This is a genomic window from Aminobacter sp. J44 (assembly GCF_007829415.1).
Taxonomy (GTDB): domain Bacteria; phylum Pseudomonadota; class Alphaproteobacteria; order Rhizobiales; family Rhizobiaceae; genus Aerobium.
In genome coordinates this window covers 1-57671 of sequence record NZ_VLJG01000016.1, presented here as the reverse complement: position 1 = coordinate 57671, position 57671 = coordinate 1, and the positions used below count along the sequence as shown (strand labels likewise).

The 57671-nt window shown below is 63.2% G+C and carries 48 protein-coding genes and 1 pseudogene (1 of these 49 running past the window's edge); 37 read left to right on the top strand and 12 right to left on the bottom strand.

The window, feature by feature from the left end:
- Window positions 1-972, bottom strand: the 5' portion of a protein-coding gene (locus L610_RS08320; protein ID WP_144704208.1) for a LysR family transcriptional regulator. It extends 267 nt beyond the left edge of the window; 972 of the gene's 1239 nt are visible here — the first part of the coding sequence; the start codon lies at window positions 970-972; its stop codon lies beyond the left edge, outside the window.
- A gap of 275 nt (window positions 973-1247) precedes the next feature.
- Between L610_RS08320 and L610_RS08315 the strand changes: the two genes are divergently transcribed.
- The 12 genes and pseudogenes from L610_RS08315 to L610_RS08260 all read left to right on the top strand — a co-directional run bounded on the left by L610_RS08315 (window position 1248) and on the right by L610_RS08260 (window position 14475).
- Window positions 1248-2726 (top strand): tripartite tricarboxylate transporter permease, encoded by a 1479-nt coding sequence (locus tag L610_RS08315; RefSeq protein ID WP_144704205.1) that lies wholly within the window; start codon window positions 1248-1250, stop codon window positions 2724-2726.
- Window positions 2727-2759: 33 nt separating this feature from the next.
- Window positions 2760-3731 (top strand): tripartite tricarboxylate transporter substrate binding protein, encoded by a 972-nt coding sequence (locus L610_RS08310; RefSeq protein ID WP_144704202.1) that lies wholly within the window; start codon window positions 2760-2762, stop codon window positions 3729-3731.
- Window positions 3728-4201: a tripartite tricarboxylate transporter TctB family protein gene (locus L610_RS08305; protein WP_186441394.1), complete on the top strand. Its 474-nt coding sequence runs from the start codon at window positions 3728-3730 to the stop codon at window positions 4199-4201. The genes L610_RS08310 and L610_RS08305 overlap by 4 nt, the downstream gene beginning before the upstream one ends.
- Before the next feature lie 663 nt (window positions 4202-4864).
- Window positions 4865-5797, top strand: coding sequence for a hypothetical protein (locus L610_RS08300; protein ID WP_144704196.1), 933 nt, complete (start codon window positions 4865-4867; stop codon window positions 5795-5797).
- Between the two features lie 3 nt (window positions 5798-5800).
- Window positions 5801-7114, top strand: a complete 1314-nt coding sequence (locus L610_RS08295; protein WP_144704193.1) for an MmgE/PrpD family protein — start codon at window positions 5801-5803, stop codon at window positions 7112-7114.
- 43 nt (window positions 7115-7157) lie between these two features.
- Window positions 7158-8153: an aminopeptidase gene (locus L610_RS08290; protein WP_186441392.1), complete on the top strand. Its 996-nt coding sequence runs from the start codon at window positions 7158-7160 to the stop codon at window positions 8151-8153.
- A gap of 70 nt (window positions 8154-8223) precedes the next feature.
- Window positions 8224-9219, top strand: a complete 996-nt coding sequence (locus L610_RS08285; RefSeq protein ID WP_024846663.1) for a TRAP transporter substrate-binding protein — start codon at window positions 8224-8226, stop codon at window positions 9217-9219.
- Window positions 9220-9244: 25 nt separating this feature from the next.
- Entirely contained in the window at window positions 9245-9793 is a 549-nt protein-coding gene (locus L610_RS08280; protein ID WP_024846662.1) for a TRAP transporter small permease, read from the top strand.
- Window positions 9794-9813: 20 nt separating this feature from the next.
- On the top strand, window positions 9814-11130 hold the full coding sequence (locus tag L610_RS08275) for a TRAP transporter large permease (protein ID WP_144704190.1): 1317 nt from the start codon (window positions 9814-9816) through the stop codon (window positions 11128-11130).
- Between the two features lie 67 nt (window positions 11131-11197).
- Entirely contained in the window at window positions 11198-11983 is a 786-nt protein-coding gene (locus tag L610_RS08270; protein WP_144704187.1) for an IclR family transcriptional regulator, read from the top strand.
- A gap of 268 nt (window positions 11984-12251) precedes the next feature.
- Window positions 12252-13732, top strand: a pseudogene (locus tag L610_RS08265) (Ppx/GppA phosphatase family protein).
- Window positions 13729-14475, top strand: a complete 747-nt coding sequence (locus L610_RS08260) for an RlmE family RNA methyltransferase (RefSeq protein ID WP_144704184.1) — start codon at window positions 13729-13731, stop codon at window positions 14473-14475. Before L610_RS08265 ends, L610_RS08260 begins: the two are co-directional and overlap by 4 nt.
- A gap of 47 nt (window positions 14476-14522) precedes the next feature.
- On the opposite strand, the gene L610_RS08255 is transcribed toward L610_RS08260, so the two are convergent.
- The gene (locus L610_RS08255; protein ID WP_144704181.1) at window positions 14523-15923 is read right to left on the bottom strand and encodes a DHA2 family efflux MFS transporter permease subunit; all 1401 of its coding nucleotides are present in this window, start codon (window positions 15921-15923) and stop codon (window positions 14523-14525) included.
- A 227-nt stretch (window positions 15924-16150) separates the two neighbouring features.
- On the opposite strand from L610_RS08255, the gene L610_RS08250 reads away from it, so the two are divergent.
- Window positions 16151-17128 carry an MBL fold metallo-hydrolase gene (locus L610_RS08250; protein WP_144704177.1) on the top strand — a complete coding sequence of 326 codons (978 nt, stop codon included), beginning with the start codon at window positions 16151-16153 and terminating at the stop codon, window positions 17126-17128.
- 15 nt (window positions 17129-17143) lie between these two features.
- Here L610_RS08250 and L610_RS08245 read toward each other — a convergent pair whose 3' ends face one another.
- A complete protein-coding gene (locus L610_RS08245) occupies window positions 17144-18325 on the bottom strand; it encodes an amino acid aminotransferase (protein ID WP_144704174.1) in 1182 nt (393 codons plus the stop codon).
- Between the two features lie 229 nt (window positions 18326-18554).
- Between L610_RS08245 and L610_RS08240 the strand changes: the two genes are divergently transcribed.
- On the top strand, window positions 18555-19784 hold the full coding sequence (locus L610_RS08240) for an NAD(P)/FAD-dependent oxidoreductase (protein WP_210246002.1): 1230 nt from the start codon (window positions 18555-18557) through the stop codon (window positions 19782-19784).
- Between the two features lie 6 nt (window positions 19785-19790).
- Here the strand turns inward: L610_RS08240 and pbpC are convergent, their stop codons facing one another.
- On the bottom strand, window positions 19791-21860 hold the full coding sequence (gene pbpC / locus L610_RS08235) for a penicillin-binding protein 1C (protein WP_144704171.1): 2070 nt from the start codon (window positions 21858-21860) through the stop codon (window positions 19791-19793).
- The gene (locus L610_RS08230; RefSeq protein ID WP_144704168.1) at window positions 21857-27325 is read right to left on the bottom strand and encodes an MG2 domain-containing protein; all 5469 of its coding nucleotides are present in this window, start codon (window positions 27323-27325) and stop codon (window positions 21857-21859) included. The genes pbpC and L610_RS08230 overlap by 4 nt, the downstream gene beginning before the upstream one ends.
- A 237-nt stretch (window positions 27326-27562) precedes the next feature.
- Here L610_RS08230 and L610_RS08225 point away from each other — a divergent pair, with 237 nt between their 5' ends.
- The 3 genes from L610_RS08225 to L610_RS08215 all read left to right on the top strand — a co-directional run bounded on the left by L610_RS08225 (window position 27563) and on the right by L610_RS08215 (window position 29930).
- The gene (locus L610_RS08225) at window positions 27563-29203 is read left to right on the top strand and encodes an ABC transporter substrate-binding protein (RefSeq protein WP_144704165.1); all 1641 of its coding nucleotides are present in this window, start codon (window positions 27563-27565) and stop codon (window positions 29201-29203) included.
- Between the two features lie 80 nt (window positions 29204-29283).
- Window positions 29284-29532, top strand: coding sequence for a type II toxin-antitoxin system VapB family antitoxin (locus L610_RS20850; protein WP_144704162.1), 249 nt, complete (start codon window positions 29284-29286; stop codon window positions 29530-29532).
- Window positions 29529-29930 carry a type II toxin-antitoxin system VapC family toxin gene (locus tag L610_RS08215; protein ID WP_144704159.1) on the top strand — a complete coding sequence of 134 codons (402 nt, stop codon included), beginning with the start codon at window positions 29529-29531 and terminating at the stop codon, window positions 29928-29930. The genes L610_RS20850 and L610_RS08215 overlap by 4 nt, the downstream gene beginning before the upstream one ends.
- 3 nt (window positions 29931-29933) lie before the next feature.
- Here L610_RS08215 and L610_RS08210 read toward each other — a convergent pair whose 3' ends face one another.
- Window positions 29934-30530, bottom strand: a complete 597-nt coding sequence (locus L610_RS08210; RefSeq protein WP_144704156.1) for a glucosaminidase domain-containing protein — start codon at window positions 30528-30530, stop codon at window positions 29934-29936.
- A gap of 216 nt (window positions 30531-30746) precedes the next feature.
- Here L610_RS08210 and L610_RS08205 point away from each other — a divergent pair, with 216 nt between their 5' ends.
- The 4 genes from L610_RS08205 to L610_RS08190 all read left to right on the top strand — a co-directional run bounded on the left by L610_RS08205 (window position 30747) and on the right by L610_RS08190 (window position 35189).
- A complete protein-coding gene (locus L610_RS08205; RefSeq protein ID WP_144704254.1) occupies window positions 30747-32114 on the top strand; it encodes an NAD(P)-dependent oxidoreductase in 1368 nt (455 codons plus the stop codon).
- 2 nt (window positions 32115-32116) lie between these two features.
- The gene (gene preA, locus L610_RS08200; RefSeq protein WP_024846646.1) at window positions 32117-33430 is read left to right on the top strand and encodes an NAD-dependent dihydropyrimidine dehydrogenase subunit PreA; all 1314 of its coding nucleotides are present in this window, start codon (window positions 32117-32119) and stop codon (window positions 33428-33430) included.
- A 484-nt stretch (window positions 33431-33914) separates the two neighbouring features.
- Entirely contained in the window at window positions 33915-34871 is a 957-nt protein-coding gene (locus L610_RS08195; RefSeq protein WP_246658967.1) for a DMT family transporter, read from the top strand.
- 63 nt (window positions 34872-34934) lie between these two features.
- On the top strand, window positions 34935-35189 hold the full coding sequence (locus tag L610_RS08190; protein ID WP_144704153.1) for a hypothetical protein: 255 nt from the start codon (window positions 34935-34937) through the stop codon (window positions 35187-35189).
- Between the two features lie 3 nt (window positions 35190-35192).
- On the opposite strand, the gene L610_RS08185 is transcribed toward L610_RS08190, so the two are convergent.
- The gene (locus L610_RS08185) at window positions 35193-35825 is read right to left on the bottom strand and encodes a TetR family transcriptional regulator C-terminal domain-containing protein (RefSeq protein ID WP_246658966.1); all 633 of its coding nucleotides are present in this window, start codon (window positions 35823-35825) and stop codon (window positions 35193-35195) included.
- Window positions 35826-36043: 218 nt separating this feature from the next.
- On the opposite strand from L610_RS08185, the gene L610_RS08180 reads away from it, so the two are divergent.
- The 8 genes from L610_RS08180 to L610_RS08145 all read left to right on the top strand — a co-directional run bounded on the left by L610_RS08180 (window position 36044) and on the right by L610_RS08145 (window position 44726).
- On the top strand, window positions 36044-37372 hold the full coding sequence (locus L610_RS08180) for an aspartate aminotransferase family protein (protein WP_144704147.1): 1329 nt from the start codon (window positions 36044-36046) through the stop codon (window positions 37370-37372).
- A 75-nt stretch (window positions 37373-37447) separates the two neighbouring features.
- Window positions 37448-38698: a Zn-dependent hydrolase gene (locus L610_RS08175; RefSeq protein WP_144704144.1), complete on the top strand. Its 1251-nt coding sequence runs from the start codon at window positions 37448-37450 to the stop codon at window positions 38696-38698.
- 69 nt (window positions 38699-38767) lie between these two features.
- On the top strand, window positions 38768-40219 hold the full coding sequence (hydA, locus tag L610_RS08170; RefSeq protein WP_024846640.1) for a dihydropyrimidinase: 1452 nt from the start codon (window positions 38768-38770) through the stop codon (window positions 40217-40219).
- A gap of 100 nt (window positions 40220-40319) precedes the next feature.
- A complete protein-coding gene (locus L610_RS08165) occupies window positions 40320-41111 on the top strand; it encodes an ABC transporter ATP-binding protein (protein ID WP_144704141.1) in 792 nt (263 codons plus the stop codon).
- Window positions 41112-41357: 246 nt separating this feature from the next.
- Window positions 41358-41750: an endonuclease domain-containing protein gene (locus tag L610_RS08160; RefSeq protein WP_144704138.1), complete on the top strand. Its 393-nt coding sequence runs from the start codon at window positions 41358-41360 to the stop codon at window positions 41748-41750.
- On the top strand, window positions 41747-42628 hold the full coding sequence (locus L610_RS08155) for an ABC transporter permease (protein WP_144704135.1): 882 nt from the start codon (window positions 41747-41749) through the stop codon (window positions 42626-42628). Before L610_RS08160 ends, L610_RS08155 begins: the two co-directional genes overlap by 4 nt.
- On the top strand, window positions 42625-43737 hold the full coding sequence (locus L610_RS08150; RefSeq protein WP_144704132.1) for an ABC transporter permease: 1113 nt from the start codon (window positions 42625-42627) through the stop codon (window positions 43735-43737). Before L610_RS08155 ends, L610_RS08150 begins: the two co-directional genes overlap by 4 nt.
- 23 nt (window positions 43738-43760) lie before the next feature.
- Entirely contained in the window at window positions 43761-44726 is a 966-nt protein-coding gene (locus L610_RS08145) for an ABC transporter substrate-binding protein (RefSeq protein WP_024846636.1), read from the top strand.
- A 60-nt stretch (window positions 44727-44786) separates the two neighbouring features.
- Here the strand turns inward: L610_RS08145 and L610_RS08140 are convergent, their stop codons facing one another.
- Window positions 44787-45758 carry a helix-turn-helix domain-containing protein gene (locus tag L610_RS08140; RefSeq protein WP_246658965.1) on the bottom strand — a complete coding sequence of 324 codons (972 nt, stop codon included), beginning with the start codon at window positions 45756-45758 and terminating at the stop codon, window positions 44787-44789.
- Window positions 45759-45803: 45 nt separating this feature from the next.
- On the opposite strand from L610_RS08140, the gene pobA reads away from it, so the two are divergent.
- The 5 genes from pobA to L610_RS08115 are packed head-to-tail and all read left to right on the top strand — an operon-like array spanning window position 45804 to window position 49821.
- Window positions 45804-46973: a 4-hydroxybenzoate 3-monooxygenase gene (gene pobA / locus L610_RS08135; RefSeq protein WP_144704129.1), complete on the top strand. Its 1170-nt coding sequence runs from the start codon at window positions 45804-45806 to the stop codon at window positions 46971-46973.
- Between the two features lie 12 nt (window positions 46974-46985).
- The gene (gene pcaC, locus L610_RS08130; protein ID WP_144704126.1) at window positions 46986-47381 is read left to right on the top strand and encodes a 4-carboxymuconolactone decarboxylase; all 396 of its coding nucleotides are present in this window, start codon (window positions 46986-46988) and stop codon (window positions 47379-47381) included.
- Window positions 47378-48133 carry a protocatechuate 3,4-dioxygenase subunit beta gene (gene pcaH, locus L610_RS08125; RefSeq protein ID WP_144704123.1) on the top strand — a complete coding sequence of 252 codons (756 nt, stop codon included), beginning with the start codon at window positions 47378-47380 and terminating at the stop codon, window positions 48131-48133. Before pcaC ends, pcaH begins: the two co-directional genes overlap by 4 nt.
- Before the next feature lie 3 nt (window positions 48134-48136).
- Window positions 48137-48751, top strand: coding sequence for a protocatechuate 3,4-dioxygenase subunit alpha (pcaG, locus tag L610_RS08120; protein WP_144704120.1), 615 nt, complete (start codon window positions 48137-48139; stop codon window positions 48749-48751).
- An 11-nt stretch (window positions 48752-48762) separates the two neighbouring features.
- Window positions 48763-49821 carry a 3-carboxy-cis,cis-muconate cycloisomerase gene (locus L610_RS08115; protein ID WP_144704117.1) on the top strand — a complete coding sequence of 353 codons (1059 nt, stop codon included), beginning with the start codon at window positions 48763-48765 and terminating at the stop codon, window positions 49819-49821.
- 122 nt (window positions 49822-49943) lie between these two features.
- Here the strand turns inward: L610_RS08115 and L610_RS08110 are convergent, their stop codons facing one another.
- The 4 genes from L610_RS08110 to L610_RS08095 form a co-directional block, all read right to left on the bottom strand.
- Entirely contained in the window at window positions 49944-50549 is a 606-nt protein-coding gene (locus L610_RS08110) for a TerC family protein (protein ID WP_144704245.1), read from the bottom strand.
- A gap of 221 nt (window positions 50550-50770) precedes the next feature.
- Window positions 50771-52420, bottom strand: coding sequence for a thiamine pyrophosphate-binding protein (locus L610_RS08105; RefSeq protein ID WP_144704114.1), 1650 nt, complete (start codon window positions 52418-52420; stop codon window positions 50771-50773).
- Window positions 52417-53592: a CaiB/BaiF CoA-transferase family protein gene (locus L610_RS08100; protein WP_144704111.1), complete on the bottom strand. Its 1176-nt coding sequence runs from the start codon at window positions 53590-53592 to the stop codon at window positions 52417-52419. The genes L610_RS08105 and L610_RS08100 overlap by 4 nt, the downstream gene beginning before the upstream one ends.
- Window positions 53593-53648: 56 nt before the next feature.
- Window positions 53649-54599, bottom strand: a complete 951-nt coding sequence (locus L610_RS08095; RefSeq protein WP_144704242.1) for an alpha/beta hydrolase — start codon at window positions 54597-54599, stop codon at window positions 53649-53651.
- A gap of 185 nt (window positions 54600-54784) precedes the next feature.
- On the opposite strand from L610_RS08095, the gene L610_RS08090 reads away from it, so the two are divergent.
- From L610_RS08090 to L610_RS08080, 3 genes are all read left to right on the top strand, one after another.
- Window positions 54785-55819 carry an ABC transporter substrate-binding protein gene (locus tag L610_RS08090; protein ID WP_144704108.1) on the top strand — a complete coding sequence of 345 codons (1035 nt, stop codon included), beginning with the start codon at window positions 54785-54787 and terminating at the stop codon, window positions 55817-55819.
- Between the two features lie 72 nt (window positions 55820-55891).
- Window positions 55892-56683: an ABC transporter ATP-binding protein gene (locus L610_RS08085; protein WP_024846624.1), complete on the top strand. Its 792-nt coding sequence runs from the start codon at window positions 55892-55894 to the stop codon at window positions 56681-56683.
- A complete protein-coding gene (locus L610_RS08080) occupies window positions 56680-57471 on the top strand; it encodes an ABC transporter permease (protein ID WP_144704105.1) in 792 nt (263 codons plus the stop codon). The genes L610_RS08085 and L610_RS08080 overlap by 4 nt, the downstream gene beginning before the upstream one ends.
- Window positions 57472-57671: the final 200 nt, after the last annotated feature.

Below are 57671 nucleotides of genomic sequence, written 5' to 3'. Positions count from 1 at the left end.
GCGGGGACCTTCGCTGCGGCCCGCGAAGAGGGCATTGAGCGCGGAGCGTATGGGGGTTCCCTCCTGCTGCGCCACCCATTCGAAAGCCGCAAGATCGTCGACGGTAACGTCCTTGCCCTCGAGCGGATGTCCTTTCCGGGCAATGATTGAGTAGGGGTCGCTGAAGAGGAAGGTTTCGACAACGTCGTTGGCCGGTGGCGGATTTCTGATCGCGCCGATGAGCATGTCAGCCTCGCCGGACCGGAGAGCCTTCAGCATTGTGTCGTAGATGCCTTCGAGGACGACAAAGTCCAGTCCGGGAGCCTTCGCGCGCGTGCGATTGATCGCTTTGCCAAGGATCGATGACCGAATCATCGGGAGTGTAGCAATGAGGACCCGCCCGACGAGGGTGCCATCGGAGCCCTTCAACTCCTCTTCCGCGGTTTCGAGTTCACGCAGTGCGATCCTGAATTGCCGGGCAAGTTCGGCGCCGGCCCGGTTCACGCTGAGGCCCTGCGGCGTCTTCGTATAGAGCTCGTATCCGAGATTGCTCTCGATGTCGCGCACCGCGCGGTGAAGCGCGGAGACGGAAATATCGTCAGCCTTGGCGGCCAGGAGCAGCGAACCGTGATGGCTGACGGAGATGTGGGCGAAGATCTGTGCCGCGGTCAGGCGTGCAAGAATGTGATTGCTCTGCGTGAGGGATGGGGCAGATGCCCGTTCAGAAGCGAGCACGATGCCGCGCTGGAGCAGGCGAAAGAAGCGCTCACACCTGTGCCACAACACCTTGCCTTCTTCGGTAGGCTGGCTGCCTCCGCTGCGGCGTGTGAGAAGCGGGACCTCGTAGTATTCCTCAAGTCGTGACAGCGCTTGCGAGATAGCCGGCTGTGCCACGTTCAACCCCTTGGATGCCGCGTTGAGCGACCCAAGTTCGCACACCGACATGAACATCCTGAGGTGCCGCAGGTTGGGGAAGCGGGTAGGGCGTTTCATCAAAACTTATATCGCATTTCGTGGCTTCTATTATCGGCCTGCGATCTGCCGAAGCAATATGCGGTCACGAAATCCCATTGGCCTGGACGACCGGGCAGATATGCCGGGGCGCTCAGGGAGCCCTTTCCGGCATAGGTTCACGAGGAGAGGGAGCCTTTAAATGGGAGGGGCCATACGGCAGGAAGATTGCTGCTTTAGCAGCGGCGGCGGCGCCGTCGGGTGACGTTCGCCCATTATTCGTCCTGGCGTGTTCGCAAGGAATTTAAGGCGTACTTATGCAAATATTCGCAGATACTCTCGCTGTTCTCTTTTCCGTTCCGGGGCTGCTGTCCATTATAGCGGGTACTGCGATCGGCATCGTGGTGGGCGCACTGCCGGGGCTGGGCCCCTCGATTGGTATCAGCCTTCTGATTCCTTTCACCTATACGATGACGCCCGAGACCTCGATGTTGCTGCTGATCTCGCTGTACATGGCGGCAGAGTACGGGGGCTCCGTGTCGGCCATCCTGCTGTCCACGCCGGGAACGGCCGCCGCTGCCGCGACGACGATCGACGGCTTTGCCCTGACTCAGAACGGGCAGGCGAACAAGGCGCTCGCCATCTCGCTGTCGGCATCGACCGTTGGCGGTATCATTGGCGGAATTGCGCTACTTTTCCTCGCGATGCCGCTGTCGAAGCTGGCGTTGCAGTTCGGACCCGCAAGCTATTTCGCGGTTGGTCTGTTTGGCCTTACCTCCGTTGCTGCGCTTTCCGGCGGCTCGCTTATCAAGGGTCTCATCGGTGCGGCCTTCGGCCTGCTCCTCGCCTTCATCGGCATCGATCCGATCGGCGGCATGCCGCGCTTCACCTTCGATCAGATTGCTCTGTTCGAAGGCATTCCGATGCTGGCGGTTCTGATCGGTCTCTTCGCGGTGTCTGAAGGATACCTGCTCGCTGAATCGGCCGGAAAGCAACGCAAACGCATTTCCAAGGGCGCAGTGCGCGCGGTTTATCTCACCTTCCGTGAGTGGAAGGAGCTTGCGAGCACGATGGTGTCGGGTTCCGTCATAGGCACTTTCCTTGGCATCCTTCCGGGTGTCGGCGGCAACATTGCCTGCTGGGTTGCGCGTGACTATGCAATGCGCCGCAATCCGAAGCTCCCATTCGGCAAGGGTGAACCGCGCGGCATTGCGGCTCCGGAATCGTCCAACAATGCGACGGTAGGCGGCGCAATGGTTCCCCTGCTTGCTCTGGGCGTGCCTGGCTCCCCCACGACTGCCGTCATTGTCGGTGCGCTCGTCCTGCACGGCCTGCGCCCGGGTCCGCAGCTCTTCACCGATCAGCCGGTGCTGGTCTACACCATCCTGCTTGGCCTGCTGCTCGCATGCGTCGTCATGTTCGTGCTCGCATCGCTGTCGCTGCCCTGGATGTCGCGCGTCATCAACCTGCCGGACTCCGTGCTTGCTGTCGGTATCCTGATCTTCGCGATCCTCGGCGCCTACTCGCTACGCAACCTCGCCTTCGACGTCTGGCTGACGCTTGGTTTTGGCGTGATCGGCTACCTGATGAAGAAGCTCGCATTTCCCGTAGCGCCGGTCGTGCTCGCGCTTGTCCTCGGCTACCTCGTGGAGACGAACTTCCGTACAGCGCTTGTGACCTCGCGCGGCTCCTACAGCATCTTTTTCACCGACCCGGTTTCGCTGGTCTTCCTGCTGCTGAGCGTTGCCAGCATCCTTTTCCCAATTTGGCGAGCCTGGCGCGAGAAAAGCGCCTGACCGCCCAACCGAACCACTTGGAGGAAAACAAACATGGTATTCAATCCAACACGCCGCTCCGTTCTCGCTGGCCTGGGGGCTGTTCCCCTCGTCCTGCAGGTGAAGGGCGCATTCGCCGCAGGTTATCCGGAGAAGGCGGTCAACCTCGTCGTCTGGGCAGGCGCAGGTGGCGCGCTTGACACCTACGGCCGCCAGCTCGCCGAACTCCTGACGAAGGAAGCAGGCTGGACCGTCGCGGTGCAGAACCGCCCGGGCGGCTCGGGCGCGGTGGGCGTCTCGACCGTTCTGGCGCAGCCGGCCGACGGGTACAACATCCTCGTCTGCACGGGCACGCTGACCTTCGGCATCGCCCAGGGGCTCATCCCGTTCAAGCTCGAGGACATGCGCTACCTGCGCGCGATGCAGGCCGAACCGTCGTCCGTGGCGGTGCGCGCCGACAGCGAGCTTAAGACGCTGGAAGACTTCGTTACCTACATGCGCGACAACCCGAACAAGCTGCGCGTTGGCGGCCATGCACCGGCCGGCTTCCACCAGTACATCCTCTACCAGCTGGGGCAGATGGGCAAATTCGAGGCCGGCTGGATCCCGCACGACGCATCGGGCAAGGTTCCGCTGTCGCTGCTCGGTGGCCACATGGACGTCGCCATCATGACGCCCTCGAGCGGCCTCGCTCAGGTCGAAAGCGGCGAGATCCGCCTGCTGGGCATCTCCACCGACGAGCGCTCGGACTTCTTCCCCGACGTTCCGACCTTCAAGGAACAGGGCTACGACATCGTCGACAGCGTCTGGCGCGGCATCGCCGTTCACGGCCAGACACCGGACGACATCGTCGCCGAAATCCAGAAAGCCGTCGACAAGGTTGAGGCTTCGCAGGAATGGCTCGACTTCCAGAACCGTGAGAAGCAGGAAAACATCAACCTCGCCGAGGAAGCCTACACGGATCTGGTCAAGCGCCAACTCGCCCAGCAGACCGAGTTCCTGAAATCGATCGGACTGGTGCAGTGAGTTCTGCAGAAAACATCGAACAGGGCGGCGGCAACACCGCCGCCCTGCTGGCTCAGAAGCTGATCATTGCCGTTGCGGCGCTTGCCTGCTTTGCCGTTTTCTTCCGGTCGGCATGGCTAATGCCCCCGGTGCGGGCTGCTGGCGATGTCGGCTCGGCCTTCCTGCCCTTGGTCATGGCGGTGATCGGCTTTGGCCTGAGCCTGATCTATCTGGTGCAAGTCCTCACCGGCCGTGATGATACGAAGGCGCTGGCGCATCCGATGGCGCTGGTCCTCCTGGTGCTCACCCTCGGCACGGTCGCCCTGATTTACGGGCTCGGCATGCCGGTAGCACTTGGCGCCGGCGCTGCGATCATGGTGCTGGTGCTTGAGCGAGGCAAGGCTCCGCTCTGGGCCGCCGGCACCGGCATCGTCTTCTGGGCGCTGACCAAATTCGGCTTTGGCACGCTCCTCGGCGTCCCGCTGATGTGAGTGAAGGCAGCCCCACCGAGGCCACCGGTGGCAGGTGCGGTCGTTAGACTGACCAGGATGGCGCGTCCAATCGGCGCGCCATCATCTTTATCGGCAGAACGGGCCAACGACAGTTGCGTGCGGAGCAGTAACCCTCAGGGCTTTGGCCATGCGAGTCCTCCGTCCGCCGCGACGCCTCAAAGGACTACGGGACCGTCGGGGGGGGCTTTGACGCCGAAGGCCAAGCCCTGCTGGTCAAGCAGATCGATGACTGGAAGGGCTATGTCGCAGCCGCCGGGATCGTGCCGGAATAACGACATCAGACCCGTCTCCTAGCGCGCTTCTACCCAACCGCCGCGTCTATCCCTTGCGGGCTGGACGTGGCGCCGGCGTTTTTCCGTTGCTGCTCGGCGGCATTGTTCGGAGTCTTGCTGGATCGGCGTAGATCCAGCGATAGCAGAAAGTAACCCCCCCCCGCCACCGTTAGTGGGGATCGCACGCGTTGCAAATGAGCGGCCCGGGCATGCTCCTCTCCATTTCGGTTACTCGCGCTTTCTAGGTCACTCACCTCAGGCCATTCAGCGCAGCGATCTCGGCCCAAATTCCAGTCAGTAGAATTAAATTTCGTTAGTTGACAATGCTGCAGCCCTGTGTGATCTGGAGGCGGTCAGGTGGGGGAGGCCGATGTACCAGTTCAGTCAGCAAGACAGCGCAGGGGTGCTTAGTGTGCCGGCGGCGGCGCAGATCATCGACGCGACGTACCGCGCGATTGGTTTGGGCGAGGTCGAGGCATCCGAACCGTCGATGATGCGCATCGGATCCACTCCGTTCCGCTTGGGTGCCAAGGGGGCGGTTCTGCACCATCTCGGTATTGCAGGCGTTCGCTTGACCTCACGGGCCGCGCCGCGCCTGATGCTCTGGTCGCTCGAGAACGGCGAGCCGATCGCGTTCTTCGATGAGAGCGAGATGTATCGGTTCCGCACCGGCGTGTCGGCGGCGGTGGTTGCGCGCTATCTGCTGCAGGGACGCTCGTTGAAACGGGTGGCCATTGTCGGGGCAGGTCCGATCGCACGGCAAATGGCGTCAGCCATCCATCAATTGCTGCAGCCAGACGAGATCGCCGTTACCGCGCGCAGCCGCGCATCGGCGGAAAGTTTCGCGTCCGATGCGGCGGCGAAGGATGAGCCGGTGGTCGTGGCGAATGACGTTGCTGAAGCGACGCGCGATGCGGGCCTCATCATCACCATTACCAGCGCAAACGAAGAACTCGTGCGGCCTGAACATGTCGCGGACGGTACGGTCGTGCTGTCGATGGGTGGAGGTCTTGAGACGTCTTACGAGGTCTGGGCCTCCGCAGCAGCGCGCTATGTCGACGACCTCAGTTACGCGCTTCATCAGGGCGATGCGGCAGCATGGATCAAGGCTGGTGCGACGGACCTGGCCGGATTTAAGAAAAGCCTTTCGGGAACGGTGGGCGCGCTTGCCGCCGGCGTAACGGCCGCACCTGCTGAACCGCGACGGCATCTGATGGCGATCGTCCAGGGTACGACGGCGCTGGATATCGCCCTTGCCCATTCAATCTACCTCTCCCGGGCAGGCGTTGAGGAGCCTCGATAACACATGCAGCCGACCTTTCTCGATCGCCTCTGCGCGGCGATTCTCAATCCGGATATTCTGAACGATGCCAGCAAGCGCGAACTCATCAGCCGCGCCGTGGCCGATACGCTGGCCGTGGCTGCCGCGGGCTTTCCGGAACCGGTGACCCGTAATGTTCTGGCCGCGTACCGTGGCAATGGGCCACGTGCATGGTCGGGCGAGGCTTGCGAGAGCGAAGAAGCCGCGATTCTCGTCAACGGAGCGGCCGCGCACGCGCTGGACTTCGATGACGTCTATCTCGAAAGCATGGCGCATATCAGCACCGTGCTGCTGCCAGCGGTATTCCGCCAGGGCGAAGACGATCCGGATGAGGTCCTCTGTGCCTTCGCCGCGGGACTTGTAGCCGCCAAGGCCGTGGCGCGCCGCGTCGGGCCCGGTCACTATCACAAGGGATTTCATGGCACCGCCACCATCGGCACCTTTGCTGCAGCGGCTGCGTGTGGACGGCTGGCCGGATTAAACGCAGAGCAGATGGGGAATGCTTTGGCACTGGCGGCGTCGATGTCAGCTGGCCTTCAGGTCAATTTCTCGACGCAGACGAAGCCGGTCCACGCTGGGTTAGCGGCCTCCGCTGGGTATCGGGCAGCCCGGCTTGCCCAGGCAGGGGTAACCGGCTCGCGCAACATCTTTGGCCAGAGCGGCTTTGCGGATCTGTATGGTGTTGGCGATGGCGAGGAAGAACCGGGCGAAGACGCATTCGAGCTTCGCCCGGACATGATCTCGGTAAAGCTATATCCGTGCTGCTATGCCTCGCATCGCCTGGTCGGGATCACGCTTGACGCGCGGGAAGTGCTTGGCCCGCGCATTGCCGACGAAGGCGCGCGCTACGCGCTCAAAGTGCCGGCTGGCAGCATCAGCCTGCTGAAGCACCGCCGCCCGCAAGACAGCATGCAGGCAAAGTTTTCGCCGACCTATCCGGTTGCGGTGGCACTGCTGCGCGGAACGCCGACGCTTGCTGATTTTGCCGACGCTGCTGTGACGGACGCTGACATCTCCGCCATCATCGACCAGCTGGATATCATCGAGGACGAGACGCAGCAGAGCGGCGGCGACATCGAGTTCGGGGCCGTCACCCTGACCGTGACCCTTCCTGGCGAGGCACCGCACGAGTTTACCCGATCGGCGCTGCCTGGCTCTCCGCTCGATCCGCCCACTGCGGCGCCGCTGCGAGACAAGTTCGCCGGCTGTCTTCGCATCTATTCCCACGCTACCGGTTCCGCCTTCCCGATCCTCGAACGCGTCCGCGATCTTGGCGTCGATGAATGGCTGGCCGGTTAGTCATCTCCATCTCGCAAATGCCCTTGATCCACGGAGTAAATCCTTGAGCGTACAAATGATCGATCTTGTCCGGATGCTGCGCACACCGCTGGAGCTGAACTGCAAGCCGGGCGACAAGATCCTCATCGTCACAGACACGGCTATCGATCCGATCGTGTGGCAGGCGTTCGCTGCCGCCSCCGGCACCATGAACATCGAGTACACCGTCGCGCTGATGTCGCCGCGTGCCACCCACGCGCTCAACCCCACCAGCGCAATCTGCACCGCTGCCGAGGATCCGGAGCTCGATCTTGTCGTCTATCTCACCAGTACGGCGCTTGCGCATTCCCCGCTGAACGCGCGGTTGCTCGAGATCGGCAAGCGCCACCTTCTGATGGAAGAGCTGACGCCGGCAATGCTGCGGCCGAACGGTCCGGCTGGCGCCGACTACAAGGCAATGAACGTGCTCGGCAAGAAGGTCGAAAAGATCTTCACCGAGGGCAAGACCATCCGCGTGACCTGCCCGAACGGTACCGATCTGACGGCCAGCATCGAAGGCCGTCCCGGTCGCGCCATCACCGGTACCGTCTTCAAGATGCGTGACAATGGCGGCGGCGGTTGCGCCTTCCCGGATGGCGAGACACATATTTGCCCTGTCGAGGGCACCGGGGAAGGGCGGGTCGTTTTCGATCTGACCGCGCATTCCGTCGGCGCGCTCAAGGAGCACATCATCCTCACCATCGAAAAAGGCTTCGTTACCAAGATCGAGGGCGGCGCGCAGGCCGAAACCTGGCGCAATATCCTTGCCACCCACGGTGACCCGGCCAGCTACAACGCCCCCGCCGAAATCGCCCTCGGCCTCAACCCGAACGTGAAGCCCGTCGGCTCCATGCGCACCGACAAGAAGATGTACGGAACGGCGCACATCGGCATGGGCGACACCATCACGCTTGGCGGTACCTGCCATGCCAAACTCCGGCTGGAAGGCGTCATTTCTAAGCCGGAGATCTTGGTCGACGGCATCAAGGTGTCGAGCCAGGGCAAGATCCTGGTCGACTGAACCCTATCCCACGCATCGGAAGCGCGGGTCTGGAGCGCTTCCATAATTTGTCAAACGGAGGAAACCCAAGATGACACGTAAGCTTCTTGCCACTCTCGCAGCCGGCGCTGCTGCGCTCATCGTCGCTTCAGGTGCTGCATTTGCACAGTCGGTCAGCCTAACGCTCGCACACCAGTACCCGTCCACCCAGCCGATCGGCGATGGCTACAACCTGTGGGCCAAGCGCGTCGAGGAACTGAGCAATGGCGACATTAAGGTTCAGGTTTTCCCGGGCAGCACACTGATCGGCTCGGATGAGTCCTTCAATGCCGTCTCAACGGGTTCCGTCAGCGCGTCGAACATGATCGGCGGCTTCCAGGCCGGCGACATCCCGGAGCTGGCATCGATCACCATGCCGTTCCTGTTCGATGACTACGCGCACTACAAGCGCGCGGTCGACGGTGGCCTGCGCGAACTCGTTGCCAGCTGGTATGAAGCCAAGAACATTAAGCTGCTGTCGTTCTTCCCGAAGGGCAACGACCAGGTCTTCCACAAGTCGAAGTTCCTGCTGACGCCTGAAGACTTCGCTGGTGCCCAGATCCGCGGCGTCGGTGGCGCCTCCGACGACGTCCTTCGCGCACTCGGCGCGAACGTTGTTCGCCTGCCCACCACGGAAGTGACGCAGGGCCTGCAGCGCGGCGTGGTCGACGGCATCGTGACCAACTGCGTCGCCCACATTGGCCGCTCCTGGTACGAGCAGTCGCCGTACGCGTCGATCGTCTCGCTCAAGAACGACATCGAGGGCCTCGGTCTCAATCTCGACGCTTGGAACGAGCTGAGCGAAGAGCAGCAGAAGATCGTCATGGACGCGGCCGCGGAAATGGAGGCCTTCGAGTGGGAAATGATGGAGCGCGTTGAGTCGAAGGAGTGCTTCGACAACTGGGCCGAGAAGAAGGTCAATGTTCAGGTGACGACACCGGAGCAGAAAGCCGTTCTTAAGGAGAAGGTTGCTTCCGTCTATGACGACTACAAGGCGAAGCTCCCGATCCTCGAAGACGTTCTCAAGATCGTAGAAGCAGCCCGCTAAGGCTAGAGACGACGAGGGTAGTCCAATGTCCCAACCTCGCGGTCACTCCGACGACACGGTTGAACCCGTCGGGAACAACCCGCTGGAGAAGCTGGCGACGGCAGTCGTTCATGTCGCTGCGGTAATCCTGCAGGTGGCGGCGGTCGCCCTCGTCGTAAATGCCATCTACCGGTACACGGTAGGTGGCGGCTTCCCCGTAATCGACGAAGGAGCGCGCTTCTCGCTGCTGATCGTCGTCTTCCTCGGCCTCGCCGGCACTCACATCGTCGGCGGGCACGTGAAGGTAGATCTCCTGCTTGCGGTCCTGCCGAAAAGGGTGACGTCGGCCATCAACGGCTATCTCGTTCCCCTGGGCAGCATGCTGTTCCTCGGACTGCTGGGGTGGTCCGGCTGGAAGTCGACTCTGCAGATGTATCTGCGTGGTACGACTACACCCAGCCAGCCTTACATCACGCTGTGGCCGATTAGTGCGGTTATCCCGTTCGGCTGTGGCCTGCTTATCCTCCTACTTCTGCTTCATCTCATGCGGCGTATTTCTCGGGACCTTTCCCGCGACAGACGCGCCCAAGACTGATCGTCATCCGGGAGCAATCAATGAATCTCGGCATAACTGCTGGTCTGGTAACGGCCGGACTGCTTGCACTCCTGCTTCTCGGAATTCCGATCGCCTATGTGCTCGGCATGACGGGTATATTTGGACTCTACTCGGCCACCGGCGGCACCAGTGCGTGGATTTCGCTGACATCTGGCGCGGCCATGCATCTCTCGAGCTCGAGCCTCTTGGCGATTCCGCTCTTCATGCTGATGAGCGCCTACATCACCGAAAGCGGCATGGGGCCAAAGCTTCTCGACTTCACTGATAAGTGGTTCTCGAAGATGCCGGGCGCCCTCTACAACGCGGCACTTGCCGCCTGCGGCGCGTTTTCTACCCTTTCGGGATCGAGCGTTGCCACTGCAGGCGCCATCGGCGGTGTGGTCATTCCTGAGTTCCAGCGCCGCGGCCTCAATGTCAAGCGCGGCATGGGGGCCGTCGCCGCAGGCGGCACGCTCGGCGTGCTAATCCCGCCAAGTACCGGCTTCATCATCTATGGCGAATTGACGGAAACTTCCGTCGCCCGTCTCTTCATGGCTGGAATTATACCGGGCCTGTCGATCCTGGCCGTGTTCATGATCTACACAATGATCGTGTCGCACGCCGAGGAACGGAAAGCGCCACCTTCCATCCAACCCGATGTGACCTGGGTCGAACGCTGGACGTCGCTGCGCCAGATCTGGTCGGCGATCATGCTGATGCTTGCGGTTCTTGGCGGCATATTCTTTGGCGTGGTCACCCCGACGGAAGCCGCAGCGCTCGGAGCACTGGCCGCGATGTTGATCGGCATTTATGTTCTGAAGGGGCTGACGTGGAAGGGCGTTCACAGGGCAGCCGTACGTTCGATCTATTCGATTACGATGATCGGCACGATCCTGCTCGGAGGTCTGATCCTTGGACGTGCGATCACCATGCTTGGCATCTCCCAGGATCTGGTCGATCTGATCCAGAGCACGGGCCAGCCCGGCTGGATGGTCATCATCTGGATCATGCTCTTGCTCTTCTTCCTGGGAATGTTCCTTGATGGCGCAGCCATGACGGTGATCACGATTCCGCTGCTGTTCCCGGTGATCTCGTCCTATGGCTACGACCCCGTGTGGTTCGCTATTGTGTTCGTCGTGAACACCGAGATCGGTCTCCTGACGCCTCCAGTCGGCATGAACCTCTTCATCGTCAAGGCGATCTCCGGCGAGCCGATGAGCGATGTGGTCAAGGGTGCGCTGCCTTACACGCTGCTTCTCCTGATGATGCTGATCATCCTGATTATCTTCCCGCAGATCAGCCTGTGGCTGCCGGATCTCCTGATGGGACCTCGCTGATTTCTTGACATGAATATGCCGCTCCTGAACAAGGGGCGGCATTCCACGCATTGTTGCAGGGGCGAGTATGACTACGAAGGACGCCGCACGTCTCGACGGGCCAATCGTTCGCGCGCTGAAGCTCATTCGTCTGCTTGCGGAAATCGACTCCGACATCTCCATCAAGGATGCAGCGAGCCATCTGGACCTCCCCGCCAGCACCACGCATCGGCTACTGCGCCTGCTGATGCAGGAAGGCATGGTCGCCAAGGATCCGAAGACATCGCGCTACCGCGCGGGTCTTGATCTCGAGCGGCTAGGCACGCTCTTGAGCTACAAGAAGGGCTTCAAGGACCTCACCCTCCCATTCCTGCAGAAGATCGCGCAGCAGTGCGGCGAAGCCTGCATGTTCGTCGCCTATCTGCCTGCAACCCAGCAGGTCAGCCTGATGACGGCGATCAATTCGCTGCATCCGTTGCGCTACGAGATGGAGCTCTATGTTCCCCACACCGTGCTTTGGGGAGCGACAGGGCGCTCGATACTGGCTTTCCTTCCCGAGGAAGAGCAGAAAAAGATCGTGGAAACGCGGGTCCCATCTCCCACAACCGGTGCCCTGCCACCCGCCTGGGAAGAGCTGAAGCCAGAACTCGACGCGATTAGGAGCAAGGGTTACGCTCTGACCAGGAGCCAGAAGGTGAGCGGCGCAATCGGCATCGGCGCACCAATCCGCAACGGTGAGGGCAGGGTCATCGGCAGCTTCTGCATCACTATCCCTGAGATCCGCTTCGATCCTGCGAAGGAAGCCGAACTCGCCACGTTGCTGCTGAACGAGACAAAAGCCTTCAGCGCAACAATCGGGTATAAGGTTCCCTAGCGCTCCTTTTCTCGGAGGCGCTATCGCAGTGGCGTTTAACGGCTGGGCAAAGTGCCGCCGGCCATTCAATCACTACCGGTTCCTTGCTCGCAGCCCGCGCTCCTGCGCGTTTTATTTCACCTGAAACCTCGCACTCACGCCGGCCGTTGAGGAGAGGCGCAATGCGGGTCTTGGTGTTTGGGGTGGTCGCTGGTATTCTGGCCCCAACGTTAAAGATGAATGCGCCAGCAGCGTCCTTCGGGCTCGCGCGGCGTCAAAGGAAAATCGAGTGGAAGACCCCGATCGAGGCGCAAAGGCGCCACAGAACGGGGCGTTTGGCGGTGTCGGCGGGCGTATTGTGCCCGCAGCTCCGCCTCCCGGCCGGCAGTCCGCCCAGGCCGGCGGCGACTCCGCAGGTACGCGAAGTGGCCGCAACGCCCCGCAAGGCAAGGGACCGAATCGAAAGCGGCGAAAGCGGCGGCGGGGACGGAAGGTTTTTGCCCGCGAAGGTGCAGAAGGCGCAGCCCCCCAGGCGGATGTCAAGCATTCCAGTCCCGCGGGACCCGCCCAGAAGGGGCGCGGAAGTGTCTCCGCAAGGGCGCCGCTTCCGAAAGTTCCGCCAGCACCCCCTGCAGGACCAAAGCCAGCTCCGGCGCGCCAGATTGGCGGGACGCGGACGCCCGGCATCCAGCCAGCGCGCTCGAACGAGCTGCCGGTCTATGCCGCGCTTGACCTCGGCACCAACAACTGCCGCCTGCTCGTCGCCGTGCCGACACGGCCCGGCCAGTTCCGGGTGATCGACGCGTTTTCGCGAATCGTGCGGCTCGGCGAGGGGCTGTCGACGTCCGGACGGCTGGGAAAGCCCGCCATGGATCGCGCCATTGAGGCGCTAAAAGTGTGCGGGGACAAGCTGCGATCGCGCCACGTGCGCCGCGCGCGGCTGATCGCGACCGAAGCCTGTCGCTCGGCCGAAAACGGTATCGAGTTTCTGGAGCGCGTGAAGCGCGAGGCGGGGATTTCGCTCGAAATCATCGACCGCAAGACCGAGGCGCGGCTTGCCGTATCAGGCTGCGGTTCGCTGGTCGACCGCAGCACCGACGGCGTCGTGCTGTTCGACATCGGCGGAGGCTCGTCGGAGATCGCGCTGATTGATCTTTCGACTGCCCGCACGCCGCGGCTCGCGAACCACATCGTGTCGTGGACGTCGCTGCCGGTCGGCGTGGTCTCGCTTGCCGAGCGATTCGGCGGCAGGGACGTCACGCCCGAGCTGTTCCAGTCGATGGTCGAGGAAGTGTCGGGCATGCTCGACCGCTTCGAGGGCAAGCTGAGGCTTGCCCATGTAACCGCCGACCGCAAGCGGTTCCACCTGCTCGGAACCTCCGGCACGGTGACGACGCTAGCGGGCGTGCATCTCGGTCTCGACCGCTACGACCGCCGCCGCGTCGATGGCCTGTGGATGGACAACCGTCAGGTCGACGCGATGATCAACAAGCTGCTCGGGTGGAATTTCGAGCAGCGCGTCGCAAATGCGTGTATAGGCGCCGACCGGGCAGATCTGGTGTTGGCCGGCTGCGCCATCCTGGAAGCCATTCGCCCCGAACTGATGGCAGATGACGGAGCGTGGCGCCGCNCGTCGCAAATGCGTGTATAGGCGCCGACCGGGCAGGGCTGCGGGTGGCCGATCGCGGCCTGCGCGAAGGCATGCTGTCCGAACTGATGGCAGATGACGGAGCGTGGCGCCGCTGGCGCAAGGGAGCGTCTGGAAAATGAAGAAACCCGGCAAAGGGGCTGCGCTGTCAGGCAGCGGAGCGCGCGCGCTGAAGACGCGCGTCAAGAAGAAGAGCGGGCTGAAGGTTTCCTCGCGGCGCTGGCTGGAGCGGCACCTGAACGACCCTTACGTGCACCGGTCGAAGGCTGAGGGCTGGCGCTCGCGCGCAGCCTTCAAGCTGATCGAGATCGACGACAAGCACAAGCTCTTGAAGCCCGGCATGCGGGTGGTGGACCTTGGTGCTGCTCCGGGCGGCTGGCTGCAGGTCGCGGCGCAGCGCATCAAGTCGCCCGATGACGCACCGACGGTGGTTGGCATCGACTATCTGGAAATCGATCCGATTCCGGGCGCTACCTTCCTGCAGAAAGATTTTCTGGACGACGATGCGCCGGAGAAGCTGATGGAGGCGCTGGGTGGCTTACCCGATATCGTCATGTCCGACATGGCGGCMCCTACCACTGGTCACCGCCGCACCGACCACATCCGCACCATGCACCTGTGCGAGGTCGCCGCGGATTTTGCCGTGTCGGTGCTGAAGCCCGGCGGGCATTTTCTCGCCAAGACCTTCCAGGGCGGCACGGAGAACGCGTTGCTCGACATGCTCAAGCAGAATTTCCGCACCGTCATGCACGTGAAGCCGCCAGCCTCGCGCGAAGAATCGGTCGAGCTCTACCTGCTCGCCAAGGACTTTAAGGGCCGGCCGGAAAAGACAGCTGAGCCCGTCGAGGCCGAGGGAAGTAACTAGGCGTAACATTGTGGCAGATCGAAGCGGGGCGCTTGCGCCTCGCTTTTTTATTCCTTGCTGCTCGCGGCCGTCTTTGGCGTGTGGCCGGAAATGTTGTTGCCGGCATCTGGTGCGAGCTGGAACAGCGGGATCAGCGCCAGCGCGGACAGCGCGCCAACCACAAAGAAGGTCATCGAGAACGCAGCCATGTCGAGTTCCTGGCCGGTGATGACGTGGTGCGCTTCCAGAAGCATGCCGGCCACCGCCACGCCCATTGCGATCGACACCTGCTGCGACACCGACGCCAGCGCCGAAGCCTGCGCCATCTGCCGCTCGTCGATGTCGGCAAAGAGCAGCGCATTGCTTGAGGTGAAGAACATCGCGCGGGCAAAGCCCATCAGGATCAGTGTGGCGATGATGAGCCAGTAAGGCGTCTGTGGTGTGAACAGGCCGGGGGCGGCGATCAGCAGGGATCCGGTTGCGATTGCGATGATCAGCACGATACGGAAGCCCATCCGTTTCAGCATCCAGCCGACGATGACCTTCACCGACATTGCGCCGACGGCGGTCGCAAAGGTCAGCAGGCCGGATTCGAGCGGATTCATGCCAAAGCCGAGCTGGAACATCAGTGGTAGCAGGAACGGTGCGGCGCCGATGCCGATGCGGAAGATGATGCCGGCCAGGATCGAGATGCGCAGGACCGGGTTCGCGAACAGACGGATGTCGAGGATCGGGGCAGGGGTCCGGCGCACGTGACGGACGTAGGCGGCAGCGGCAACTATGCCGAGGATGAGGGTAACGGCTCCGACCACTGGCGGCAGCGCCGGCATGCTGATCACGGACAGGCCAAAGACAACGCCCGAGGCGGCGACCCCAGCCAGGAAAAAGCCTGGCCAGTCGATGCGACCAGCATTACCGCCGGGCATTTCCGGCAGCACCCAGCCCGACAGCACGACGCCGATCAGTCCGATCGGCACGTTGATGATGAAGATCCAGTGCCAGGAAAAGAAGGTGGTGATGAAGCCGCCGACAGGCGAGCCGAGCAGCGGGCCTATCAGCGCCGGCATTGTCAGCCAGGCCATTGCCGAGACGAGCTGCGCGCGCGGCGTCGATCGCACGAGGATCAGGCGTCCGACCGGCGTCATCATCGCGCCGCCCATGCCCTGCAGGAAGCGGGCGCCAACAAACTCCAGCAGCGAACCTGCGATCGCGCATGCTACCGAGCCGACGACGAACACCAGGATGGCGGCGCGGAATACCCGCCTCGCGCCATAGCGGTCGGCCATCCAGCCTGAGACCGGAATGAAGATCGCGAGCGAGACGAAGTAGCTGGTCAGCGCCAGCTTGAGCGCGATCGGGTTTGTGCCGATGTCGGCGGCGATAGAGGGCAGCGCCGTGGAGATGATTGTCGAATCCATCGTCTCCATGAACAGAGCCACGGCAAGGACAAGGGGAATCGCTCGGTTCAATGCAGGCGCCTGGAATTCTGCTGCGCCGGACGGCGCAGCGGGATGATGGGTCACGCTGCGTTAGCACGGCCCCGCTGCCTGCTCAATGCGTAGCTGACCGAGGCCGAGGACAGCCGCAGGTTGCCGCAGGTTCACGCGGCGTCACTTTGGCGTGAGACGCGCGAGGGTGAGTTGCATCGTTCAAGTCGTTCAAGGCACGCTCTCGTATCGATGAGGAGGACCGGACAATGACGCTGGCCACAGACCGCAGGACTGCCTTCAAGATTGGTGTCGCGGGGCTCGCAGCCCTTGCCGCACCGCAGATCATGACCCGCGCGGCACACGCCGAGGTTCCGAAACCCGACGTCAAGAACGCCGGCTACAACGTCTTCAATCTTGGGAAATTTCAGGTTGTTGCCATTAATGACGGGCTGGTCCCAGGCAGCGCACCGCATGACACCTTCGGTATCGGCCAGAAACCGGAAGACGTAACCAAGCTGCTCGAAGACAATTTTCTGCCCGCCGACCGGACGGTGACATCCTTTACCCCAGTCGTCGTGAATATCGGCCAGGACCTGGTGCTGTTTGACACCGGCCTGGGCGAAGGCGCCCGCGCGGGCACTGGCGGGCTTCTGCGTGAGCGGCTGCAGACCGTGGGCTACAAGCCCGAGGACATAACCGTCGTTGCGCTCACCCACTTCCACGGAGACCATATCAGCGGGCTGATGGAGGACGGCCAGCCGGCTTTCCCCAATGCGCGCTACGTGGCGGGACGGCAGGAGTACGATTTCTGGACGTCTGACGCGGCGAAGTCGGGGCCTACCGAGAATGGCGCGCGGGCGGTTCAGAACCTGGTCGTGCCGTTGGCCGAGAAGACCACCTTCATCGAGGAGGGTGGCGAGGTGGTTCCCGGCATCACTGGCATGCTTGCGGTGGGTCACACGCCCGGCCACATGATTTTCAACGTGGAGTCTGAGGGCGAGCGGCTCGTCCTTACCGGCGACACCTGCAATCACCACGTCGCCTCGCTCCAACGGCCCGACTGGCATGTCCGCTTCGACATGGACAAAGAGAAGGGCGCTGAAGCGCGCAGGCGCGTGTTCGACATGATCGCGGCCGACCGCGTGCCGTTCATCGGCTACCACATGCCATTTCCGGCAATGGGTTATGTCGAGAAGCTTGATCTCGGCTACGGGTTTGTGCCGGTCACCTACCAGTTCCTGTAGGCGACCGGAGCGGGGTCAGAGTACCGCGACGATCTTGGCGGCCAGCTCGTCGAGCCGGTCGCCGGGCAGGCCAGCAACGTTGAAGCGGCTGTCGCCAACGATGTAGACGGCGTGCTCCTCGCGCAGACGCTTCACCTGCTCGGCGTTCAGGCCGAAGCGCGAGAACATGCCACACTGGCGGCCGATGAAGTCGAAGCGTTCGGAATTCGACTTGCGGCGCAGCGCGTCTGCCAGCCCCTGTCGCAGCTCGAGCATGCGCAGGCGCGTCGCCTCGAGCTCGGCGCGCCAGTCCGCCGCCAGCACCTCATCTTCAAGGACGATGCGAACGCATGCAGCGCCATGATCTGGGGGCATCGACCACAGCGTGCGGCCTGCACCCTGCAGCTGGCCATGGGCGATATCTGCTTCTGCCGTGTTGCGGCCAAGCACGAAGGCGATCCCCGCCCGATCGCGATAGACCGAGAAATTCTTCGAGCAGCTCGCCGCAGCCATCAGTTCAGGGACACGCTCTGCAAGGATTCGCAGGCCGGCTGCGTCCTCGTCGAGACCGTTGCCAAAGCCCTGGTATGCAATGTCGATGAAGGGGATGAGCCCGCGGTCCGTCAGCACCTCGGCCACCACCTTCCACTGGTCGGACGACAGGTCGGCGCCCGTGGGGTTGTGGCAGCATCCGTGCAGGAGGACGATATCGCCACCGGGAAGGGCCTTCAGCGCCTCGATCATCGCGTCGAAGCGGATTTCCGAGGTCGCCGGATCAAAATAGGGGTAGGTCGCCGTCTTCAGCGTCGCGCTGCGCATCAGCGGCATGTGGTTCGGCCAGGTGGGATCCGGCACCCAGACCGTCGCGCCGGTGCCGGTGATCTTGATGAGCTCGGCCAGCATGCGGATCGCGCCCGAACCGCCCGGCGCCTGAGCGGCGCGCAGCCGTGACGTGTCGGCGCCTGCACCGAAGACCAACTCGGTCATCTTCGCGTTGAAGCCGACGTCGCCCGCAAGGCCAACATAGGCCTTGGTGTTCTGCTCTTCATGGAGGCGCCGCTCGGCCTCGCGCACCGCGCGCATGACGGGGGTGTGGCCTTCCGCGTCCTTGTAGACGCCTACGCCGAGATCAACCTTGTCGCTGCGCGGATCGTCCCGGTACAATCCCATCAGCATGAGAATGGCGTCGGGCGCCGCTGGCTTGAGAGTGTCGAACATGGCGTTTTCCTCCTGTTGCGCGTCAGAAAGCCGAATTTGAGGTGCTTGGCAACCGGAATTGGCCTAAAGCATACCGCGCAGCGCCGCAGGGATTTGAATTGTATACCTACGGCGCCATCTGTTTGGATAAGGAACGCGGTTCAGTGCAGGTGTTTTCGCGATATGGCGCGTTTTCCGGTTCCGCCCGCTGTGGTAGGAAACCCGGGCGATTGTATACGGAGGAGCGGTCGTGAGCATTTCCAGGGTTGTCATCATCGGCAGTGGCCAGGCTGGCGTCGAGTGCGCTGTCGCGCTCAGGCACGATGGCTTTTCTGGCTCCATCGTGATGATCGGCGACGAGCCGGACCTGCCGTACCAGCGCCCGCCGCTCTCCAAGGAATTCCTTAAGAGCGTCGAGGATTCGTCGCTGCCGCTGAAGGGCGAGGCGGTCTACACGCAAAGCGAGATCGAGCGCCGGTTGGGCGAGACCGTCGTGAGCATCGACCGCGCCGCAAATGAGGTCGAGCTATCAAATGGCGAGCGGGTTCCCTACGACCATCTCGTGATTGCCACCGGTGCGCGCAACCGCTTCCCGCCGATCGAGGGGCTGGACACGTCGAAGGTGCTGGAACTGCGCACGCTGGCGCATGCGCGCACGCTGACGGGCAGGCTTGACGGCCTCAAGCACGTGACAATCATTGGCGGTGGCTTCATCGGCCTCGAAGTTGCGGCTTTGCTGCGCCAGCGCGATATCGCGGTTGACGTGCTCGAATTTGCCGATCGCCTGATGGGGCGCGTCCTCTCGCCGATGATGAGCGCGCAATTCCTGCGGCTGCACGAAGAGATGGGCACCCGCATCCGCCTCCAGACGGTGGCGAAGTCCGTCGCGGAGAAGGGCGACAGGTTCGCCGTCACGCTGTCGAATGACGACACGCTGGAAACCGATGCCATCGTGATGGCGGCGGGCGTGGTGCCGAATGTCGAACTCGCAGCCGAAGCCGGTCTTGAGATCGACAATGGCATCGTTGTCGACGAGATGCTGCTGACGTCCGATCCGTCGATTTCCGCCATCGGCGATGTCGCCAACCACCCGAACGTGTGGGCCACTGGCCGTATCCGGCTGGAATCCGTCCAGAACGCGGTCGACCAGGGCAAGTGCGTCGCGGCCCGCCTTGCAGGCAAGTCCTATCCATACCGCGACCTGCCGTGGTTCTGGTCGCATCAGGGCAAGCAGAAGCTGCAGATCGCGGGCCTCACCGTGGGCATGGACGATGCGGTCATGCGCGGCGATCCGGCCGACAACAAGTTTTCGGTGTTCGTCTATCGCGGCGATCAGCTGATTGCCGTCGAGAGCCTGAATGCCCCGGCCGACCACATGGTCGCCCGGCGGTTGCTGGCAGCCGGTATTAACGTGACCAAAGAGCAGGCAGCGGACCCCGCGGCCGATCTCAAGAGCATGATCCCGCGTCCGGCGGCCTGAGCCGGGCTATTCGACATACACCTCGACGCTAGCGCTGCGGCCGGCGGCGTCGATCACCGTCAGGCGCGAAAAGCCGGTGCTGTCCGGCAGCCAGCGGCTGGTGCGCCGGCGTGAGGGCGCATCGACCGGCCGGCCATTGGCAAGCCAGCGGAACGGCGCCCGTCCGCCCTGCATCTTGAGCACCAGCGGCAATGTCTCGTCGCCCGCCGAAACCAGATCGACCCGCGCACCCTGCGGCGGGAATACAATCTCCGGCGCGGGCTCGGCGACGCCTTGCTTGCCGATACTTTCCTTGCCGGAAGAGAAACGCTTCAGCGTGACCGGGAGCTCGGCGCGGGCGGTTCGCGTCTCGCTTGATGGCCGACGTGGCAGGGGTGTGATCGGGATACCGGAGCGCGCGAAGGCCTCGAACAGGATTGGCGCTGCCGACTGGTAGCCCGAAAGGCCCGGTACCGGCGCGCCGTCCGGCCGCCCAACCCAGACGCCAATGACGTGCCTGCCATCGAAGCCGACCGACCAAGCATCGCGATAGCCGTAGCTGGTGCCCGTCTTGTAGGCGATGCCGAGGCGCGAGGCGCCCTCGGGCGGCAGAATGCCGGAAAGAATGTCGGCGATCTGCCAGTTTGCGCGGTGGTCGAACAGCGTCGCGGTCGCGCGTTTGCCCGGAACGTTGTCGATGCTCGTCACGAGCCCGCGATTGGCGATCCCGGTGTAAAGCTTTACCAGATCACGCACACTTAAGCCCGCGCCGCCAAGGGCGATGGCAAGGCCGGGAGGTTCATCGCGGGGCAGGGCGGGTACGACGCCTGCCTGGCGGAAGCGCGAGACGAGCCGCGTCGGCCCAACCGCGTCGAGCAGGCGCACGGCCGGCACGTTGAGCGACATCTGCAGCGCCGTGCGGATCGACACGTCGCCCTGGTACTCCATGTCGAAGTTGCGCGGGCGGTAGGCGCCGAAGCTCGTCGGGCGATCCTCGATGATGGTCTCCTGCGCGATCAGGCCTTCCTCGAAGGCGAGGCCGTAGATGAACGGCTTCAGCGTTGAGCCCGGCGAGCGGACGGCACGGGTCATATCGATCCAGCCCCGGCGGCTATCGTCGAAGAAGCTGGCGGAACCTACCTCGGCCAGTATGTCGCCTGTCTGCGCATCGGCCATCAGGATCGCGACCGAAATGCGCGGGCCGAGCCGTTCGGCGGCCTCGCGCGCGACGCGCTCCAGGCCTTCCTGCGGCCGGCGGCTCAGTGTCAGCTGGTGACGGGTAACGCCGGGGTTTTCACGCAGGATGCGCTCGGCGGCGTGGGCAGCGAGGAACGGGATCCGCTGGCGCACTCGTGGCACACGATCGTGTCGTCCGCGTTCGATGTCGGCCGGATCGATCGTGCCGGCGCTCGCCAGCCGGTCGAGCACCCGGTCGCGCGCTGCCTCCGCGCGTTCGGGATTGCGGTCAGGGCGCCGCCGCTCGGGGAGCTGCGGCAGGGCCACCAGCAGCGCGGCTTCGCCGAGCGTCAGCCGCTTCGGCTCCTTGCCGAACCAGGCAAGCGTTGCAGCACGGATGCCTTCGAGGTTGCCGCCATAAGGGGCGAGCGTCAGGTAGCGCTCCAAGATCTCGTCCTTTGAAAGCCGCCGCTCGATCTGCACCGCGCGCAGCATCTGCCGGAGCTTGGCTGTGTAGGACCGCTCCTGCCGTGGCTCGAGCAGGCGCGCAAGCTGCATCGTCAGGGTCGAGCCGCCGGAGACGATCCTCCCGTTGGTGACAAGCTGCCAGGCTGCGCGGCCGATCGCCATCAGGTCGATGCCGCGGTGCTCGCGAAAGCGCTTGTCCTCGTAGGCGATTAGCATCGACACGAACTGTGGGTCGACGTCGTCGAGGCTGACGCGGAAGCGCCAGGCGCCTTCCTTCGTCGCCAGCGCCCGCAGCAACGCGCCGTCGCGGTCCACGACCTCGACCGACGTCTCCGCAGGTTCCAGAGGTGGGGGAAACGCCTTGTCGAGCCGGTCGAGCGCGAACATGACCAGCGTGCCTGCAACCGCCGTTGCCGACAGGGCAGTGAGGACGCGCTGCAGCTGGCGTTTCATCGGGCTGCCGTCACCTCCATCATGCCGGCGGCCGTGCGGGCGTTGAACTGTGGCCGGTACATGTCCTGCACCACCGCAGCCGGACGCGTGTAGACGCCCGGCGTCACTGCTCGCACCACATAGGCGACCAGGAATTCGCCGCGGCCATCGCGGTCGAACGCGGCGACGAAGCGGTCGTCGCGGAACTCGCTGTGGACCGCGGCCGGCTCACCGAGCCAGTCGAAGTTGGAGAGCGCGGCGCTGCTGACGAGGTTGGGATTGTCGATCTCAAAGCCCGCCGGCAGAAGGTCGGTGACGATGACGCGCGAGGGCCAGTCGTTCTCCTCGTTGACGCGCAGCACCACCACGAAGCGGTCGTTCTGCGCCGCCTCGGAGATGTTCGCCGGCTCGCCGTCCAGAGTGTAGTAGTTGCGCTCGATGCTGAAGCCATTGCCGCCGGCTGGCAGCGGGTCGACCGGAGCCGCGACGGTGGTGATCACCGCCTCGACCGGCTCACTACCGCGATTGGTGATGACGAGCGGCTGGCTCATCACCTCCTCGCCGATCATGCGACGGGCGAAGTTGCCCTTGTGCGCCGTGCCATTGACGTCGAGCTCCAGGCTGCGTCCGGCCTCGGCAACGGCGCGAGCTGCGAGCACCAGCCAGGACTCTTCCTGCGTGCTGGTGGCAGCCTTCTGATTGCGCTCAGCCGAAACGAAGCTGACGAGGTCCGGGATCACGCGGGACGCAGCCTTGGTCTCGGCAGCGAGCGCCAGGATTGCGGCGCCATCGCGGAGCGGCGAGCCGTAGTCGGAGCGGTAGAGACTGTTACGGCCGGCATCCGACTGCGCCTGGTGAAGCGCGGAGGCGAAGGCCGCTTCCGCCCGTACGTTGTCGCCGTAGAGGGCGAGCGCAGCGGCAAGGTGCGCCCGTGCCATCGGGCTCGTGAACTCCTCGAGCCGCGTGTCGGCGTAGTACCGCAGGTCGCCGATCGAAGCGCGGCGGTTGCGCGCCAGCACGTAGAGCGAATAGGCGATCTCCGTTCCGCGCTCGGAGACGTCGGTCGTGKRGGCGAGCCGGTTCTGTAGATTGTCGAGCGCCGCGGCAAAGCCCTCGGTCGGAACCTCGTAACCCGCCTCGCGGGCGCGGGTCAGGAACTCGGTGATGTAAGCGTCGAGCCACGGATCGTTCCAGTCAGGCCCCCACAGGCCAAAAGTGCCGCCGGAGGTTTCGAACGTCATTACCCGCAGGATCGCATCCTGAACTCGCTTACGCAGGTCGGGATCAACCTCCAGCCCTGCCGAGGACGATAGTTCGCTGACATAGAGCAGCGGCAATGCGCGGCTCACGGTCTGCTCGGCGCAGCCATACGGGTAGCGGTCGAGCGTCATCAGCAGCGACGGCAGGTCGAATGCCGACGAACGGGAGACGCCGACCGAGACCGATGCGCCGTCGAGCAGGTGTTCGGCGAGCAGCTGGCTGTCGATCCGGATCGACCCGCCATTAGGAACGAGGCTTACGACCTGCTGGCTGGCGAGCGGGAAGGCCGGTTCGCGCACCGGCAGATAGAGCGTCCGCTCGACGCGCGTGCCGTCCTGATGGGTGAGCGCGACAGTGATCGTAGCATCCCCCGTCGTCTCAGCGACGACTGGCAGGAACAGCGTCTCGCGCGCGTCCTGGCGCAGCGCGATAGACGGCGGCAAACTGCCGAAGTCGAAGGTCACCTTGCCGCTCGCTTCCATCGAGATCGCATAGTCGCCCGTAGGCCCATCCGTATTGTGGATGTCGAGGCGGATGGTTGCGCGGTCGCCCTTCGCAAGGAACCGCGGCTGGCTGGCGGTCACCACCAGGGGATCGCGGATGATGACGTCGCTCGACGCCTGCCCGACCGCGTGTTTCGACCATGCGACGGCCATGACGCGAGCGGTGCCGTTGAACTCCGGAATGTCGAACGAAATCTCTGCCTTGCCTTCACCATCGACCTCGACGGGGCCGGAGAAGAAGGCGACCAGCTTTTCGGTGGGCGGATTGCCCTGGGTGACCAGTCCGCCGCCGTCGCCGCCGGTACGGATGCGGCCGAAGGCGCCAACCGAGCCATCGATCAGTCGACCGTAGAGGTCGCGGACTTCGACGCCCAGCCGGCGCTGGCCGAAATAGAAGTCGACCGGGGCAGGGGGCGTGTATCGGGTGAGATTGAGGATGCCGACATCGACGGCAGCCACCATCACATAGGCTTCCTCGTTCGGCGTCAGCCCCGAGAGCGAGACAGGGATCGACAGCGGTTCGCGCGGGTTGCTGCGCTCGGCCGTTCCGAGGTTCACCTCGAGCCTGCGCTCGGCCGGATCGATCGACAGCCACTTGATGCCGATGGCGCGCGCGGGCATGCGGGTCTCGCCGTCAGCCGGACGGAAGAGGGTAGCGGTGACATAGGCGCCGGCGCCCCATTCTTCCGAAACCGGGATCTCGACCTCGCCGCCTTCGTCCGGGATCGTCGCCGTCATGGTGGTGAACAGCTTCTCCGAGCCGATCGCCACCAACAGCTCGCCCGCAAAGCGCGGCGATACCTTCAGCCGCGCCGTATCCCCGGCAGCGTAGCTGTCGCGGTCGAGGGCGATTTCGAGGCCATCCGGCGTTTCGGTAGAGATTTCCGAAACGAACCAGCCGGCATTGAATTCGACGCTCGCCATCGGCCCGTCAGGCGAAGGCGCGGAGACATCGAGCCGGTAGCGGCCCCACTCGACGGGCAGGTTAAGCGCCGCCGGCTCGCCAGTCGTCAGGTCGATCTCGCCGCCGGTAACGCGCCGCTCGACGGTGATCGGCTCGTAGTTCCACGAATTGTCGCTGCGGTACCACTGGTAGCGGCGCTCGACGTTGGTGAGCGTCCACTTCGCGCCTTTCAGCTCGATGCGCTCGCCTTCAGGTGAGACGGCGATAACGCGGAACCCGGCGGTGGAGTTTTCGGCCACTTCGTTGCCGGAGAAGTCCGAGCGGATGCCGATGACGTCGGCCTCGGGGCGGACGCGTACCGTGGTGCTGCGCTCCACGGCGCGGCCACCGCCCTCGCGCATGCGCATGGTCACCTTGGCCTCGATCAGGCGGGTGGTGGAGGGAGCTTCCTCGACATAAGCCTCGAAGCGCGCCTTGCCGTCCTGGTCGACGGGTTCAAGTTCAAGTTCGCTGGAAAGGTTGAGGTCGCTTTCCTCGTCGGCGAGACCGAACTGATAGCCTGGAAAGCGCTCCCACTCGCGCGTGGTCGTAACCGAGACCTCGCCCTCAAGCTCAAGACCGGAAGCGGGCGCGCCGTAAAGATAACGGCCCGAAACGTCCAGGATGGCCGGCTCGTCGAGCGCGATTTCGGGCGTCTGCGCCGTCAGGTCGAACTCGATCCGGTCGGGTACAAAGTCCTCGACAAGAAACTTTGCCTCGGCGATTGCCGCGGCTTTCGGATCGCTGTGAACGCGAACGGTCCACGCGCCACGCATCGATGTCGGCTGCAGCGCGTAAGGGACATGATGGCCGCCGAGCGCCTTGCCGTCGCTGACGATGCTTGCCTCAACCACGCCGTCCGGCCGTTCGAAGACGAAGGTGAGCGGCAGGTTTTCGACTGCATCCGCGCTGGCGTCGCGTGCAAGTGCCGCCGCGTGGACCGTCTCGCCGGCCCGGTAGACGCCGCGCTCGGTCCAGGCAAACACGTCGACAGCTCCGGGCGCCTTGCGGCCGGTGACACCGCGATCGGAGAGGTCGAAGCCGGGGCGGGTCAGATCGAGGAAGACGAAATCATGTTCGCCGCGCTTGGCGGTAATCGCAGACGGTGCCATGCCGGCGGTGCCGCGCATCAGGCCGGGCGACAAGAGTGCGCGGCCCTCTGCGTCAGTGGTGGCGGTCCCTAGCACCTCGTTGTTGCGGGCGAGCAGCTCGATCTCGACGCCTTCGAGCGGCTTTGCGGACTCGAGCGAGCGGGCAAAGACCGTAAGGCCATGCTCGCCGGAATAGGTGGTGAGGCCAATGTCGGAGACGACGAACCACTGCGTCGCCTGTGCTACCCAGGATTCGCTGTTGTCGCCCTCGGCCTTTGCCGTCAGCACGTAGACGCCCGGCTTGCGTTCGGCGAGGACCTCGCTGACCGGGAAGCTCGTCAGCACGTCCTTGTTGAGGTCGGTCTCAAGCTCAATCGTACCTTCCCAGACGAGCTCGCCGAGATCGTCGGTGACGGTGCCGAGCGAATAGCCATCCACCTGGCGCAGGAAGAGGTTGTTGTTGAGCAGCGAGGCAAGGGCTCGGTCGCCCACCCGATGCAGCTTCAGCTTTGCCGAGGAGGCGTTGACGCTGACCATCGGAATGCCATGGCGGCCGGCGGCAGGCAGAACGAAATTCTCCGTCGAGAAACGGACGGACGGTGCGCGGTCGCGGACATAGATTGACAGGTTTACCGGCTTCTCGATCTTCTCACCCACCGACGACGGTAGGCCCGGCCGCACGCCGATCTGGTACTGCCTGCCGTGCTCAAGGCCTTCGACGCAGGCCTGCTGCTCGCGGGCTTCGACGGCTTTTGGCGCTCCCCCGTCGACCGTGAAGAAGGTGGCATAGTCGACGCCCGCCTTCACGAGGTTTTCGGAGAACTGGATGCATAGCCTTGGGCTCGCAAGGTCGGAGTCCACCGTGTGGTTGAGGATGCGAAAGCCCTTGCGCTCGCGCAGGTCATGAAAGGCTGCACGGATCGTGTCGTCGTCGACGAGGTCGAGGCTCTCCTGGTAGGCAGTGAGCGCCGGGCGCGACAGATTACGCATGTCGAGGCCGATGGCGGTGAGAGCCAGCGCTTCCGCGCGCTGCTGCGCGGTGCGCGAGCGTGCATACGCATTCAGGGCCGCGTTGAGCGCGCTGGACTGGATGTTGCTGGCGTCGTTCCCGGCATTCGGGACGTAGTCGATATAGGCGCGGGCAAGGTCAAGCCAGACGTCAACGTTTTCGGAATCGATCGCCAGAGCCGCCTTGTAGCGTTCTGCCGCTGCCAGCGAATTGCCGTAAGCCATGTCGCTGGAGGCAAGATCCAGCAGTTGCGCGAGGCCCACGTCCTCCGGCTCCGGCTGGCCGGCAATGTCGCGGCCGAAGCGCTGGGCTTCCTCGCGGATATAATCGGGCACGTAGCTCAGGGCAGGGGGCGCACCGAGATCTTCGCCAATGCTCTGTTCGACCACTCTCCCCGCCACCGCGCCGGCGAACGGCTTCATCGTGCTGTAGTCGGACTTGAGAAAACACCACTGCGCCCTGGTGTTATAGGTGAAAGCACGGCAGGCATCGTCGGCCAGACAGACCGCCTCGCAGGTGTCGAGCGTGACGTTCTTCTCGGTCCTGAGGTCGAAGCCGAAATAGTCAGCGTCCGGCGTGGTGACGACCGCGCGCTCCGTTTGCTGCGCCAGCGCCGGTGCTGCGACGGCCAATACGATACCTGCGAGGAACGGGATCAGCCTGACGGTGCGCAACAACATGACGTCCTCCAAACGCTCAACATGTGCCCTTGCGGGAATGTTGAGCAGCCTCGGCTCTGCCTTGTCAACTGAACTGCCGCCGGTACGCCAACCGCAGATACGGCGGCTGGCGCAAATTTGCAGCGAATTCTCCGGCGGGCACAATTTCGTGCCAAAGCGTCCCTAGACGATGCGGCTCGTTTGGATGATTGTGAGGGCGGTGCGCCGCGGTGCCGTCTCGCTGACGCGGGAGATTGGATGACGAGACGTTTGTGGCAGGGGTTGCCGGGACGCGTCGGGCAGCTTGCTCGCGAGGCCTCGCATGGTCGACTTGATCGCCGCGAATTCCTGGCGCTTGCCACCGTCTTTGGCGCATCAACCGCTGCCGCCTATGGCCTGCTCGGCCTGCCGGCGCCCGCGCGCGCTGCAGAACCCGCGCCGCGGCGCGGCGGCATCCTGCGCGTGGCGATGGCCGTGCGCCCGGACAAGGATCCGCGCCTTTCCGACCGTGCCGAGATTGGCAACATCCAGCGGCAAGTTCTTGAACCGCTGATCAAATACACCCGCGACTTCACCTTCGAAGGTTGCCTGCTCTCCGGCTGGGAGATCAGCGATGATGGCCTCACCTACACGCTGCGCGTGCGCGAGGGTGTAACCTGGAATAACGGCGACCCGTTCACGGCCGACGACGTCATCTTCAACATCACGCGCTGGTGCGAGGCAAATGTGCCGGGCAACTCGATGGCCGAGCGGATGGCGGCGCTGATCGAGAACGGCAGCATCCGTCCGGGCGGCATCGCAAAGGCCGACGATTTCACGGTCGTCCTGCGCCTTAAGACGCCGGATGTGACGCTCATCCCGAGCATGTCGGACTATCCGGCCCTGATCGTCCACCCAGGCTATTCGCAGGATGAGGATGGCTGGCTCGCCAACCCGATCGGCACCGGTGCGTTCGAGCTCGTCTCGCACGAGGCCGGCAAGAGGGCAGAGTTCCGGCGCCGCACCGGAGGCGGCGGCTGGTGGGCGGGCGAGGCGCATCTCGATGGCCTCGTCTTCATCGACTACGGCAGCGCGCCGGAAGCGATGGTGCAGGCGTTCGAGAAGGGCGAAGTCGACATCAACTTCGAGACCAATGTCGACTATATCGACGCGCTCGACGGCCTTGGCATGATCCGCTCGGAGCTGCAGACAGCCAACACCATCTGCGCACGTATGAACGTCAGCCACGCGCCGTACGATGATGTGCGGGTGCGGCGCGCTGTGCAGCTAGGCGTAGACAATGCCGTCGTTCTCGAACTCGGCCACCGAAACGCGGGCGAGAAGGGCGAGAATTTTTGCGTCAGCCCGATCCATCCTGACTATTCCGAGCAGGAGCCGGTGCGTCGCGATGTCGAACGGGCTCGTTCGCTTATGGAGGAGGCCGGCCAACTCGACTACGAGCACGAACTGGTCTCGACCGACGATCACTGGCAGCGCAACACGGGCGACGCAATTGCCGCGCAGCTGCGCGAGGCAGGCTTCAAAGTCAACCGCAAGGTGCGGCGGCCTGACGAGTTCTGGGCAGGCTGGAAGGAGTTCCCGTTTTCGTTGACCACCTGGGGCCACCGCCCGCTCGGCATTCAAAACATCGCGCTCGCCTTCCGCAAGGGCGCGGCGTGGAACGAGACAGGCTTCTCGAGCGAAGAACTTGAGGAGGCCATCGCCAACGCGCTGGCGGTCGTCGATTCAGAAGCCCGCCGCGAGATGATGGCTGAGATTGAAAGGATTGTGCTGGATGCCGGGATCGTCATCCAGCCCTTCTGGCGTAAGGTCTACAGCCACGCGCGTCCCACCGTCCGCAACCATGCGGTTCATCCAAGCTTTGTCATGGACCTGGCTGGGGTCTGGCTGGKGGGGTGACTTGAAATGTTCTTCTTGTGTTCTATTTTTCTACAAGATATAATAGTAATTATACAAGTTACTTGCGGTTGTGTAGATAAATGGCTATACACGTACAAGATGAAGAGACCGATTGGCTAGTGCGTGAATTCGCGCGTCGGCGAGGTCTAGGTATTACGGCCGCTATCAAGACAGCAGTTCTTGAGGCGACTGAGCGCGAGGTTGGCGCGGGGGAGGCGTTGGCGCAGCGACTGGAGCCGATCCTGGCAAAGGTTCGCGCCCATCGGACAGATGGATTTCAGGAAGACGACAAGCCGTTTATGGATGAGATGTGGGGGGAGTCCGGATGATTTGCATCGACCCGTCTGCAGTGCTTGCGATCCTGAAGGAGGAAGCTGACGCTACGCAATACCGCCAGCGGCTACAGACTTCAGAGAGGCGCGTGATTACCGCCGTTGGGAGGGTGGAAGCTGCCGTTTCCTTGGGTCGATCAATGAAAAGCTGGGAAGTGGCAGAGGAGGTCATAGAGGAATTTTGTGCAGCCTCAGGAATCGAGGTGGTAGCAGTCACTCCCGACCTCTGTTCCCATGTGATTAAGGCCTACCGTCGTTTTGGAAAAGGCCAAGGGCATCCCGCACAACTGAACTTTGGTGACTGTTTCTCTTACGCGTTCGCCAAAGTCCATGACTTGCCCTTGCTCTTTAAGGGCAATGATTTCTTGCGAACTGACATCACCTCCGCAATCTGACGGCTACCGCCAGCAAGTCCGCATCTGCGCCTGATACTTGGCAGCCATTTCGGCAGTCTTCCGGGCATAGCCTTGGATCGAAGCGTTGTTGCGCCAGGAGCCGCGGGCATAGCCGGCATGTCCGTGATAGTAGGCGAGGTAGAGACTGTAGGCGTCATCCGGTGCGATGCCGAGCGTGCGAACCGACTTGTTGTGGTACCAGCCGACGAAATCCGCCGCGTCGCCAAAATTGGTCCGACGGGCGGAGTAGTTGCCGGTTTCCTTCTGGTACTGCAGCCACGTGCCGTCGAGCGCCTGCGAATAGCCATAGGCCGAGGAGATCCGCGGACCGGGGATCAGGCCGAAGAACATGCTCTTGCGGCGCGGGCGCGCACGGCCGTCGAAGCCCGATTCCATACGGATTGTCGCCATCATGATATGCGGCGGGATCCCGTATTTCTGCGAAGCTTTGGCGACATCGCGGCGCCAGTTGTTCATCCAGCCATTGTTCTGGGCGAACACGGCGCAGACGTTGTTGATTTGGCTAGGCTTTGTCGCGCAGGCGGAAACGCCCAGCAGGACGACCAGCGGAAGGAAACGCAGAACTCGAGACGCAGACATGCCGGCAGCCTAGCCGGGCGGCGTAAATTAAAACTTTCGACAAATGTTAACCTGTGTGGCATCGGCGGCCAAGCGGCATTCCTTTCCGGAAAATATGAGCGTTTTGTTCTACTTTCTTCGTAGTTCTTTCAAGTAGTTACGCTCTTTTTTGACCGATTGATAAAAAAACAATTCGTGCTACGATTTCCCCATAACAAATAATGGGGAACATCCATGATGGCCGAGGGCCAGTTAAAGCAAGGGATCGCCGCCGAAAGGCTGGCGCCCGGGCAGTACAGTGACAATTTTTCTGATCTTCATCCGCCGCTGACGCAGCACGAAGCTGTCGTTGAGGCCGATCGTTGCTACTTCTGCTACGACGCGCCGTGCATGCAGGCGTGTCCGACTTCGATCGACATTCCGCTGTTCATCCGCCAGATCGCGACCGGAAATCCGCTCGGCGCTGCGAAGACCATCTTCGATCAGAATATTCTGGGCGGAATGTGCGCGCGTGTTTGCCCGACGGAAACGCTTTGCGAAGAGGCGTGCGTCCGGGAGACGGCGGAAGGCAAGCCGGTGCAGATAGGCCGGCTGCAGCGTTACGCCACCGACACGGCGATGGCGCGTAACAAACAATTTTACGAGCGGGCCGGCTCATCGGGTAAGCGGATTGCTGTTGTCGGTGCAGGTCCCGCGGGCCTCGCGGCGGCGCACAGGCTGGCCGTCTATGGCCATGACGTAACCATTTTCGAGGCGAAGCCCAAGCCCGGCGGCCTTAACGAGTATGGCATTGCTGCCTACAAGGCGACCGATGGTTTTGCTCAGGCCGAGGTCGACTACGTGCTCGCCGTCGGCGGCATCGCCATCGACTACGACAAGGCGCTCGGCCGCGATTTTTCGCTGGCCGACCTGACGGCCAGCTATGATGCCGTCTTCCTCGGCATGGGCCTCGCCGGTGTCAACGCGCTGCGGGCGGAAGGGGAGGAGGCTTACGGCGTCCACGACGCGGTCGACTTCATCGCCCAGATCCGCCAGGCGAGCGACCTGTCGCAGTTGCCGATCGGCCGCAGGGTCGTCGTCATCGGCGGCGGCATGACGGCGATCGACGTCGCCGTGCAGTCGAAGCTCCTCGGCGCCGAGGAGGTGACGATCTGCTACCGCCGCGGCAAGGAGCACATGCACGCTTCCGAGTTCGAGCAGGACCTGGCCGCGTCGAAGGGCGTCAGCATCCGCCACTGGCTGCAGCCGAAGCGGGTCATCACCGAGGGCGGATCTGTCCGCGGCATCGAACTCGAATACACCGCGATGGCGGACGACAGGCTCGTTGGTACCGGCGAGATGATCCGGCTCGAGGCTGACCAGATTTTCAAGGCGATCGGCCAGACGTTTGACGGAGCACCGCTTAACGGCAGCGGCAATCTGATCGCGATGGAAAACGGACGCATCAAGGTCGACGGTGAAGGGCGGACTTCCCTGCCAAAAGTCTGGGCGGGCGGCGACTGCGTCAGGGACGCGCGCGAGGACCTGACCGTTGCTGCCGTCGCCGCAGGTCGCGACGCAGCCGAAAGCATCCACTGGGCACTGACCTCTAACGGGAGGGCATGAGCATGGCCGACATCCGTTCCAATTTCGTTGGCATCAAGTCGCCGAACCCGTTCTGGCTGGCCTCTGCCCCGCCCACCGATAAGGCTTATAACGTCGTCCGCGCCTTCAAGGCCGGCTGGGGTGGCGTCGTCTGGAAGACCCTCGGCGAGGAGGGGCCGCCGGTCGTCAACGTCAACGGTCCGCGTTACGGCGCGATCTGGGGCCCTGACCGCCGCCTGATTGGTCTCAACAACATCGAACTCATCACCGACCGCGACCTGCAGGTGAACCTGCAGGAGATCAAGCAGGTCAAGCGCGACTGGCCCGACCGGGCGCTGGTCGTCTCGCTGATGGTGCCCTGCGTCGAGGAGGCCTGGAAGGCGATCCTGCCGCTGGTGGAAGACACGGGCGCCGACGGCATCGAGCTCAATTTCGGCTGTCCGCACGGCATGAGCGAGCGCGGAATGGGCTCGGCGGTCGGCCAGGTGCCGGAATATGTCGAGATGGTCGTGCGCTGGTGCAAGCAGACGACCCGCATGCCGGTGATCACCAAGCTGACGCCGAACATCACTGACATCCGCAAGCCCGCGCGCGCGGCCTTCAACGGCGGCACCGATGCGGTCTCGCTGATCAACACGATCAACTCGATCACGTCGGTCAACCTCGACACCTTCTCGCCGGAGCCGACGATCGACGGCAAAGGCACTCATGGSGGCTATTGCGGCCCGGCGGTCAAGCCGATCGCCATGAACATGGTGGCCGAGATCGCTCGCGATGCCGAAACGCGCGGCTTGCCGATCTCGGCGATCGGCGGCATCACCACCTGGCGCGATGCGGTCGAGTTCATGGCGCTGGGGGCTGGGACTGCTCAGGTTTGCACCGCGGCCATGACCTACGGCTTCAAGATCGTCGAGGACATGATAGCCGGCCTCAGCAACTGGATGGATGAGAAGGGTTTTTCGACGCTCGACGACTTCATCGGACGCGCTGTGCCCAACGTCACCGACTGGCAGTATCTCAACCTCAACTACGTCACCAAGGCGCGCATCAACCAGGATGCCTGCATCAAGTGCGGCCGCTGCCACATCGCCTGCGAGGACACCTCGCATCAGGCGATCACCAACGTGGTGAACGGCGCTCGCCACTTCGAGGTGATCGAGGCTGAGTGCGTTGGCTGCAACCTCTGCGTCAACGTCTGCCCGGTTGAAGGCTGCATCACCATGGAACCGCTGGCCGTTGGTGCTCTCGATCAGCGCACCGGCCGGTGGGTCGAGGGGGCCTACGCCAACTGGACCACGCATCCGAACAATCCGGCTGCGCGCCAGGCGGCAGAATAGTTCCTCCCCGGCGGGGCGGGGCCTTCCGCGTAGCGTATTGGATGGCCCCGTCCTCGGGATCGGGCGGGGTGGTTGCGGCGCGGCTGTGGCTCAGCCGCTTGCGCCCGCACGCTGACATTCACCGCAGGCGGCGCGGAAATGTTCCGGCATGGATCCTTGGGTCGCACTCCGCGTCGCTCCGTTTGCCCAAGGATGACGAAAGTAGATGTGTTTGCGCATACCCTCCAGCGCGACGTTGAACCAACCTTCCTCGCCTTCACCACGTTCGTGATGCCCCGGCTCGACCGGGGCATCCAGGCCTGAACGGTTCCGTCTGAGCCTGCGGCGAAGACCTTCCCGGCCCCGACGCGGTTTAATTTGGGTAGGGGCGGCTCGCGCCACTTTCTCGCGCTCCCTACCGTTTCTGGCTCAAGTCACTTCCCGCACAGCCTCTTTCTAAACACGTTCGCCTCGGATAGTGATTGTATACATTCGAGGGGTACGCATGAGTCTTGCGCAGAATTCGGCCGCAGTTTCCACGGGCGCATCGGCCGGCGCCGCAGCGGTCGCCGTGGGGCGCGAGAAGCTGAAGGGCCACCTGGCGATGCTGCTCTTCACCGCGCTTGCCTCCGGTTCTTATTCTCTTGGCGCGATCGCGATGCGCGAACTCGGCGCCGGCGCCGCGAACGGGGTTCGTTTCCTCATCGGCATCATCTTCATGATGCTGGTCGCATACATTTCCACCAGGGGACGGGTCTACCGGCCGCCGGCGCCGTGGCGTTTCCTGATCCTCGGCGGTCTGATGGCCATCTTCTTCGTGACGATGTTCATCTCGCTGAAGCTGACGAGTCCGGTGACCAGCGGCGCGGTGTTCACGCTGATGCCGCTGATGGCAGCACTTTTCGGCTACATGATCCTCGGCCAGGTGCCGCGGAAGATCGTCATCGGCAGCCTGCTGTTCGCAGCGGTGGGCGCGATCTGGGTGATTTTCGGCGGAATCCTCGATGCGCTTCTGGCCTTCGACCTCGGTACGGGCGAGTTGCTCTTCCTCGTTGGCGTGGCCGCGCATGCACTCTATTCGCCGATGGTGAAGAAGCTCAACCGGCCTGGCGAGCCGCTGCCGTGGCTGACGGCCTACACCATGCTCTGCACCGGGCTCTTCATTGCGATATACGGCTTCGACGAAATCCTCGCGACCGACTGGAGTGCGCTGTCGGCCAGCATGTGGGGCATCATCCTCTATTTGGCCATCGTCACCGGTGCGTTCTCGACATTCCTTGTCATGTACGGCTCGATGAAGCTGCCTGCGGCCAAGGTGCTCGCCTACAACTACCTTTCACCGTGCTTCATCATCGTGTTCGAGGGCCTGCTGGGACACGGCTGGCSGAGCCTGTCGGTTGCCGCGGGAGCGCTGGTGATAGTCGTTGGCCTCATCGTGATGGCGATGGCGAAGGAAGTTTGACGGAACGTTAACCAAGCCCGGCGCACCATCGCGGCAACAGCATAGCGTTGGAATGCCTCGGAAATGATCGTCATCAAGGCCACCGGTGCCCCTGAAGTAAAGCAGCTGAAGAAGCTTGCGCGCTCGCTTGGTGCGCAGGATGGCGACGTTTCGATCGAGGATTCGGCGACGGCGCAAACGGCGCGTCCCGCCCGCAAGGCCGGCAAGCCAACTGTCAGCACGCTGCCTGGCACCATCATTTCCGCGCGCACACAGGATGCGATCGACAGGCTGCAGCCGGTTGAGATCGAGCGGGCAGGGGAATACGAGCTGTCGTAAGCCTCAGCGTGGCGGGCGCAGCCCTTCCAGGAACAGGTTTTCGAGGAATCTGGCAGCGTCGTCGAAGCGGCCGGCGCCGCCACGATCCGGCCCCAGCACCGCGCGCACCTGTACGTCGAAGTCCGCATAATGCTGGGTCGTTGCCCAGATTGCGAAGATGAGGTGATAGGGATCGACTGTGGCGATCTTGCCGTCGCGCATCCAGCGCTTCATGACGCGCGCCTTTTCGTCGACCAGCGTCTTCAGCTCGCCCTCGATCATCGGCATGATGCGCGGCGCGCCCTGCAGGATCTCGTTCGCAAAAAGCCGGCTCTCGCGTGGGAAATCGCGCGCCATCTCCAGCTTGCGGCGGATGTAGCCGCGCAACTCGCTGATCGGGTCGCCCTCATCGTCCAGCTCTCGCAGTGGGGCCAGCCAGGTGTCGAGCAGCCGCTGCATGAGCGTGACATGCATCTCCTCCTTGGAGCGGAAATAGTAGAGCAGGTTGGGCTTCGACATGCCGGTCGCTTCGGCGATCTGGTCGATGGTCGCGCCGCGGAACCCATGCTGCGAAAACACGTCGAGCGCGGCTTCGAGTATGGCCTCGCGCTTCTCGATCTGTATGCGCGTCCGCCGCTTTGGGGCTGCCGTCTCCAACCGCTTCTCCATTCCATCTGGCCCAATCCGCTGGACCAGTTTTACGCTCGCCTGTGGAGCGCTCCGAGCCATGCGCGATTGCGCTAGTAATAGCTTGACCGCCTTGATGGCGGTGCTAACGTTTGTCCAATCGGTCAAAAATAATGCGTAGCATAGCTGCGCCCGAAGAACCAAGCGTTGGCCGGAAAGAGTGGGAATTAAGAAGGGGTAGCTTGGTCATGTCCAACAGGCTTAACGTCGCGCCGAACGATCTCAGCGCATTCTGGATGCCGTTTACGGCCAACCGGCAGTTCAAGCAGGCGCCGCGTATGCTGGTTGCTGCGAAGGACATGCACTATAGTGCGTCTGACGGTCGCAAGGTGCTCGACGGTACCGCCGGCCTTTGGTGCGTCAACGCGGGTCACTGCCGCCCGAAAATCACCGAGGCGATCCAGCGCCAGGCTGCCGAGCTCGACTACGCGCCGGCGTTCCAGATGGGGCATCCGCTTGCGTTCGAGCTGGCCAACCGCCTGGTCGACATCGCTCCGGAAGGCATGGACCATGTCTTCTTCACCAATTCGGGTTCTGAATCGGTCGAGACGGCGCTCAAGATCGCGCTTGCCTATCACCGCGTCCGCGGCGATGSCAGCCGCACCCGCCTGATCGGCCGGGAGCGCGGCTACCACGGCGTCAATTTCGGCGGCATCTCCGTCGGTGGCATCGTCACCAACCGCAAGATGTTCGGCACGTTGCTCGGCGGCGTCGACCATCTGCCGCACACGCATCTGCCGGCCAAGAACGCGTTCTCGCGCGGCGTGCCGGAACATGGCGCCGAGCTCGCCGACGAGCTGGAGCGCATCGTCGCCCTGCATGATGCGTCGACCATCGCCGCCGTGATCGTCGAGCCGATGGCAGGTTCCACCGGCGTGCTGATTCCGCCGAAGGGCTACTTGCAGCGCCTGCGCGACATCTGCACCAAGCACGGCATCCTCCTGATCTTCGACGAGGTCATCACCGGTTTCGGTCGTCTCGGCACGCCGTTCGCGGCCGACTATTTCGGCGTCACCCCGGACATCATCACCACCGCCAAGGGCGTCACCAACGGCGTCATCCCGATGGGTGCGGTGTTGGTGAAGAAGGAAATCCACGACGCCTTCATGACCGGTCCGGAGCACCTGATCGAGTTCTTCCACGGCTACACCTATTCGGGCAATCCGATCGCATCGGCTGCCGGTATCGCGACGCTGGATACCTACAAAGAAGAGGGCCTGCTGACGCGTGGTGCCGAGCTTGCGCCGTACTTTGAAGAGGCGCTGCACTCGCTGAAGGATGCGCGCCATGTGATCGATATCCGCAACATCGGTCTCGTGGGTGCGATCGAGCTGCAGCCGCTGGAAGGACAGCCGACCAAGCGCGCGTTCACGGCCTTCCTCAAAGCATTTGAGAAGGGCGTGCTTATCCGCACCACCGGCGACATCATCGCGCTGTCGCCGCCGCTCATCGTCGAGAAGGAGCACATCGACCAGATCGTCGGGTGCATCCGCGACGTTCTGAAAGAGATCGACTAGCCGTCGATCTGGGAGGGGCCGGCGACGGGAACCGCCGGCTCTTCCGGATGAACATGAATGGGAGAATTGTGACCGATGGCAGCACCGGGCGAGAATCTGCGCATCAATGCCGACCGGCTGTGGGATTCCCTCATGGAGATGGCCAGGATCGGGCCCGGCGTTGCCGGCGGGAACAACCGCCAGACGCTGACCGACGAGGACGGGCAGGGCCGCCACCTCTTCAAGAAGTGGTGCGATGAAGCGGGCCTGACCATGGGCGTCGACAAGATGGGCAACATGTTCGCCCGCCGCGAGGGAACGGACCCCTCGCTGCCACCGGTCTATGTCGGCTCCCATCTCGATACCCAGCCCACTGGCGGCAAGTATGACGGTGTCCTCGGCGTGCTTGGCGGCCTTGAGGTCGTCCGCTCGCTGAATGATCTCGGGATCAAGACCAGGCATCCGATCGTCGTTACCAACTGGACCAACGAGGAGGGCACCCGCTTTGCCCCGGCGATGCTGGCCTCGGGTGTCTTCGCGGGCGTTCATGAGCTCGAATGGGCTTATGACCGCGTCGATGCCAAGGGAAAGCGCTTCGGCGACGAGCTTGAGCGCATCGGCTGGAAGGGCGACGAGGAGGTGGGCAACCGGCCGATGAAGGCGTTCTTCGAGCTGCACATCGAGCAGGGCCCCATCCTTGAGGACGAGGGTATCGACATCGGCGTCGTCACCCATGGACAGGGCCTATGGTGGCTGGAAGTAACGCTCACCGGCAAGGAGGCGCACACCGGCTCGACGCCGATGCCGAAGCGCCGCAATGCCGGCCTTGGGATGGCGCGTGTCACCGAGCTCGTCCACGAAGTCGCGATGGATTATCAGCCGGACGCGGTTGGCGCGATCGGTCATGTCGAGGTCTATCCGAACTCGCGCAACGTGATCCCCGGCAAGGTGGTCTTCACCATCGACATTCGCTCCCCCAATGCCGAGGTGCTGGGTGAGATGCGTGCGCGCATCGAGCACGGCATCGCCCAGATTTGCGATGCGATGGACATTTCCTTCGACATCGAGCCGGTCGGCCATTTTGAGCCGGTCACCTTCGACCAGGGTTGTGTGGAGGCAATCCGCAAGGCTGCTGATCGGCTCGGCTATTCGCATCGCAACATCGTCTCGGGCGCAGGCCATGACGCCTGCTGGATCAACCGCGTGGCGCCGACAGCAATGGTCATGTGCCCCTGCGTCGATGGTCTGTCGCACAACGAGGCAGAGGAAATCTCAAAGGAATGGGCCGCGGCGGGCGCCGACGTCCTGTTCCACGCCGTGGTGGAGACTGCGGAAATAGTGGGGTGATCTGAATCCTTTAAAATCCGATCTGAAGCTGCTCGTCAGAAGCGGCTCGAAAACAAGGGGAACTGAAGAATGACCAAAGTCATCAGGAACGGCACGGTCGTTACCGCGGATCGCACCTGGAAGGCCGACGTGCTGATCAAGGACGGCGTGATCGTCGGGATCGGCGGCGACCTGCACGGCGACCACGAGTATGACGCCACCGGCTGCTACATCATGCCGGGCGGAATCGACCCGCACACGCACCTCGAAATGCCGTTCATGGGCACCTATTCGGCTGACGATTTCGAGACCGGCACGCGCGCCGCTCTTTCGGGCGGCACGACGATGGTGGTCGACTTCTGCCTACCGTCCCCCGGCCAGTCGCTGCTCGAGGCGATCACCATGTGGGACAACAAGTCGACGCGCGCATGCTCGGACTACTCCTTCCACATGGCCATTACCTGGTGGGGCGAGCAGGTCTTCAACGAGATGCCGGAAGTGGTGAAGCGCGGCATCACCTCGTTCAAGCATTTCATGGCCTACAAGGGCTCGCTGATGGTCAACGACGACGAGATGCTCGCGTCGTTCCAGCGATGCGCAGAACTCGGGGCGCTGCCGCTCGTCCATGCCGAGAACGGCGACGTCGTCGCGGCGCTGTCGCAGAAGCTGCTTTCGGAAGGCAACAACGGCCCCGAGGCGCATGCCTATTCGCGTCCGCCGGAAGTCGAGGGCGAGGCGACCAACCGCGCCATCATGATCGCCGACATGGCGGGTGTTCCGCTCTATGTCGTCCATACCTCTTGCGAGCAGGCGCATGAAGCGATCCGCCGCGCGCGTCAGAAGGGCATGCGTGTCTTCGGCGAGCCGCTAATCCAGCACCTCGTGCTCGATGACAGCGAGTATTTCAACAAGGACTGGGATCATGCCGCGCGCCGCGTGATGAGCCCGCCGTTCCGCAACAAGCAGCATCAGGATTCGCTGTGGGCTGGCCTCGCCGCCGGTTCGCTGCAGGTCGTGGCCACCGACCACTGCTCGTTCACGTCCGAGCAAAAGCGCTACGGCGTCGGTGACTTCACCAAGATCCCGAACGGCACCGGCGGCCTCGAGGATCGCCTGCCGGTCCTTTGGACCTATGGCGTCAACACCGGCCGCCTTACGCCAAACGAGTTCGTCGCCGTCACCTCGACCAATATCGCCAAGATCCTCAACATGTACCCGAAGAAGGGCGCGATCGTTGAAGGGGCGGATGCTGACATCATCGTCTGGGATCCAAACCGCTCGAAGGTCATCTCGTCGAAGAGCCAGCAGTCGGTGATCGACTACAACGTCTTCGAGGGCATCGAGGTGAAGGGCCTGCCGCGCTTCGTCTTCACCCGTGGCGAATTGGTGGTCGAGGAAGGCAAGGTCGACGCTAAGCCCGGCCACGGTAAGTTCGTGGCCCGCGAGCCGCACATGGCCGTCAACAAGGCGCTCTCGACCTGGAAGGAACTCGTAGCACCTCGCAAGGTGGAGCGTTCGGGCATCCCGGCTTCCGGGGTGTAGGCCGCATCTCGCGCGTCCGACTGACTGCCGGCGCGCAAGCGCCGTTTCGCCAGACGAGGGCCGGCCGGCCCCGTCCAGCCAAGTTGAATACGGATCGAGAATGACGGCATCGCAAAACTCAGTAGTCGAAGCCAGGGGGCTGGGGCTTACCTTCGATACGGGCGACGGGCAGGTGCATGCCCTGTCGAACGTCAACCTGACCATCAACAAGGGCGAGTTCGTCTCGTTCATCGGCCCCTCTGGCTGCGGTAAGACTACGTTCCTGCGCGTGATCGCTGACCTGGAGCAGCCGACCGCAGGCACCATCACCGTCAACGGCATGTCACCGCGCGAGGCGCGCGAGCAGCGTGCCTACGGCTATGTCTTCCAGGCAGCCGGGCTGTTTCCGTGGCGGACCATCGAGCGGAACGTCGCGCTGCCGCTCGAGATCATGGGCTATTCGAGGGAGGAGATCGGACAGCGCATCCATCGCACGCTCGAACTCGTTAACCTGACGGGCTTTGAGAAGAAATATCCCTGGCAACTTTCGGGCGGCATGCAGCAGCGGGCGTCGATCGCGCGTGCGCTTGCCTTCGATGCCGACCTGCTCCTGATGGACGAGCCATTCGGTGCGCTCGACGAGATCGTGCGCGACCATCTCAATGAGCAGCTTCTGAAGCTGTGGGCACGGACCGAAAAGACGATCGGTTTCGTGACGCACTCGATCCCCGAGGCGGTTTACCTGTCGACCAAGATCGTCGTGATGTCGCCGCGCCCGGGCCGCGTAACCGACGTGATCGAGTCCGACCTTCCGCGCGAGCGGCCGCTCGACATTCGCGAGACCCCGGAATTTCTGGCCATCGCCGCCCGCGTCCGCGACGGCCTCAGGGCAGGGCACAGCTATGAGGATTGAGGTGCCTTCATACGCGGAGCGCGGTGTCGGGAGGTTTACCCCCACCCCTAACCCCTCCCCACAAGGGGGAGGGGAACGTTGGTACCCGTGGGGTGGCGGTGTGGTGTGCGCGGCGTTCAATTCGCCCGTGCGGTTTGAGTTCTCAGCGCATCCGCAAGTTGACGAGGGTGTGGCCCTGGCCCGAGCCGTATTGCAGCAAATTCCCCTCCCCCTTGTGGGGAGGGGTTAGGGGTGGGGGTATCAACGATGCCAACTGCCGCATCCAAAGCCGCCATCGCTCGCGCAAGGCGGCTGCGCCGCGAGATGACCGACGGTGAACGCAGGCTCTGGGACGAGCTTAGGCAATTCCGACGCTGGTACGGAATCCATGTCCGGCGGCAGGTGCCGGTTGGACCCTACGTGACCGATTTCGCGATCCACTCCCACAGGCTCGTCATCGAGGTTGATGGAGAACATCATTTCGAGCCGTTGCGTCAGGCACGCGACGCGGAGCGAGTCCATTGGTTGAACGCAGAAGGCTATCGCGTTCTGCGGTTTAACACTGGCGAACTCGAGATGAGCCTCGACGGCTGCGTGGAGGAAATTCTCCGCGCTCTTGGTGTGGCCCCCAATTCATTTGAGGAGGCGACCGTCCAATGACCGATCGCCTTCGTGACAAGCTGCTGCCAGTCACCGTCCTGCTGCTCGGGATCATCGCGCTCTGGTATGCCGGAGCCTATGCGATGAATGCGCCGTTCCAGCGTGATCTCGACCGGCGCGCGGGGGAGACGCCGGCTTTCTCCGAGTTCTTCGTGCGGACGATGACGCAGCCGAAGCCGACGCTGCCCGCTCCGCATCAGGTGGCGGAAAACTTCTTCGAAAACACCTTCCTGCGGAAGGTCACCTCCAGCCGCAGCCTCGTCTACCATGCCGGCATCACGCTCTCGTCGACGCTGGCGGGCTTTGCCATCGGCACTCTGCTCGGCATCCTGATCGCGGTCGGCATCGTCCACGTGACGGCGCTGGACCGAAGCCTGATGCCGTGGATCATCACCTCGCAGACGATCCCGATCCTTGCACTGGCACCGATGATCATCGTCGTGCTGGCTGCGGTCGGCATCACCGGGCTGATTCCGAAGGCGTTGATCTCGACCTACCTGTCGTTCTTCCCCGTCGCCGTCGGCATGGTGAAGGGTCTGCGCTCGCCTGATGTGCTGCATCTCGATCTCATGCGCACCTACAATGCGAGCCGCTGGCAAACCTTCTGGAAGCTGCGGCTGCCCGCGTCGGTGCCGTTCCTGTTCGCCTCGATGAAGGTGGCGGTGGCGGCGAGCCTCGTCGGCGCTATCGTCGGCGAGCTGCCGACAGGCGCGGTCGCAGGCATCGGCGCCAAGCTCCTCAACGGCTCCTACTACAGCCAAACCATCGACATGTTCTCGGCACTGGTCGCCGGCTCTATCGTCGCGGCCCTGCTGGTAGCAGCGGTCGGACTAGTTGGCCGGCTCGTCGAGCGCGGCATGGGAGGGCGACCGGCATGAGCAACTTTCTGCGCAACTGGCAGTCCGTTCTGGCGCTTGCTCTGGTCGTCACCTCATTTGCGTTCCTGCCTACCGTTTCGAGCGGGGCGGGCGGGACAAGCTGGCCGATCGTCCTGCTGCTCGTGGCGGGTCCCGTCGGAGGTGTAGCGCTTGGCAATACGGTCGCGGTCTCTGCCGTCCTGTTCATTGCTGCGCACGGGGCGGTCTGGCTGCTGCTCTCGGCATTGACGGACCACGCCGGTGGGGCAACTCCTTCATTCTGGCTGCTGCTGGCGGCCTCATGGCTGCTCGCCTGGCGGTTGGTCACCGTGCTGTCCACGGTTCGGACCAAAGACCGGCGCACCGACATCCTCCTGCGCCTCTTCATTCCGTTTTTGTTTGGCGCCTGGCTGCTGATCCTGTGGGAAGCGATTGTGCGCGGGGCGGGCATCCCGTTCGTGCTGCTGCCGCCGCCATCCGCGGTCGCCGCGCGCTTTGCAAACTCGCTGCCGATCCTGGCGGCGGACGTCAACCAGACGATCTTCAAGGCCGTGTTGTTCGGCTATGTCGTCGGCTGCGGGGCGGGGTTCCTGGCGGCAATCGTCGCCGACCGCTTCACCTTCATGCGGCGGGGCCTGCTGCCGATCGGCAACCTCGTCTCTGCGCTGCCGATCATCGGCATCGCGCCGATCATGGTGATGTGGTTCGGTTTCGACTGGCAGTCGAAGGCGGCGGTGGTAATCATCATGACCTTCTTCCCGATGCTCGTTAATACGGTCACGGGCCTCGCCGCTGCGGGGCACATGGAGCGCGACCTGATGCGCACCTATGCTTCGGGCTACTGGCAGACGCTGGCGAAGCTGCGGCTTCCGGCGGCGATGCCATTCATCTTCAATGCTCTGAAGATCAATTCGACGCTGGCGCTGATCGGCGCCATCGTGGCCGAGTTTTTCGGGACGCCTGTGGTCGGCATGGGCTTCCGCATCTCGACCGAGGTCGGACGCATGAATGTCGACATGGTGTGGGCGGAAATCGCGGTTGCAGCACTCGCGGGTTCCGTCTTCTATGGAGTGGTAGCCCTCGCAGAAAGGGCAGTCACATTTTGGCATCCGTCTATCCGCGGTGGTTAGACGTTCTCCAGAGGGTAAGAAGAATGAAGAAACTGATCGTATCTATGCTGGCGGGGGCGTTTTCCCTCGCCACTGCGCATGCCTGGGCGGCTGATCCGGTGACCCTGCAGCTCAAGTGGGTCGTGCAGGGGCAGTTCGCAGGTTATCTCGTTGCCAAGGACAAGGGGTTCTACGATGAGGAGAACCTCGACGTCACCATCAAGCCGGGCGGCCCGGACATCGCGCCGGAGCAGGTGATTGCCGGCGGCGGCGCTGATGTCGTCGTTACCTGGATGGCGGCAGCGCTCGCCGCGCGCGATAAGGGCGTCAACCTCGTCAACATCGCCCAGCCTTACAAGAAGGCGGGCATGCAGCTCGTCTGCCCGAAGGATGGTCCGATCAAGACCACCGACGACTTCAAGGGCCACACGCTCGGCGTTTGGTTCTTCGGCAACGAGTATCCGTTCTATGCCTGGATGAACTCGCTTGGCATTCCGACTGAGGGTGGCCCTGACGGCGTGACCGTGCTCAAGCAGTCGTTCGACGTGCAACCCCTGATCCAGAAGCAGGCCGACTGCATCTCGGTCATGACCTACAACGAGTACTGGCAGGTGATCGACGCCGGCTTCAAGCCGGAGGATCTCATTGTCTTCAACTACACGGAGATGGGCGTCGACCTGCTCGAGGACGGCCTCTACGTCATGGAGGAGAACCTCAAGGACCAGGCCTTCAAGGACAAGATGGTCCGTTTCGTCCGCGCCTCGATGAAGGGCTGGGCGTACGCCATGGAGAACCCTGAAGAGGCGGCCGAGATCGTCATGGACAATGGCGGCCAGGACGAGAACCACCAGGTCCGCATGATCGGCGAGGTGGCGAAGCTGATCGATACGCCTGATGCGAAGCTTATCGTGCCGGCCTACGAGCGTACCGCCAAGGCGCTGCTCGACCAGAAGATCATCGAGAAGGAGCCGTCTGGCGCCTACACGACCGAGATCACCGACGCGATGTAATCGCGGCTGGTCCGGAACTCGGAAGGGGCGGGCAACCGCCCCTTTTTCATTGGCGGGACGTCACTTGCCGAGCGCCTGCTTTCTCCGCTCAGCTTCACGGAAGGCGCCCGGCGTCATGCCGGTCTGGCGGCGGAAGAAGCGGTTGAAATAGGCGGGGTCCGAAAAGCCTAGGCCGTAGGCGATGCCCTGGATCGGCGTAGGTGTGAAAATCAGATCGCGACGCGCGGCCTCAAGCAGTTGCTGAGTGATGAGACCCAGCACCGAGTAGCCGGTTGCCTTGCGTGCGATGCGGTTGAGGTGTGTTGGCGAGACACCGATCGTGTCGGCATAGAAGCTCACCGGCTTGTGCGCGCGGAAGTTGGCCGCGATTAGCGTCGCCAGTGTCTCGACCCGTTCGCGGTCGCGATCATCGAGGCCGTCATTGGCCGCGCCCGCGGCATTGGCAGAGCGGACCAGGGCGACGATCGCGCCTGTCATGAGCGGTTCGAGCAAAAGCAGGCGGCAGTGGGCTCGTCCGGTGAGTTCCTCGAACAGCTTGCGTACACATTCGATCGCAAAGTTCGCATCCTTGTCCTCAGGAGAGGTCGGAATGATGCGAATTTCGGAGGCAAAAAGTGCAACCCGACGGTCGGCAGCGGCAAGCGTCTTCAGCCGGTCGCTGACGACCGTGAGCACCAGCCCGTCGACATCGCGCGAATAGGAAAAACCGTGGACTTCTCCCGGTGGAATAAATATCGCGCAGGGAGCCTTGAAGCGGCGGCTGCCATCGTCGCCCGTGATTTCGCCAGCACCGTCGCTCATAAAAAAAATCTGGAACAGCGCGTCGTGGCGGTGAGGCGAAATTTCCCAATTGTGCAGGTGCGTGCGCTCCGGGATCGTTTCGCAGTGAATCCAGAAATCCCCGGATTCCCCGTAGGCTTCACGATAAAGTCGATATGAGGGAACAGTCTGCGCCAACGATTTCATCCTGCAAGGTGTTCCGATAGTGCAATCGTTTGCCCGGAAAGTCCATTGAGAGGGTGACCGGCGCAACGGTATACAATCTTCACGCTGCAGCCACGAGGGAGGACAGCCAGCATGCGTACCCAGGTAGCCATCATCGGCTCCGGACCCTCCGGGCTTTTGCTCGGTCAGCTTCTCACCAACGCCGGCATCGACAACGTTATCCTCGAACGTGTCAGCAAGGATTATGTGCTCGGCCGTATTCGTGCTGGAGTCCTCGAAGAGGGCATGGCCAACATGTTGGTTGAAGCAGGGGCGGGCGACCGTATGCGCCGCGAGGGGTTGCCGCACGAGGGGTTCGACCTAACCTTTTCCGGCCGCCACCACCGGATCGACCTCCACAAGTTCACGGGCAAGCGCGTCGTCGTCTACGGCCAGACCGAGCTTACGCGCGACCTGATGGATTGCCGCGAAGCCTCCGGTGCCGTGACCGTCTACGAGGCGGCCAACGTCCAGCCGCACGATTTCGACGGCGACAAGCCATATGTCACCTACGAGAAGGATGGCGTTACCCACCGCCTCGACTGCGACTTCATCGCAGGCTGCGATGGCTATCATGGGCCGTCCCGAAAGGCAGTGGAAGGTAAGGGGCTCGAGACCTATGAGCGCGTCTATCCGTTCGGCTGGCTCGGAATCATCGCTGAAGTGCCGCCTGTCAGCCATGAGCTGATTTACTCGAACCACCAGCGCGGGTTCGCGCTTTGCTCGATGCGCTCGCACACGCGCAGCCGCTACTACGTACAGTGCTCGCTCGACGACAAGGTCGAGGACTGGTCGGATGAGCGCTTCTGGGACGAAATTCGCGCCCGTCTTCCGGCCGAAACGGCCGAGAAGATGACCATCGGCCCGTCGATCGAGAAGTCGATCGCGCCGCTGCGTTCCTTCGTGGCCGAGCCGATGCGCTTTGGCCGCCTGTTCCTCGTCGGAGATGCCGCGCACATCGTGCCGCCGACCGGCGCGAAGGGCCTTAACCTTGCCGCCAGCGACGTCCGCTACCTCTTCGACGGGCTGCGCGAGCACTACCTCGACAAGTCGGCGGCCGGGATCGACGCCTATTCGCAGCGTGCGCTACGCCGCGTCTGGAAGGCGGAGCGCTTCTCCTGGTGGATGACGAACACGCTGCACCGGTTCCCCGATGCCGGCGCATTCGGCCAGCGCATTCAGGAGGCCGAGCTCGACTACCTCTCGGGCTCGCTCGCCGCGCAGCAGTCGCTCGCCGAGAACTATGTCGGGCTGCCCTACTGAGCGGAGAAGCAGATGAGCGAGATTTCCAAGCGCTACGAACAGGGGATGAAGACGCGGCGCAGCGTCCTGGGCAATGCCCATGTCGACCGCGCCGAGGCGAACAAGACCCCGTTCGATGCGCCTTTCCAGGAACTGATTACCGAGGCGGCATGGGGACATGTCTGGTCGCGCGACACGATCACCAAGCGTGAACGCTCGATGATCACCATCGCGCTTCTGGCCGCCCTCGGAAATCACGAGGAGGTGGCGATGCATGTGCGCGCCACCGCCAACACCGGCGCATCCCGCGACGACATCATGGAGGCACTGTTACACGTCGCCATCTATGCGGGCGTCCCGCGCGCCAACCACGCGATCAAGATCGTCAAGCAGACATTTGACGAGATGGACAAGGAGAGAGAGCAATGAGCGATCCCATACGCTCCAACCGGCTGCCGGAGACAGGTCCGTTCTTCCAGCGCGACCTCGGCTGGCATCCCAAGGCATACACGCCTTGGTACAAGACCTCGATCGTGCGCTCGCCGCAGCGTGCCCTGCTGTCGCTGGAGGGCACGATTTCGGAGAACACGGGTCCGCGTTTCGGCCACAACATCATCGGTGAGCTCGACAACGACCTGATCCACAACTACGCCCGCCCAGGCGAGAGTGCGATCGGTCCGCGCATCATCGTCTACGGCCGTGTCCTTGACGAAAATGGTCGCCCGGTCCCGGGTGCACTGGTCGAATACTGGCAGGCCAATGCCGGTGGCCGCTACCGCCACAAGAAGGAAGGCTACCAGGCTGCCCTCGACCCGAACTTTGGCGGCTGCGGCCGTTCTATCACCGACGAGGAAGGCCGCTACTGGTTCCGCACCATTCAGCCGGGTCCGTATCCTTGGCCGAATGGTCCTAACGACTGGCGTCCGGCGCACATCCACTTCTCGATCTTCGGCAGCGGTTTTTCGCAGCGCCTGATCACCCAGATGTATTTCGAGGGCGATCCGCTGATCCCGCTGTGCCCGATCGCGCGCACGCTGAATGATCCGGAAGCCGTGAAGATGCTGACCGCGAAGCTCGACATGCAGGCGACCACGCCGATGGACAGCCGCGCCTACAAGTTCGACATTGTGCTGCGCGGCCGCCGCTCCACCTTCTTCGAGAACCGTCGCGAAGGAAACTGATACATGGTCCAGTCCCTCAACCGTCTGAAGGAAAGCCCGTCGCAGACCGCGGGCCCTTACGTCCACATCGGCCTGACGCCGAACTTCTGCGGCATCGAAGGCGTCTATCCGGAAGACCTCGGCGGCCGCATGGTCAACGAGAAGACCAAGGGCGAGCGCATCATCGTCACCGGCCGTGTCATCGACGGCACCGGCACGCCGCTCAAGGACGCGCTGATCGAGATCTGGCAGGCAGACGCCGATGGTCTCTACAACTCGCCGGCGGAACTGCGTGGCTCTGCCGACCCGAATTTCACGGGTTGGGGCCGTTGCCCGGCCGGCCAGGATGACGGCATCTTCAAGTTCGAAACGATCAAGCCGGGCCGCGTTCCGTTCTCCGACGGCCGCATGCAGGCGCCGCACATCACGTTCTGGATCGTGGCGCGCGGCATCAACCTCGGCCTGCACACCCGCATGTACTTCGGCGACGAAGAAGCGGCGAATGCGGAAGACCCGATCCTCAACAGGATCGAGCACCGCGTCCGCGTCCCGACCCTGATTGCCCAGCGTGAAGGGAATGTCTACACGTTCGACATTCACCTGCAGGGTGAAAAGGAAACCGTCTTCTTCGATATCTGACGCAGGACAACGTGAGCGCAGCCCCATTCGACCACCCGTTCCTGTCGGGCCTCCTCGGTGACGAGGAGGTTTCGGCACTCTTTTCCGCACAGGCCGATGTCGAGGCCATGATCTCGTTCGAGATCGCGCTCGCTGCGGCGGAAGCGGAAGCAGGAGTGATCCCGGCGGAAGCGGGGAGGGCGATCGGGGATGCGCTTTCGCAATTCGTGCCGGACATGGACGCTCTCCGCGTCGGCACGGCTCGCGACGGGGTGGTGATCCCGTCGCTGGTTGCCATGATGCGCAAGGCGGTCGGCGACACCTATGGCTCGAAGGTCCACTTCGGTGCGACCAGCCAGGACGTCATCGACACCAGCCTTGCCCTGCGCCTGAAGGCGCTTTCATCGGTTCTTTCCTCCCGTCTCAGTGCCGTCATCAAGCTGCTCGAAGAGATCGAGGCGCGCGACGGCTCCATCGAGACGATGGGGCACACCCGCATGCAGGCCGCCATTCCCGTGCCTGCCGCCCGCAAGATCGCGAGCTGGAAGGACCCGCTGGTCCGCCTTCGCGATAAGCTGGACGAGGCGACGCGGGGAGTTGCTGTTCTTTCCTTCGGCGGCGCTGCCGGCACGCTGGAGAAGCTGGGCGACGAGGGCGCCGAGGTGTCGCGACTTCTGGCACAGCGCCTCGGCCTCCAAGCTCCGGAGCGGGCACGCCACAGCGAACGTGACGGCGTCGCGGGCTTCGCATCTTGCCTGTCGCTGCTGACGGGCAGCCTCGGCAAGATGGGGCAGGACATTGCTTTGCTTGCGCAGAACGAGGTCGCCGAGATCAAGCTCGCTGCGGGTGGGGGCTCGTCCGCCATGCCGCATAAGGTCAATCCGGTTGGGGCTGAGACGCTCGTCGCGCTTGCGCGTTTCAACGCGACACTGGTTGCCGGCATGCACCAATCGCTGGTGCACGAAAACGAGCGCTCCGGCGCTGCCTGGACGCTCGAATGGATGCTCCTGCCGCAGATGGCAGTCGCAACTGCCACTTCGCTCCGCACAGCCGCGACGCTTCTCCCGGCGGTTTCGTTCAACCGCAAGTAACTGGCATCCACCCAGCTTCTGGCAGGCCGCGCATTGCGCGGCCTTTTTGTTTGCTCGGCTGCGGGAAGCGAAAAAAAAAGCCGGCTCGAAGGCCGGCTTTCTGATCAGTTCGTTGTAGGCTATCAGCCAAAGAGTCCCGGGAAGGACTCGGTGGCGCCGCGATAGATGAGATCGCAGGCGACATAGAAGATGATCGCAAGACCGATATAGGCGATCCAGCGGTAGCGCTCGAGCAGGCGCGCAATGAAGGACGCTGCCAGACCCATCAGGGCGATCGACATCGCCAGGCCGATGATCATCACGGTCGGATGCTCACGGGCAGCACCGGCGACTGCGAGAACGTTGTCGAGCGACATCGAGACGTCGGCTGCAACGATCTGCCAGATCGCCTGCTTAAGCGTCTTGCGCGGTGCCTTTCCGGCGATCTGACCGTCCTTGTCGAGGTCCTCGCCGTGCAGCGCCTCGTGGGCTTCATGTTCGTGAGCCGGCGCGCGGAGCTCGCGCCACATTTTCCAGCAGACCCAGAGGAGCAAGAGGCCGCCCGCGAGGAGCAGCATAGGCCCAAGCTGCAGCAATTCCGCAGTCACTGCCGCAAAGCAGATGCGCATCACGGTTGCCGCAATGATGCCGATCAGAATTGCCTTGCGGCGCTGGTCGGCCGGAAGACCTGCCGCTGCAAGGCCGATGACAACCGCATTGTCACCCGCCAGAACCAGGTCAATAGCCATGACCTGTAGGAGGACAATCCAGCCCTCCGCAGTTAGAAGTTCCGCCACTATCCCTCTCCGTTAGTCCGGGTCTCAAAATTTATTCGGCGCAAGCGCCCAGGACCCGACACGGGGTGGAACCGGCGGGCGCTTGTAAATGGGCACTTAACGTGTGCAGTTCAAGCGGGGTGCGCTGTTTTTTCGCCGCAATTTGCGTCCCGCGAGGGAAGGCGGTGCGCCGGCTATTTGCCGGCGCGGATGTCGCTGAGCGTTTTGGCCGGGGTAATGGCCTCGGGGTCCAGCTTGACCTCGATGATCGCCGGTTTGGCGCTCTGGCGCGCGCGGGCGAATGCCTCGGCGAACTGCGAGGTTTCCTCCACAGTCTCGCCATGGCCGCCATAAGCGCGGGCCAGTGCCGCGAAATCGGGGTTCGTCAGCATCGTGCCTGACACGCGGCCGGGATACTCACGCTCCTGGTGCATGCGGATCGTCCCGTAGATGCCGTTGTTGAGGATCACGACGATGATGGGCAGGTCGTACTGGATCGCGGTCGCGAATTCCTGGCCGTGCATCATGAAGTCGCCGTCGCCGGCCCAGACGATCACCTCGCGATCGCGGAAGATGTGTTTTGCCGCAACGCCCGCCGGCAGGCCGTAACCCATTGACCCAGAAGTAGGGGCGGCCTGCGTGTTGAAGCGGCGATAGCGGTGGAAGCGGTGCATCCAGGTCGCAAAATTGCCGGCGCCGTTGCAGATGATGGCGTCTTCCGGCAGCACCTGCTCGAGATGCTGCATGATCGGACCCATCAGCACCTTGCCGGGGCCGGTTGCCGGCGGCGTCGACCACTCGAGATAGTTCTGGTGAAGCTCCGCCGTCCGGTTCGCCCAAACGGGCGTGCGCGACGGCGCGGTTTCAGCGAAGGCGTCGGCAAAGCTCGACGGCGTCGCGTTGATCGCGACGGTCGGGCGGTAGACCCGGCCGAGTTCCTCCGGGTCCGGATAGACATGGACCAGCTTCTGGTCGGGGTAGGGGCTCTTCATCAGCGTGTAGCTTGACGACGGCATCTCGCCGAAGCGCGAGCCGATGAGCAGGATGAGGTCGGCGTCCTTGATGTATCTGGCGAGCTTCGGGTTGATGCCGATGCCGATGTCGCCGGTGTAGTTCGGGTGCAACTGGTCGCACAGTGCCTGACGGCGGAAGGAGCAGCCCACCGGCAGCGACCAACGCTCCAGCGCCGCGCACATCTTCTCCACGGCTTCCTCGGTCCAGCGGGTGCCGCCCAGGACGACGAACGGGCGCTCGGCCTTCTCAAGCAGCTCGATCATCGCCGAAATCTCGGCGTCGCCCGGACGCGTCTCAACCGGGGTATACGCCACCGGTACAACGGCCTCGACCTCTTCAGTCAGCATGTCCTCGGGCAGTGCGATCACAACCGGACCGGGGCGGCCGGACGTGGCGACCGCGAAGGCGCGGGTGACGAGTTCAGGAATGCGGCGGGCGTCGTTGATTTCGACGACCCACTTTGCAATCGAGCCGTAGAACGCCTTGTAGTCCACCTCCTGGAAGGCCTCGCGCTCCATCATGTCGCGTGCGACCTGACCGATGAACAGGATCATCGGGATCGAGTCCTGCGCTGCGATGTGGACGCCGGCCGACGCGTTGGTGGCGCCGGGCCCGCGGGTGACGAAACAGATGCCTGGCTTGCCGGTGAGGCGGCCGTAGCAATCCGCCATCATCGCCGCGCCGCCTTCCTGGCGGCAGACAACGGTTTCGATCTTCGAGTCGTGCAGGGCGTCGAGAACCGCGAGGTAGCTTTCTCCCGGAACGCAGAACAGCCGGTCGACACCGTTCACTTCAAGCGCGTCGACAATGAGTTGGCCGCCAGTTCTCATTTTCCGCTCCGTTCAAGTTCTGCAAGGATTTCATCAGTGTGCTGCCCCAGCCGCGGCGAGGGGCGGTCGTAGACTAGAGGCGTTTCGCTCATCACCATCGGCGCCCGTACCGAGGGGAGCTTGGTGCCGAAGCCGTCGTCGAGGTCGAGTCGCATGCCGCGCGCAATCGTCTGCGGGTCGGCAAAGGCGTCCGCGATCGTGTTGATCGGCGCCGCCGGCACCGCGACTTTTTCCAGTTCGGCCAGAAGTTCGTCACGCTTCCACTGCTGCGTCGCGGCGACAACGCGTTCGCGTAGTGCGACACGGTTGGTGACGCGCGCGGGGTTGGTGGCGAAATCCGGGTTGGTGGCGAGGTCGTCGAGACCTGTCACCTTGCAGAAGCGCTGGAACTGGCCGTCATTGCCAACCGCAAGAATGATGTGGCCATCGGCCACCGGCACCACCTCGTACGGGACAATATTCATGTGCGCGTTACCCATCTGGCGCGGCGCGACGCCCGAGACGAGGTAGTTGAGGTTCTGGTTCGCCAGCACCGAGATCTGCGTGTCGAACAGAGCCATGTCGATGTGCTGGCCCTCGCCGGTCTTCTCCGCGTGGCGCAGAGCGGCCTGGATGGCGATGACCGAATAGAGGCCGGTGAAGATGTCGGTGACGGCAACGCCAACCTTCTGCGGCTCGCGGCCTGGCTCGCCGGTAATCGACATCAGTCCGGCCATGCCCTGAATGATGAAGTCATAGCCTGCGCGCGGCGCATAGGGGCCGTCCTGACCGAAGCCGGTAATGGAGCAGTAAACGAGCTTCGAGTTGATCTTCTTCAGGCTCTCGTAGTCCAGGCCGTACTTTTTCAGGCCGCCGAGCTTGAAGTTCTCGATGAGAACGTCGGCGGTCGCTACCAGCTTGCGGATAGTTTCTGCACCCTCGGGCGTCGAGAAGTCGATAGCGATCGAGCGCTTGCCGCGGTTTGCGGCGTGATAGTAGGCGGCGGAAAGGTTTTCGCCGTCGGCTCCAGTGACGAAGGGCGGGCCCCATTTGCGGGTGTCATCGCCGCCGTCCGGATTCTCGACCTTGATGACGTCGGCGCCGAGGTCGGCGAGCAGCTGGCCAGCCCAGGGACCGGCGAGGATGCGCGCAAGTTCGATCACGCGCACGCCCGATAGAGGCGGTTGAGCCATGAATATTCGCTCCAGAACTAGTCGACCCGAGCACTACCAGACGACCGCAGGAAATGTCACGCCGAAGGGGTTGTGCCAGTGTTTGTGGCGACCATTTCCGCCCAGTCGGCGAACTTCTTCATGATGATGTTCTGATTCAACTCGTTGAGAGATTCGTGTCGCGTCTTCTCGTAAATGGTTGAAGTCAGATTCAAAAAGCCCATCCGCCGCATGCGGTCCTCGAGCCTGGTGACCGCCTTGCCGAAGTCTGTGGCCGGGTCCTCGTCGCCGCCAACGAGATTGATCGGGAGGTGGCGCGGAATCCGGGCGAGGGTTCGATCGTCCGAGCCGGCGATCATCATGTCGAATACAGCGTTCCACATGCCAATGGATGGTGCCCAGCCGCAAAGCGGATCGGCAACGTAGCGATCGACCTCGTTATGGTCGTGCGACAGCCAGTCGAACTCGGTCCGACCATCTGACACTTTTCGGGCCCAGTCGCGGAAGGTAAGACGCGGGAGAATGCGCGAGGGAACGTCGGAACCGAGCCTGAACTTTTCCCAGGCAAGCACGACCTTAGCGGCGAGGCCGAGGACACCGCCGGTGAAATTGCCGTTCCAAATCGCTGCTCCGGAAATGCGGCGCGGATGGCGGCTGACGAAGTTGAGCGCGATCAGAGCGCCCATCGAATGGCCGAAGACGATGACCGGCAGTCCAGGATATGCCTGCGCAATGTGCTCGTGGACTGCGAGCACATCGTCGAGTACGGCATCCATGCCTCGGGGGCCGAACGATCCCAGCGGCGCGCCGGGGGCACTCGTGTAACCATGGCCGCGATGATCGTGTGCAAATACCGCAAAGCCGCGTTCGGCAAGATACTTTGCGAACCGGCTGTAACGCGCCGAATGTTCTGCAAGACCATGATTGATTTGCACCGCCGCAACCGGCGATTCTTCAGGGGCAACTGAGTGAAGATTGACCTTCGCACCTGTTGGCGACAAGATGGTCTCGGGAGTGTCAAAAGCCATTCGATTTTCCCCGCCTGCGCGGCTCGCACTGCTTCTTCTACAGACTGGCAGTGGTCGCGGCAAAGGCATTGCGCCGAAAATTTAAGCAATTTATGCGTTTGCAAATTTCCTATGCAAATAGGACTTGCAATGTTTTTTCTGACCGGATTTGATGCCCTTCGTTGTTCATATCCGGGGTGTTCTACATGATTTCACGCAGGTTGTTCTCAATGGCAGCCGCCGGTCTTATGGCCGGGTCAATGCTGGGCGGTTTTTCGCTTCCGGCCAGCGCGCAGACTGACGTCGCATTCACGCTCGACTGGCGTTTTGAGGGGCCTGCGGCCGGATTCTTCTTGGCGCAGGACAATGGATACTTCGAGGCTGAAGGTCTTAACGTCAAGATCGATACCGGCGCCGGTTCGGTCGAAGCAATTCCGCGCGTTGCAACGGGCACCTACCAGATCGGTTTCGGCGACATCAACTCACTGATCAAGTTCCTCGACCAGGACCCGACCCAGAAGGTCAAGGCCGCGATGATGATCTACGACGTGCCGACATTCTCGGTCGTCGGTCGCAAGTCGCTCGGCGTGACGGAAGATCCGAAGTCGCTGGAGGGCAAGAAGCTGGGTGCTCCGCCGCCGGATGGCGCCTTCGCGCAGTGGCCGGCATTCGTTGACGTGGCCAAGATCGACACGTCGAACATTAAGATCGAAAGCATCGGCTTCCCGGTGCGCGAGCCCATGCTGGCGCAGGGCGAGGTTGACGCCGTCTTCGGCTTCGCCTTCTCGGTGATCCTGAACCTGAAGCAGCAGGGTGTCGCCGACGACGACATCGTGCCGATCCTGATGGCCGAGAATGGTCTCGACCTCTACGGCAACGCGATCATGGTCAACACCGACTTTGCCGAAGCCAATCCGGAAGTGGTGAAGGGCTTCCTGCGCGCTGTCGCCAAGGGCTTTGCTGATGCCGTCGCCGATCCGGAGGCTGGTGCCAAGGCCGTTCTCAAGCGTAACGACATTCTCGACCTGGACGTCGAGATCGAGCGCCTGAAGATGGCCAACGACATGAACATCAACACCGCCTACGTGAAGGAAAACGGTTTCGGCGGCATCGACATGGAACGCCTGGCTCGCTCGTTCGAGCAGCTGACCCTGTCGATGGGGCTGACCGGCAACGTCAAGCCGGAGGATGTCGTCGACCTGCAGTACCTGCCGCCGGTCGAAGAGCGCCGGTTCAAGTAACGGCCTCCTGAACTACCTGGCTCCCGTCGGCATGGCGGCGGGAGTTCTTTCTTCACGTGAGGCGAACAGCATATGACCCAGCCACTGGTTTCCATCGACAATGTCGACATGCGCTATGGCGGCGCTGGCGGCGTCCTTGCCGTGTCCGGCCTCACCCTGAACGTCCAGCGCGGCGAGTTCGCAGCGGTCGTCGGCCCGTCGGGTTGCGGCAAGTCCACCCTGATGCGCCTGGTCACCGGGCTGCACATTCCTCAGTCCGGGACGGTGGAAGTTGCCGGCACTCAGGTGACCAAGCCCATCTCCATCGTTGGCATGGCGTTCCAGAACCCGACCATGCTTCCCTGGCGCACCACCCTCGACAACATCCTGCTGCCGCTGGAAATCGTCGAGAAGCACCGCGGGCGCCTGCGCAAGCACAAGGCGGAGTATGTCGCCAAGGCCGAGAAGCTGCTGGAGACGGTGGGCCTCAAGGGCTTTGGCGAAAAATATCCGTGGCAGCTTTCGGGCGGCATGCAGCAGCGCGCCAACCTCTGCCGTGCGCTGATCCACGAGCCGGAACTGCTGATGCTCGATGAGCCGTTCGGCGCGCTCGATGCCTTCACGCGCGAGGAGCTGTGGCAGGTGATCCGCGACCTGCATGCATCCCAGGACGTCACCATCATCCTCGTCACGCACGATCTGCGCGAGGCGGTGTTCCTTGCCGACCGCATCTTCGTCATGAGCTCGCGGCCGGGCAGGGTGCTGCACGAGCACACCATAACCTTCCCGCGACCCCGCGACCTCGAGCTGATGTACACGCCGGAGTTTTCCGAGAAGGTTCATGAACTGCGCGGCGAGATCGCCGATGCGAGGCAGGCAGCATGAGTGCGAACGAAATCCGCAAGGGCAGCATCAACTGGGTCGGGCTGGCGCCGGTCATCTACACGATCGGCCTGTTCGTGATCTGGGAAGCGGCGGTCTGGATCTTCAATATCCGCCCGGTGATCCTTCCGGCGCCTTCCGCTATCGTCGAGGCGCTGATCAAGTACTGGCCGGCGATCCAGCGCAACTCGATCCAGACCCTGTTCACGACGACGCTCGGCTTTGGCCTCGCTGTGGTCGGCGGTCTGGCGCTGGGGCTGTTGGTGGGCTGGTCCCGTGTGATCTACGCCGGCCTCTATCCGTTGATGATCGGCTTCAACGCGATCCCGAAGGTCGCGGTCGTGCCGATTCTGGTGATCTGGTTCGGTATCGGCACGATCCCGGCGATCCTCACCGCATTCCTGATCGCCTTCTTCCCGATCGTGGTGAACGTCGCCACGGGCCTCGCCACCATCGAGCCGGAGACGGAGGACGTCCTTCGCGCGCTAGGCGCGAAGAAGATGGACATCATGATCAAGGTCGGTATCCCGCGCTCGATGCCGTACTTCTTCGGCTCGCTGAAGGTGGCGATCACGCTTGCATTCGTGGGTTCGGTGATTTCGGAGACCGTCGCGGCCAATACCGGCCTCGGCTACATGATGTCGGCGGCGCAGAGCCAGTTCAACGTGCCGCTGGTGTGGGCAGGCCTCATCATGCTCGCCATCGAAGGCATCGTCATGTACGCGTTGATGGCGTGGCTCGAAAAACGAATGACCGGCTGGGCGCATCGCAGCCAGCTCGGCAACGTCTGACAACAAGAACAGGGCATGCCAAAAGGAAAGGGCGCGGATTTCGGTCCGCGCCCTCAGACCACTGACAAACCCGCCGATTTTTTGGCGGGTTTTTCGTTGGGGCGGGATGACCGAGCGCAGGGGCGCTGCCGGKGCCTGACGAAGTGAAGATAATGAAGGGGCGAGAGGGCCTCATGCCCCCGCCAGGCACGGCTGGCGGG

What these genes read in the sequence shown, in the direction of transcription:
- L610_RS20850 (WP_144704162.1), top strand. Translation starts at nt 29,284, where the DNA reads ATGGCTATACACGTACAAGATGAAGAGACCGATTGGCTAGTGCGTGAA.
- L610_RS08245 (WP_144704174.1), bottom strand. Translation starts at nt 18,325, where the DNA reads ATGTTCGACACTCTCAAGCCAGCGGCGCCCGACGCCATTCTCATGCTG.
- hydA (WP_024846640.1), top strand. Translation starts at nt 38,768, where the DNA reads ATGACCAAAGTCATCAGGAACGGCACGGTCGTTACCGCGGATCGCACC.
- L610_RS08155 (WP_144704135.1), top strand. Translation starts at nt 41,747, where the DNA reads ATGACCGATCGCCTTCGTGACAAGCTGCTGCCAGTCACCGTCCTGCTG.
- L610_RS08145 (WP_024846636.1), top strand. Translation starts at nt 43,761, where the DNA reads ATGAAGAAACTGATCGTATCTATGCTGGCGGGGGCGTTTTCCCTCGCC.
- L610_RS08215 (WP_144704159.1), top strand. Translation starts at nt 29,529, where the DNA reads ATGATTTGCATCGACCCGTCTGCAGTGCTTGCGATCCTGAAGGAGGAA.
- L610_RS08080 (WP_144704105.1), top strand. Translation starts at nt 56,680, where the DNA reads ATGAGTGCGAACGAAATCCGCAAGGGCAGCATCAACTGGGTCGGGCTG.
- L610_RS08285 (WP_024846663.1), top strand. Translation starts at nt 8,224, where the DNA reads ATGACACGTAAGCTTCTTGCCACTCTCGCAGCCGGCGCTGCTGCGCTC.
- L610_RS08295 (WP_144704193.1), top strand. Translation starts at nt 5,801, where the DNA reads ATGCAGCCGACCTTTCTCGATCGCCTCTGCGCGGCGATTCTCAATCCG.
- L610_RS08085 (WP_024846624.1), top strand. Translation starts at nt 55,892, where the DNA reads ATGACCCAGCCACTGGTTTCCATCGACAATGTCGACATGCGCTATGGC.
- L610_RS08190 (WP_144704153.1), top strand. Translation starts at nt 34,935, where the DNA reads ATGATCGTCATCAAGGCCACCGGTGCCCCTGAAGTAAAGCAGCTGAAG.
- pcaG (WP_144704120.1), top strand. Translation starts at nt 48,137, where the DNA reads ATGGTCCAGTCCCTCAACCGTCTGAAGGAAAGCCCGTCGCAGACCGCG.
- L610_RS08205 (WP_144704254.1), top strand. Translation starts at nt 30,747, where the DNA reads ATGGCCGAGGGCCAGTTAAAGCAAGGGATCGCCGCCGAAAGGCTGGCG.
- L610_RS08165 (WP_144704141.1), top strand. Translation starts at nt 40,320, where the DNA reads ATGACGGCATCGCAAAACTCAGTAGTCGAAGCCAGGGGGCTGGGGCTT.
- L610_RS08315 (WP_144704205.1), top strand. Translation starts at nt 1,248, where the DNA reads ATGCAAATATTCGCAGATACTCTCGCTGTTCTCTTTTCCGTTCCGGGG.
- L610_RS08095 (WP_144704242.1), bottom strand. Translation starts at nt 54,599, where the DNA reads ATGGCTTTTGACACTCCCGAGACCATCTTGTCGCCAACAGGTGCGAAG.
- L610_RS08310 (WP_144704202.1), top strand. Translation starts at nt 2,760, where the DNA reads ATGGTATTCAATCCAACACGCCGCTCCGTTCTCGCTGGCCTGGGGGCT.
- L610_RS08175 (WP_144704144.1), top strand. Translation starts at nt 37,448, where the DNA reads ATGGCAGCACCGGGCGAGAATCTGCGCATCAATGCCGACCGGCTGTGG.
- L610_RS08300 (WP_144704196.1), top strand. Translation starts at nt 4,865, where the DNA reads ATGTACCAGTTCAGTCAGCAAGACAGCGCAGGGGTGCTTAGTGTGCCG.
- pobA (WP_144704129.1), top strand. Translation starts at nt 45,804, where the DNA reads ATGCGTACCCAGGTAGCCATCATCGGCTCCGGACCCTCCGGGCTTTTG.
- L610_RS08100 (WP_144704111.1), bottom strand. Translation starts at nt 53,592, where the DNA reads ATGGCTCAACCGCCTCTATCGGGCGTGCGCGTGATCGAACTTGCGCGC.
- pcaC (WP_144704126.1), top strand. Translation starts at nt 46,986, where the DNA reads ATGAGCGAGATTTCCAAGCGCTACGAACAGGGGATGAAGACGCGGCGC.
- L610_RS08270 (WP_144704187.1), top strand. Translation starts at nt 11,198, where the DNA reads ATGACTACGAAGGACGCCGCACGTCTCGACGGGCCAATCGTTCGCGCG.
- L610_RS08105 (WP_144704114.1), bottom strand. Translation starts at nt 52,420, where the DNA reads ATGAGAACTGGCGGCCAACTCATTGTCGACGCGCTTGAAGTGAACGGT.
- L610_RS08280 (WP_024846662.1), top strand. Translation starts at nt 9,245, where the DNA reads ATGTCCCAACCTCGCGGTCACTCCGACGACACGGTTGAACCCGTCGGG.
- L610_RS08275 (WP_144704190.1), top strand. Translation starts at nt 9,814, where the DNA reads ATGAATCTCGGCATAACTGCTGGTCTGGTAACGGCCGGACTGCTTGCA.
- pcaH (WP_144704123.1), top strand. Translation starts at nt 47,378, where the DNA reads ATGAGCGATCCCATACGCTCCAACCGGCTGCCGGAGACAGGTCCGTTC.
- L610_RS08250 (WP_144704177.1), top strand. Translation starts at nt 16,151, where the DNA reads ATGACGCTGGCCACAGACCGCAGGACTGCCTTCAAGATTGGTGTCGCG.
- L610_RS08210 (WP_144704156.1), bottom strand. Translation starts at nt 30,530, where the DNA reads ATGTCTGCGTCTCGAGTTCTGCGTTTCCTTCCGCTGGTCGTCCTGCTG.
- L610_RS08160 (WP_144704138.1), top strand. Translation starts at nt 41,358, where the DNA reads ATGCCAACTGCCGCATCCAAAGCCGCCATCGCTCGCGCAAGGCGGCTG.
- L610_RS08110 (WP_144704245.1), bottom strand. Translation starts at nt 50,549, where the DNA reads ATGGCTATTGACCTGGTTCTGGCGGGTGACAATGCGGTTGTCATCGGC.
- L610_RS08150 (WP_144704132.1), top strand. Translation starts at nt 42,625, where the DNA reads ATGAGCAACTTTCTGCGCAACTGGCAGTCCGTTCTGGCGCTTGCTCTG.
- L610_RS08090 (WP_144704108.1), top strand. Translation starts at nt 54,785, where the DNA reads ATGATTTCACGCAGGTTGTTCTCAATGGCAGCCGCCGGTCTTATGGCC.
- pbpC (WP_144704171.1), bottom strand. Translation starts at nt 21,860, where the DNA reads ATGAAACGCCAGCTGCAGCGCGTCCTCACTGCCCTGTCGGCAACGGCG.